The organism is Spirosoma endbachense (assembly GCF_010233585.1).
Taxonomy (GTDB): Bacteria; Bacteroidota; Bacteroidia; order Cytophagales; family Spirosomataceae; genus Spirosoma; species Spirosoma endbachense.
The window spans coordinates 2,501,378-2,559,048 of the sequence record NZ_CP045997.1 but is presented as its reverse complement, the minus strand read 5'-3'; the positions used below and the strand labels follow the sequence as shown (position 1 = coordinate 2,559,048).

The 57,671-nt window shown below is 47.0% G+C and carries 46 protein-coding genes, 1 tRNA gene and 1 pseudogene (2 of these 48 running past the window's edge); 19 read left to right on the top strand and 29 right to left on the bottom strand.

Going from position 1 to position 57,671, the window contains the following annotated elements; all coding sequences use genetic code 11:
* The 4 genes and pseudogenes from GJR95_RS10030 to GJR95_RS10015 all read left to right on the top strand — a co-directional run.
* A protein-coding gene (locus tag GJR95_RS10030) for a polysaccharide deacetylase family protein (protein WP_162385738.1) crosses the window boundary here: on the top strand, window positions 1-445 show its 3' portion. Its footprint begins 281 nt before the window's first position; only the last 445 of its 726 coding nucleotides appear in the window; its start codon lies beyond the left edge, outside the window; it ends in the stop codon at window positions 443-445.
* 244 nt (window positions 446-689) lie between these two features.
* Window positions 690-1,547, top strand: coding sequence for an AraC family transcriptional regulator (locus tag GJR95_RS10025; protein ID WP_162385737.1), 858 nt, complete (start codon window positions 690-692; stop codon window positions 1,545-1,547).
* Window positions 1,548-1,626: 79 nt separating this feature from the next.
* Window positions 1,627-3,285: a hypothetical protein gene (locus GJR95_RS10020; protein WP_162385736.1), complete on the top strand. Its 1,659-nt coding sequence runs from the start codon at window positions 1,627-1,629 to the stop codon at window positions 3,283-3,285.
* 263 nt (window positions 3,286-3,548) lie between these two features.
* Window positions 3,549-4,043 (top strand): annotated as a pseudogene (locus tag GJR95_RS10015) (transposase); the annotation flags it as partial.
* Here the strand turns inward: GJR95_RS10015 and GJR95_RS42760 are convergent.
* Complete coding sequence (locus tag GJR95_RS42760; RefSeq protein ID WP_394369988.1) at window positions 3,975-4,382, bottom strand: DUF6624 domain-containing protein; 408 nt, start codon at window positions 4,380-4,382, stop codon at window positions 3,975-3,977. The pseudogene GJR95_RS10015 and the gene GJR95_RS42760 overlap by 69 nt on opposite strands.
* 189 nt (window positions 4,383-4,571) lie before the next feature.
* Here GJR95_RS42760 and GJR95_RS42060 point away from each other — a divergent pair, with 189 nt between their 5' ends.
* Window positions 4,572-4,757: a hypothetical protein gene (locus GJR95_RS42060; protein ID WP_232541141.1), complete on the top strand. Its 186-nt coding sequence runs from the start codon at window positions 4,572-4,574 to the stop codon at window positions 4,755-4,757.
* Between the two features lie 132 nt (window positions 4,758-4,889).
* Here GJR95_RS42060 and GJR95_RS10010 read toward each other — a convergent pair whose 3' ends face one another.
* Complete coding sequence (locus GJR95_RS10010) at window positions 4,890-5,552, bottom strand: outer membrane beta-barrel protein (RefSeq protein WP_162385734.1); 663 nt, start codon at window positions 5,550-5,552, stop codon at window positions 4,890-4,892.
* A 1,593-nt stretch (window positions 5,553-7,145) separates the two neighbouring features.
* On the opposite strand from GJR95_RS10010, the gene GJR95_RS10005 reads away from it, so the two are divergent.
* From GJR95_RS10005 to GJR95_RS09995, 3 genes are all read left to right on the top strand, one after another.
* On the top strand, window positions 7,146-8,063 hold the full coding sequence (locus tag GJR95_RS10005; RefSeq protein ID WP_162385733.1) for an NADP-dependent oxidoreductase: 918 nt from the start codon (window positions 7,146-7,148) through the stop codon (window positions 8,061-8,063).
* 153 nt (window positions 8,064-8,216) lie between these two features.
* The gene (locus GJR95_RS10000) at window positions 8,217-8,663 is read left to right on the top strand and encodes a DoxX family protein (RefSeq protein ID WP_162385732.1); all 447 of its coding nucleotides are present in this window, start codon (window positions 8,217-8,219) and stop codon (window positions 8,661-8,663) included.
* Between the two features lie 100 nt (window positions 8,664-8,763).
* Window positions 8,764-9,279, top strand: a complete 516-nt coding sequence (locus GJR95_RS09995; RefSeq protein ID WP_162385731.1) for an OsmC family protein — start codon at window positions 8,764-8,766, stop codon at window positions 9,277-9,279.
* A 174-nt stretch (window positions 9,280-9,453) separates the two neighbouring features.
* Here GJR95_RS09995 and GJR95_RS09990 read toward each other — a convergent pair whose 3' ends face one another.
* From GJR95_RS09990 to GJR95_RS09980, 3 genes are all read right to left on the bottom strand, one after another.
* Complete coding sequence (locus tag GJR95_RS09990; RefSeq protein WP_162385730.1) at window positions 9,454-9,717, bottom strand: hypothetical protein; 264 nt, start codon at window positions 9,715-9,717, stop codon at window positions 9,454-9,456.
* A 727-nt stretch (window positions 9,718-10,444) separates the two neighbouring features.
* Window positions 10,445-11,038 carry a hypothetical protein gene (locus tag GJR95_RS09985; RefSeq protein ID WP_162385729.1) on the bottom strand — a complete coding sequence of 198 codons (594 nt, stop codon included), beginning with the start codon at window positions 11,036-11,038 and terminating at the stop codon, window positions 10,445-10,447.
* Between the two features lie 340 nt (window positions 11,039-11,378).
* The gene (locus tag GJR95_RS09980) at window positions 11,379-12,869 is read right to left on the bottom strand and encodes a WG repeat-containing protein (protein ID WP_162385728.1); all 1,491 of its coding nucleotides are present in this window, start codon (window positions 12,867-12,869) and stop codon (window positions 11,379-11,381) included.
* A gap of 313 nt (window positions 12,870-13,182) precedes the next feature.
* On the opposite strand from GJR95_RS09980, the gene GJR95_RS09975 reads away from it, so the two are divergent.
* A tRNA-Phe gene (locus GJR95_RS09975) sits at window positions 13,183-13,256 on the top strand.
* 62 nt (window positions 13,257-13,318) lie between these two features.
* Here GJR95_RS09975 and GJR95_RS09970 read toward each other — a convergent pair.
* Entirely contained in the window at window positions 13,319-14,365 is a 1,047-nt protein-coding gene (locus GJR95_RS09970) for an EamA family transporter (RefSeq protein ID WP_232541140.1), read from the bottom strand.
* A gap of 18 nt (window positions 14,366-14,383) precedes the next feature.
* Window positions 14,384-14,806 carry a hypothetical protein gene (locus GJR95_RS09965; protein WP_162385727.1) on the bottom strand — a complete coding sequence of 141 codons (423 nt, stop codon included), beginning with the start codon at window positions 14,804-14,806 and terminating at the stop codon, window positions 14,384-14,386.
* Between the two features lie 102 nt (window positions 14,807-14,908).
* Between GJR95_RS09965 and GJR95_RS09960 the strand changes: the two genes are divergently transcribed.
* Window positions 14,909-15,814, top strand: coding sequence for a LysR family transcriptional regulator (locus GJR95_RS09960; protein ID WP_162385726.1), 906 nt, complete (start codon window positions 14,909-14,911; stop codon window positions 15,812-15,814).
* Between the two features lie 226 nt (window positions 15,815-16,040).
* Here the strand turns inward: GJR95_RS09960 and GJR95_RS09955 are convergent, their stop codons facing one another.
* On the bottom strand, window positions 16,041-18,488 hold the full coding sequence (locus GJR95_RS09955) for an SBBP repeat-containing protein (RefSeq protein WP_162385725.1): 2,448 nt from the start codon (window positions 18,486-18,488) through the stop codon (window positions 16,041-16,043).
* 288 nt (window positions 18,489-18,776) lie between these two features.
* On the opposite strand from GJR95_RS09955, the gene GJR95_RS09950 reads away from it, so the two are divergent.
* From GJR95_RS09950 to GJR95_RS09935, 4 genes are all read left to right on the top strand, one after another.
* The gene (locus tag GJR95_RS09950; protein WP_162385724.1) at window positions 18,777-21,806 is read left to right on the top strand and encodes a hybrid sensor histidine kinase/response regulator transcription factor; all 3,030 of its coding nucleotides are present in this window, start codon (window positions 18,777-18,779) and stop codon (window positions 21,804-21,806) included.
* 386 nt (window positions 21,807-22,192) lie between these two features.
* Entirely contained in the window at window positions 22,193-23,209 is a 1,017-nt protein-coding gene (locus tag GJR95_RS09945; RefSeq protein ID WP_162385723.1) for a hypothetical protein, read from the top strand.
* Window positions 23,210-23,709: 500 nt separating this feature from the next.
* Window positions 23,710-24,030, top strand: coding sequence for an ArsR/SmtB family transcription factor (locus tag GJR95_RS09940; RefSeq protein ID WP_162385722.1), 321 nt, complete (start codon window positions 23,710-23,712; stop codon window positions 24,028-24,030).
* Entirely contained in the window at window positions 24,027-24,530 is a 504-nt protein-coding gene (locus GJR95_RS09935; RefSeq protein WP_162385721.1) for an SRPBCC family protein, read from the top strand. The genes GJR95_RS09940 and GJR95_RS09935 overlap by 4 nt, the downstream gene beginning before the upstream one ends.
* Window positions 24,531-24,719: 189 nt before the next feature.
* On the opposite strand, the gene GJR95_RS09930 is transcribed toward GJR95_RS09935, so the two are convergent.
* The 7 genes from GJR95_RS09930 to GJR95_RS09900 form a co-directional block, all read right to left on the bottom strand.
* Complete coding sequence (locus GJR95_RS09930; protein WP_162385720.1) at window positions 24,720-25,082, bottom strand: hypothetical protein; 363 nt, start codon at window positions 25,080-25,082, stop codon at window positions 24,720-24,722.
* A gap of 38 nt (window positions 25,083-25,120) precedes the next feature.
* A complete protein-coding gene (locus GJR95_RS09925) occupies window positions 25,121-25,783 on the bottom strand; it encodes a hypothetical protein (RefSeq protein ID WP_162385719.1) in 663 nt (220 codons plus the stop codon).
* 45 nt (window positions 25,784-25,828) lie between these two features.
* Window positions 25,829-27,079, bottom strand: coding sequence for a hypothetical protein (locus tag GJR95_RS09920; protein WP_198424827.1), 1,251 nt, complete (start codon window positions 27,077-27,079; stop codon window positions 25,829-25,831).
* A gap of 2 nt (window positions 27,080-27,081) precedes the next feature.
* The gene (locus GJR95_RS09915; RefSeq protein ID WP_162385718.1) at window positions 27,082-27,546 is read right to left on the bottom strand and encodes a QcrA and Rieske domain-containing protein; all 465 of its coding nucleotides are present in this window, start codon (window positions 27,544-27,546) and stop codon (window positions 27,082-27,084) included.
* A 21-nt stretch (window positions 27,547-27,567) separates the two neighbouring features.
* Window positions 27,568-28,791 carry a di-heme oxidoredictase family protein gene (locus tag GJR95_RS09910; RefSeq protein ID WP_162385717.1) on the bottom strand — a complete coding sequence of 408 codons (1,224 nt, stop codon included), beginning with the start codon at window positions 28,789-28,791 and terminating at the stop codon, window positions 27,568-27,570.
* Window positions 28,792-28,898: 107 nt separating this feature from the next.
* The gene (locus GJR95_RS09905; RefSeq protein ID WP_162385716.1) at window positions 28,899-29,282 is read right to left on the bottom strand and encodes a hypothetical protein; all 384 of its coding nucleotides are present in this window, start codon (window positions 29,280-29,282) and stop codon (window positions 28,899-28,901) included.
* A gap of 183 nt (window positions 29,283-29,465) precedes the next feature.
* Window positions 29,466-30,017, bottom strand: a complete 552-nt coding sequence (locus tag GJR95_RS09900) for a cupin domain-containing protein (protein ID WP_162385715.1) — start codon at window positions 30,015-30,017, stop codon at window positions 29,466-29,468.
* 56 nt (window positions 30,018-30,073) lie between these two features.
* Here GJR95_RS09900 and GJR95_RS09895 point away from each other — a divergent pair, with 56 nt between their 5' ends.
* The gene (locus GJR95_RS09895) at window positions 30,074-30,679 is read left to right on the top strand and encodes a TetR/AcrR family transcriptional regulator (protein ID WP_162385714.1); all 606 of its coding nucleotides are present in this window, start codon (window positions 30,074-30,076) and stop codon (window positions 30,677-30,679) included.
* A 256-nt stretch (window positions 30,680-30,935) separates the two neighbouring features.
* Here the strand turns inward: GJR95_RS09895 and GJR95_RS09890 are convergent, their stop codons facing one another.
* The 3 genes from GJR95_RS09890 to GJR95_RS09880 all read right to left on the bottom strand — a co-directional run bounded on the left by GJR95_RS09890 (window position 30,936) and on the right by GJR95_RS09880 (window position 36,947).
* Window positions 30,936-31,859 carry an alpha/beta hydrolase gene (locus tag GJR95_RS09890; RefSeq protein ID WP_162385713.1) on the bottom strand — a complete coding sequence of 308 codons (924 nt, stop codon included), beginning with the start codon at window positions 31,857-31,859 and terminating at the stop codon, window positions 30,936-30,938.
* Window positions 31,860-32,297: 438 nt separating this feature from the next.
* Window positions 32,298-33,875 (bottom strand): RagB/SusD family nutrient uptake outer membrane protein, encoded by a 1,578-nt coding sequence (locus tag GJR95_RS09885; RefSeq protein WP_162385712.1) that lies wholly within the window; start codon window positions 33,873-33,875, stop codon window positions 32,298-32,300.
* Between the two features lie 12 nt (window positions 33,876-33,887).
* Window positions 33,888-36,947, bottom strand: coding sequence for a SusC/RagA family TonB-linked outer membrane protein (locus GJR95_RS09880; RefSeq protein WP_198424826.1), 3,060 nt, complete (start codon window positions 36,945-36,947; stop codon window positions 33,888-33,890).
* Between the two features lie 677 nt (window positions 36,948-37,624).
* On the opposite strand from GJR95_RS09880, the gene GJR95_RS09875 reads away from it, so the two are divergent.
* A complete protein-coding gene (locus GJR95_RS09875) occupies window positions 37,625-38,827 on the top strand; it encodes a hypothetical protein (RefSeq protein ID WP_162385711.1) in 1,203 nt (400 codons plus the stop codon).
* 106 nt (window positions 38,828-38,933) lie between these two features.
* Here GJR95_RS09875 and GJR95_RS09870 read toward each other — a convergent pair whose 3' ends face one another.
* From GJR95_RS09870 to GJR95_RS09820, 11 genes are all read right to left on the bottom strand, one after another.
* Entirely contained in the window at window positions 38,934-40,292 is a 1,359-nt protein-coding gene (locus GJR95_RS09870; protein WP_232541139.1) for an MFS transporter, read from the bottom strand.
* A 412-nt stretch (window positions 40,293-40,704) separates the two neighbouring features.
* Entirely contained in the window at window positions 40,705-44,301 is a 3,597-nt protein-coding gene (locus tag GJR95_RS42950) for an ABC transporter permease/M1 family aminopeptidase (RefSeq protein WP_162385710.1), read from the bottom strand.
* 1 nt (window position 44,302) lies between these two features.
* Entirely contained in the window at window positions 44,303-45,280 is a 978-nt protein-coding gene (locus GJR95_RS09860) for an ABC transporter ATP-binding protein (RefSeq protein WP_162385709.1), read from the bottom strand.
* 56 nt (window positions 45,281-45,336) lie between these two features.
* Entirely contained in the window at window positions 45,337-45,894 is a 558-nt protein-coding gene (locus GJR95_RS09855; protein WP_162385708.1) for a hypothetical protein, read from the bottom strand.
* Between the two features lie 6 nt (window positions 45,895-45,900).
* On the bottom strand, window positions 45,901-47,238 hold the full coding sequence (locus GJR95_RS09850; protein ID WP_162385707.1) for a serine hydrolase domain-containing protein: 1,338 nt from the start codon (window positions 47,236-47,238) through the stop codon (window positions 45,901-45,903).
* Between the two features lie 128 nt (window positions 47,239-47,366).
* Complete coding sequence (locus tag GJR95_RS09845; protein WP_162385706.1) at window positions 47,367-48,611, bottom strand: hypothetical protein; 1,245 nt, start codon at window positions 48,609-48,611, stop codon at window positions 47,367-47,369.
* A 54-nt stretch (window positions 48,612-48,665) separates the two neighbouring features.
* Complete coding sequence (locus tag GJR95_RS09840) at window positions 48,666-49,004, bottom strand: potassium transporter KefB (protein WP_162385705.1); 339 nt, start codon at window positions 49,002-49,004, stop codon at window positions 48,666-48,668.
* 259 nt (window positions 49,005-49,263) lie between these two features.
* On the bottom strand, window positions 49,264-49,566 hold the full coding sequence (locus tag GJR95_RS09835) for a winged helix-turn-helix domain-containing protein (RefSeq protein WP_162385704.1): 303 nt from the start codon (window positions 49,564-49,566) through the stop codon (window positions 49,264-49,266).
* Entirely contained in the window at window positions 49,563-50,189 is a 627-nt protein-coding gene (locus tag GJR95_RS09830; protein WP_162385703.1) for a hypothetical protein, read from the bottom strand. The genes GJR95_RS09835 and GJR95_RS09830 overlap by 4 nt, the downstream gene beginning before the upstream one ends.
* Before the next feature lie 442 nt (window positions 50,190-50,631).
* A complete protein-coding gene (locus tag GJR95_RS09825; protein WP_162385702.1) occupies window positions 50,632-51,519 on the bottom strand; it encodes a dienelactone hydrolase family protein in 888 nt (295 codons plus the stop codon).
* Between the two features lie 168 nt (window positions 51,520-51,687).
* Window positions 51,688-52,359 carry a YceI family protein gene (locus GJR95_RS09820; RefSeq protein WP_162385701.1) on the bottom strand — a complete coding sequence of 224 codons (672 nt, stop codon included), beginning with the start codon at window positions 52,357-52,359 and terminating at the stop codon, window positions 51,688-51,690.
* 998 nt (window positions 52,360-53,357) lie between these two features.
* Between GJR95_RS09820 and GJR95_RS09815 the strand changes: the two genes are divergently transcribed.
* The 3 genes in view from GJR95_RS09815 to GJR95_RS09805 are tightly spaced (at most 52 nt apart) and all read left to right on the top strand, a layout consistent with a single transcriptional unit that may run on beyond the window.
* The gene (locus GJR95_RS09815) at window positions 53,358-54,224 is read left to right on the top strand and encodes a polysaccharide biosynthesis/export family protein (RefSeq protein WP_162385700.1); all 867 of its coding nucleotides are present in this window, start codon (window positions 53,358-53,360) and stop codon (window positions 54,222-54,224) included.
* 33 nt (window positions 54,225-54,257) lie between these two features.
* The gene (locus tag GJR95_RS09810) at window positions 54,258-56,612 is read left to right on the top strand and encodes a GumC family protein (protein ID WP_162385699.1); all 2,355 of its coding nucleotides are present in this window, start codon (window positions 54,258-54,260) and stop codon (window positions 56,610-56,612) included.
* A gap of 52 nt (window positions 56,613-56,664) precedes the next feature.
* A protein-coding gene (locus GJR95_RS09805; protein ID WP_162385698.1) for a nucleotide sugar dehydrogenase crosses the window boundary here: on the top strand, window positions 56,665-57,671 show its 5' portion. The gene runs 265 nt beyond the window's last position; 1,007 of the gene's 1,272 nt are visible here — the first part of the coding sequence; the start codon lies at window positions 56,665-56,667; the stop codon falls past the right edge of the window.

Sequence of the window (57,671 nt, the reverse complement as noted above, 5' to 3'; positions counted from 1 at the left end):
AAGCCGGCTGGCAGAAGCGGGTCATGAGATCGGAAACCATACGTTTTCGCATACTAGAATGATTCTCAAGACCTACGCCACAATTGAACAGGAGATCGAGAAAACGGATAGCATCATTCGAGCAATTACCGGTCAGCGGGAGATCCTGTTTCGCCCTCCCTATTGCAAGAAGTTTATCGGGTTGCCTTACTACCTACGGGAGCATAACCGCAAAACGATTACTTGGGATGTTGAACCCGAATCGTACGCCGACGTACGCCAAAGTAGCAAACGCATCATGCAACACGTTGTCGACCGCACTAAACCGGGCTCCATTATTTTACTACATTGTATGGGGACTGACGACTGGAAGTCTAGGCAGTCGCTACGGGGGTTGATTGTTGGCCTGAAAAAAGCGGGCTATCAATTTGTCACCGTTTCCGAATTACTGAGATATAGGAAGTGACACGTTCCCGACAAAGTTCTATTTTGGTGGACAACTGTAGTGCGGGAAAACCTATCCATTCCTTGCATTAGCTGCTTCTGCTTTGTAATGCATTAATAGCTATCTCACCAAAATCCTCCCAAGGTGGGATGATGGATCGCTCATGCCTCTTCTTCAGGAAATGGGCGATTTTAGTGCTCAAAATTCGTTTGGACTGCAACACTTTACCCGTTGAAGCATCTTTGTGGTAACAGATAAAGGGCTTATGCAACACATAACGAACATTAACCATTTCTATCCATGTCATCCATTACTCAGGCAATATATCGAGTATTACTACTTCCTGCGGACCGATTCTCCTGACTTTGTTAGTCAATATTATGTGTTTCCTAATACACTCCAATCCCTCAATATTCATAAGCACGCCTATTGCTGGATTGAGGAAACAGCCATTTCCGTCTCCAGTAATCAGCAGGCTCCTCCCTTATTAATTGCCCAAGGGCGCTATGAACGGCCTCTTTTTGTCGAATTAAGGGGCATTTCGGATAAGCTTACTATCGTCTTTAAACCGCTGGGGCTGAATCACTTTATCACGAAGCCCCTGATTGAGATTACGCCGAATGCCTCCCAGCTCTTTACCGACTGGGATCAGTATTTGAATCATCAAGCCTTCATTCATTCCTTTTTTAGTACCAGTAATCTTGAGCAGCGAATTCGGTTATTGGAAACCTATCTGGTAGCTATCTACCATCCCATACCCCATGAAAATAGTCTTACGTACGCCCTAGACAGATTGACTGATTTCGGCAATGAACCAACTATTCGGACCATCATTGACGAATTAAGCATGAATGTGAGAACGTTTAATCGATTGTTCATCAAAAATATTGGCTTATCACCGGCTAGTTATCGTAGAGTAGCCCGATTTCGCCATTCATTGCGAGACCAGGTCCTGCATGAGCACTTCAAAAACCTTACTCAGACTGGTTATGACAGTAACTTCTATGACCAGGCTTATTTCGTCAAAACATACCGGCAATTCACAGGGCATAATCCAAAGAAGCTCCTTCAAACGATCAGTAGGCTGGCTAGTAATCAATTACTCATGAAAGTAATCCATTAGGAGCGATACTGTCCAAAAAATACAATTTGCCTCCAAGTTCACTGCTCATATTTGTGCCGACTATTTAATCTGGCATTACATGAAACTATTCCTGATTAGCTTATTCGTACTAGCAATCACTCATGGCGTTAATGGACAAGCTGATTCAGCGGCTGCTTATAACGACCGGGCTTTCACCAGTTACAATCAGAAGAATTACGCTAAAAGCTTGTACTGGATGGAAAAACTCTTTGCCATGGGTTTCAAAGACTACCAGAACAATTATAACTATTACCGAGCGGCTATTAGTGCCTGTCAAACGAATCAGATTGCTAAAGCAAACGCCTATTTTGACGAGTTAGCCAATAAGCACTTACATTACTCGATGTATTATGACTTTAAGCAGGACAGTATGTTGCTTGCCTGTGTGTCGAGCACCCAGGCTTGGAAGAAGGCAATCGCTTATACGAAACCAAAATACGATTCAGTCCAGGCGGCCAATCAGCGCTACTATCAGGGTATAACCGATACAACGAAACGGCTAAATACCTCCGCTCTGTTAGAGGAGCAGCGGTTAGCGAAATTAGTTGGCGAAGGCGATTTTGACCAGGTGTACCAGCGGTTAAAAAACTATAATGCCTATGATGCACCACCGGTAGTAGGGCACTGGACATTATATCAAATCAAGATCAATGATACCTTGACGGTGCCCTTTTTGATCCATATCCCCAAACAATACCGCCCTCGGCAAAAAACACCTTTATATGTCTTCTTACAAGGAGCAGTTCGGGGGCGCCCTCAATTTATGACCCGAGGAAACGTGCCCAGTAACGAAGCTCCTATTTTCAAACACGCTTTGGAGGAAGGCGCCTTTATTCTCTATCCATTTGCACGGAAAGATATTCACTGGTTGTACCATCCACTGGCTTTCCAAGCTATACTAAACGAGGTAGCCTTTCTTAAGTCACTTTATAACATTGATGATAATCGGGTCTGGCTAAGTGGTCATTCAAATGGAGGGGAAGGCGCCTTTTATTTCGCCATTAACCAGCCAACCACATTTGCTTCGTTCCTTGCCTTCACCTATTTCCCTCAGTCGTATATGACCAATACCCCATTACGAAACCTAACCAACCATCGTACCTTTTACGGCATTAGTGCTAAAAACGACCACCTATTTAAACTCAGTAAAGTAGACAGCATTTACCAGTATGCTCAATCAATAGGCGCGAATTGGAAAAATTACGCACTGGATGGTGACCACGGATTGCCAATCAATCAGGCGAACCGGGTAAGCTTTATCTATGATACACTATTTGCTAACGTGCGGAATCCCTTCTCCCCAAAAATCAGGTGGGAAACCGATAATGTCCGAAATGGCCGCTGTGATTGGATCGCCATTACTCAACTCGATACAACGGCTCGGCCAGCGGCATGGGTAAGCTCCTACAATCCTAACATGATGGCGAAGGACAATCGAGTAAAAATAGATTTTAACCCGCATAAAACAGGCGTTATTGAAGCGAACATCCAGAATAATATCGTCAGTGTGAAAACATCCTGTATTCGGGAATTCAGTTTCTATGTCTATCCAGAATTGGTTGATACAACTAAACCTATTTCATTCATTATTAATGGGAAAGCAACCAAGCCAATACCAGTAACCAAGAATAAGAGCGAACTAGCAAAGGCTTTTATCCAAACAAAGGATCGAGTATTATTACCTGTCGCAAAAATGGTTATCTCGGTGAGTCGATAACAGGGAGCAATTAAAAAGGCCAACTTAATCCTAATTACCTGCTTATAATTGACTTGCAAATGGCTCACTAAAATCAACTAGTATTAGCTTAGTCTTTCTCAATAAACGGGCGTGGCTGTTGCACAGCTCTGCATTCTACATCGATTTTCATTTTCTGAATAAGCGAAAAGGATTTTCTGCCATCGGCCTTCTCCACTTAGTTGAGAAAAAGGAGAGTGTTCCATAAAGTGTGTCAAGTTATGATTTACTAATTTGACAATCACATGGAAACAGAAGGGAAGAAAAACGGCTTCGACTATGAAGCATTCCGTCAAACCACTATCGCCAAAATGTTGGCAGGTGACAAGGAGCTAACGGGCAAAGATGGGTTGCTGGCCCCACTCTTGAAAGATCTATTGGATGCGGCCTTATCGGGTGAGATGCAGGTGCATGTTGACCAAAACCGTCCCAACCGACGCAATGGCAGTAAGACCAAGCAGGTCAAAACACCTCATGGGCCGATTAGCGTGGAGATGCCGCGTGATCGGGACGGCTCCTTCGAGCCAAAGCTCATTGGGAAACGGCAAACGACACTAGGCGAAGGGCTAGATAATCGCATCCTCTCCCTCTACAGCAAGGGCATGTCCTATGAGGATATTCAGGATCATCTTCAGGACTTGTACGGCTTGGAAATCAGCACCGGTCAGCTCTCAGCCATTACGGATAACGTACTTCCGTTGATTGACCTGTTTAGGATTCAGAATAGGCCAAACAAAGCATTCCTGTTTGGCCGAATTGGCTCGCAGTGGATAACAGGTAATCTGTGTTCCATAAATCTGAGGTTTAAGTTGTTCGGTCACCAGCCGATCCTCCATCATGGCCACTAATGAAAAAGGTGGGCCAGCTCGTTGAATGAGGGAGAAATAGACCTTGAACTTAGGGGAATGTTGAAGCACGTACCAGGCAGCCTCATTGGTGGGTTTACCGACCAGCGAGCGACCGGGATATCCACAGCTTTTGATGATCTGCTCTATCCGAATCAGATTTAGACTGTCTACTCGGTTATGACACCTCCATAAGGCTCCAGTCAAGTCGGCTTTGATCTGGAAGGCTGTCATTAGTGTGCAACAATAACAACTATTCGGAAAAGCCAATAATCAGAATGAATTGCGAGTCCTTCAAACTTTACTTTTCACTCCTACAATGAACAGATAGGCGAAGTTTCAGCAGCCATTTTTGAGAATACGATTTGACTACTGACTCTTTTCTGCTACATTTCCTCTCCTTTCATGTAAACCAGTAAATGAATGAAAGATGCCAGATCAAACCATCAGGACTTAGTAGATACGACTGTCACGCCCCTAAGGGGCATAATGATCATGGCAGGTTCGATCTTAGCCCTTATAATTGCGGTTGCTCTACCCTTTGGTGAGGCTTTATTTGCTGGACTCCAGAGTAAATACCTGATCAAACAGATCATGGGCAAAAAATAGCTAGAGACATGTTAACGCTCAGCGTTTCAGCAGTAAAAGGTTTTTAACCCTTCCAGGGATTCCACTGATAGGCTTGGCTTGCCTTTCGGAGGCAGGTTGGCGAATGAACCAGTCTTATGTATATCACTGCGCTTAAAAGCTAATTTTTAGCTGGGTTTGTAGGCCCAATAAATAATCATTCCAGGACGTATAAGCGATTGGGTAGTCTCCTGAAGGGGTATTTATACGATAAGCCGCAGTGGGTTGGACAACCAACGCCAAATTAGGCATTACTCGATAATGTACACCCATGCCAACCATACCATATAGCGTAAAGGCATTGGTGGTGCCTTCGTCAATTTTGTGATAGGAACTAATCCCGGTATCTGTATTGGTAATACGGTAATTATGATTGGCTAAAAGTCCCGCTGAAAAATATGGTGATACGCGACGAGCGGATGAAGTATAATTCAGTAAAAGAGGTACTTGCCAATTCTCATAGCGTCTTGCCTGAGTCGCTATGGACGTAAAATTATCATACCGCAACTTAGCTGAAGAATAGTTATATAAAATAGCGGCAGAGAGCGACCATTTCGGGGTAAAGGCATAGGCAGTCGTCAGGCCAACTGAAATTCCTGAGCTGGTTTGTGTACCCTTAGAAGCATTTGTATGTTCAACCTGTGCTACCCAATTAAGGTGCTGATAAGAGGGAGAGAGCGTGGGTGCAATCGAAAATCGACTTTGCCCCATTGATGCGGTGGTCAATAGCGAACCGACAAGCAGAGCGGTCAGATAGGGAGTAGTTATCTTTTTCATGCGTATGAATTAGCTGGTATTAATTAATAAATGGACGGAGGATAAGGGTCTTTACTTCTTGTAAGTTTATGCTATCTCCATAAAAGAAACAATTTAAAATTTGTTAATTCATAATTATAGTATTCTAGAATCTTGTGTCTATTTGTGGAATGAACTCATAATAGAAATTAATCTAAAAGTTTTTATTCAATCTGATGGCCACGCAACTATTATTCCAGAAAAGGAATCTAGGTTCTAATTGCCCCTTAACCTAAAGCTTAACAGCCACTCACTCGAGTAAACACACTTCAGAAATGGTACCTTAGTTGAGTTTGTAAGCTTATCTGATAGGTATGATAATAACTATAGTAAGGAGGAGATTGTAGACTATAGTGAATCGTTGGCTGCGCCATGAACGTGAGATTCTTTTGTAATCGATAGCTAATAGCAACTCCCAAAATGGGGGTAAAATCGGTAACCTTGTCAAATTTACCTGGGTCTTCCACCGCATTGACGTCGATATAATGGAAGGAGCTGAAATTAAGCGAAGCACCGGCTGAAAGATAAGTAAGAAAGGAAGCTTATAGGCATATTGGAATATACGCCCGTTGCGGTAGTTAAGGTCCCAATGTGTTAGATTAATAGTATAATCGCCAGAAGTCGCAAAAAACTGAGTAGCCCAAATACCGGCTAAAGCTGACCACTTAGACGAAAGCGTATAGGTGCCCAGTACAGCAACCGAATAGCCAAACCCATTTGACTGGTTGGTAATCAGATCAGTATCTGACACTGAGGCAGGTCCAAAACGGAACGAATTAGTTTATAATCAAGATGGGAATAGACAGGGGCAAGGGTTATGGAGGCCGCAAATCGGTGTTGTCCATAAACCGGATTTAGCCAGGATATATAGCTTTTAATCTAGGGTAGTTCTTTTGTAAAAGCCAGGTTGTCACTCGAATCATTGACCGTGACCCAAGTTAGTGTTTGTCCGGGAGAACCGACAAACCCCTTTCGTAATTCGTTATGACTCCAACCGATGCCATAACTTCCCCGATGTAGCTTTTTTAATAGCTCACTAATTACTTGTGTGGGCAACGGGTAAGCCCTCCCCTTATATATAGACTACCCGAACGCTGTATATGATGGCTGGCCCAATCCATAATTAGCGATCATTAAAGTTGAGCGTTGACGTTCATCCATACTCTGATAGGTAAGAGAAAGACGCGAAAGCGGATTGGTTCGTTTGGGTTGAGGTCAGAGTTCAGACGAATTTTATCGGACTAGGACTTTTTACTGATGAATCAATAGGTTAATCCCCTCTGTTTCAGCCAACCATAGAAGCACGCTATTTTTTTTAAATCATTATGGGCCTGGCTGCCCGTCTTTTTTAATTGAAATCTCAAGAATTTTCTTACTTCTATCTGGCCCCCTGTATATTTTAAAACTGGCCCGCTAAGCTAGCCAAACGAAGACCTAATTTTACCCTAACAAAAAAGGTAATTGAACAGCTCCAACTAGTAAAATCATGCTGAAAACAAGAGTAGAAGCAGTCGTGTACCGCGGCATCACTTCAGTAATGGTGTGTTTGTTGATGAACAGAAAGGGAGGTGTGCTATGAAGGCGATCGTGGTAACCGACCAGGCAGCGGGAACAGCCGGCATGAAACTCGTGGAGCGGCCCGAGCCGCTGGCAGCGATAAACGATGTCGTCGTTGAGGTTCACGCGTCGAGTATCACCGGAGATGAGCTGTCGTGGCCCTCGACCTGGACCGATCGGCTCGATCGTGACCGGACCCCGTCGATCCCCGGCCACGAACTGGCCGGAGTGGTCACCGCCCTCGGCTACGGCACAACGGGACTGTCGGTGGGACAGCGGGTGTTTGGCCTTACCGACTGGTATCGCGACGGCACCCTGGCGGAGTATGTAGCCGTCGAGGCACGCAACCTTGCGCCGTTGCCGGGCGACGTTGACTTCGCTGTGGGCGCGAGTCTGGTGATGCCGGGACTGACCGCATGGCAGGGGCTGTTCGAGCACGGCCACCTTCGGGCGGGGCAGAGCGTCCTGGTGCATGGTGCGGCCGGCATAGTCGGTTCGATGGCGGCCCAGTTCGCCCGTGAGGCTGGCGCCTACGTCATCGGCACCGGGCGCACTGCCGGCCGTCAGACGGCTCTCGACTTCGGCGCACAGGAGTTCGTCGACCTCGATAACGAAGCCTTAGAAGATGTTGGCGGGGTCGATCTGGTTTTTGATGTCCTCGGGGGCGACATCGCGAAGCGGTCTGCGGGCTTGATTCGCGCTGGAGGAACGCTGGTGACCATCACCGGCCCAACCGATATACGGCCCACAGGAGGGCTGACTATTGACTTTGTCGTCGTACCCGATCGAGCCCAATTGAATGAGGTCGTCCAGCGGTTCCGAGCGGGACGTCTGCGGCCGAACATCGGCCACATCGCTACCCTTGACAACGCTGTTGCCGCCTTCAATCCGACCAGTCGAGTCAAGGGGAAGACGATCATCCGTGTTCGTCCGTGAGACGGCGAGCGATTCTGTTCCTCCTGGATCATTGCCCGCCCCGCCCTGAAGCGGTGGACGATGAAATTGTCAAAAAAACGGGCTATCGCTTCAGGCGAATACATCGATAAAGTGCCTATACAAATTCGGTATCAGTTAATTGTTTAGCTATAAATGATCACCAGTAAAACGGAACATTTTCTTCAGATTTTTTTACGAGTTGCCATCGCTGCCACAATGCTTTCAGCGGTTGCCGACCGGTTTGGTCTTTGGGGACCTGACTCTAGCTGGGGCAACTGGCAGAATTTTGAAAAATACACGGGGGAAGTTACTTCTTTTCTCCCAGGAATTTTGAGCAAATTCTCCGCTTACGCTGCCACATTTTTCGAAATACTATTGTCGGTTATGCTGGTTTCAGGCTTTAAGACAAAACTAGCAGCCATTGGCACAGGCATTCTTTTGTTGATGTTTGCCCTAGCCATGAGCGTCTCTTTGGGGATAAAAGCCCCTTTCGATTATTCGGTTTGGGTGGGGAGTGCAGCCGCCTTTTTACTGGCTGCTCAACAGGACGACCCGTTGAAGCGGCAGAGACCGCTTTATTCCAGCTCAAAGGAATCATAAATCCAGTGACTGAAGTTGCGGAAATGGATCGGTGCGAGTCATGTACACTATACTTCAGACAACATAAACGATGAATAGTCCGCCAACATACATTTAAATCATGATGCGTAAAAAAGAAACTAGTCACCTGTTTGCCAAAGACATAACGGGCGATATTGTCAAAGGCCGACAGGAAGTTGTCATCAACTGGCGCGCTGGACAACTACTCATGGATGAGCCGACTTTTAACGGCGGAAAAGACATCGGACCCGATCCGTTTAGTGCCGTACTTTCGGGACTAGTGGCCTGTACACTCACTACGCTTAGAATGTATGTCAGGAAAAAGGGGTGGGATATTTCTGACATACACGTCGCGGTTAACATGCAACAACGGCGAGAACCCTTCCAAACCCTGATAGAGCGTACTATATTTTTTGGTCAACCAGTCAGTGATGAACAACGAGAACGGTTGTTATATATCGCTAAAAATTGCCCCGTTGCGAGATTATTACAGGGCGAGATCATAATTGATACCGATTTGTCAGATGACAAAAGCGTTCGCGCTGGCAGGGGTACCTATCCACCAATTGATCATGAAGCTGCGGCTGTAACGCAAGATTATTCTGAACAGCTATAACTACTGCACTTGAAATTTATAACCTTTGGATAGAACGTTATCCGATTTCATGAGCAATTGATTTATTCTGGTTCAGCCTTACCAGACGGTAACCCGGATATATAGTACGATAACTACTCTGATACGGGTTGTTGAGGTCTGAATCTAAACACAAGTAGTGTATGGGTTAAGGTCCTATTTTGCTAGTGGCTGGATGGGGCCTTTGTTGCTGGTAAAAAAAACGCCCGACCTTCTCGAAATCGGGCGATGCATTCCATCAACTAAAAACCAGGGCTTCAATAACTTCACTTGCTGGCGTTTCTGAGCGGTATTGACCTGCAAGAGTAATAGCCCCTTGCCCATACCAACCGGCACACTCACCCGTTCTAGTGAGCCCGCTTCGTCAAGTCGCTGGTGATGCAAAACCCGGCCCTGAAGATCCGTCAGATTCAACTGCACTGATTGGCCTGTTACCCCACGAATCTCAACCCCGACGGATTTTCACTCTACTGGATTACCTAGTATCTTCACCTACAACTCCATTCCCGCTTCTGCCACGCCCACTCGGGTGAGTGCCTTGCTTACAAGGAATACAATTTAAGGTAACTCTGCGTGGCCTGCCGAAGGAGTAGAGTAACTCAAAATTGTGAGTAATCGAAAGTAGCAGGTCCAACTCATTTTTTTAACACAGCAGCAACTGATAAAGGGAAGTTTGCTTATTGCGTAAGATGTAAATTTCCTTGTTTGCCAAGAGTTTGCCAATTAATAATATGAAAGCTAGCGGCTAACCTTAAATTACTATAGACACAAGAATCTTAATGATGGATTTCACTTTGTATACTCTATAAAATATCTTGTCTTATAAACTTAAAAGAGCCAATTGCAGGGCATTGACTACATTTTGAAGTTCATGTATAGGCTTCAGGTCACACAAAAACGTTCTTTCCAAAGTATTTAAGCTTTATTCTGATGACGATTGGCTTTATATTTGGGTTACAGAAGATGAAGAATAAAGGCTAAAATATTGAGAATAAGTGTATTAGCGGATTGTTTTGACAGATCCTACGAGTGCGCTTAAGATTAGGCATAAAGCCTTATAAGTCCTTGATTTATAAGGCTTTTTTCTGTTTGGAGGGCTATAAGTCCATTTTATCGGGTTAAAGAAAGCAATAGGGGCATCAAAAAGTTAATTACACGGTTTCTCTCTCCATTTCCACCATTCGCCAGTTAATCCAGCTGCTGTCATTTGCTCACCACTCATAGTATCGAAGGATGAATGGAAAAATTTTTCCAGGCAAATCCTTTCCCCACTTGGGATTGTAGCGCTAAACATTTTTACTGCCATGAAACTATATGAACACTCGCTACCAGCTGTACATTTTACCCCATCAAAATAATCGCCATCCGCATTATAATGTAATTGAATCGTTTCAGTGGTACCGTTACTATAAGTAACCCAAACTCTGATGATACTTCCATCAACTGAGTATTTACCTTCGGTATACGTATTAAATGGATGGGCACATCGCGCAAGTATTTTTGTCCCTCTGTTTTCTATAAATGCGTCAAGAGGGTTTACTTGACGAGCTTGGGCAAAAGAATTTGAGCTAAAATGAATTGAAGCTACTAATACAAGAAAGAAAACAAATGCCTTTTTCCCGGTTTTTAGTTTTAGCATGTGAATCAATACAGTAGGGGCATAGAGGTCTAAAATAAGTTTCAAGACTCGTTGTGAAATAGTCTTATTCCTGGGCTTAGCGGGGGCAGGAGTAGTTTCCATAAAAGCGTACAGATTTTGGGTGGGAATGAACAGTGAGTTAAACGTTTGCCAATGTCAATATTTTCCAGGCAAGCAGAGGTTGAAGATTCCACCTGACTTTCACTCCTCTATTCCGTCTGGTCACCAAGAGGTAACAGTCGTTCACCACATTTTTTAATAGGGTATTTTCCATACCGTTTAATAAACCTAAGAAAGCTCAATAGGCGTGTAAATCAAATAATAAAAAAGCCGGGAGGGTTACCCCTCCCGGCTTTTTACGGGAAAAAATCATGGTCCAGTTTTCGATTATTTTTACCGGGGGGATAAGCACATCGAGTAGACAATCTAGGCTATCCAGTTCCTATTCAGAGCCAATTTCCCGACCCTTTTTATTATAAATAAAATAGCTATCGTTTTGATATTTACCGAGTTTCCCTTTATTGAAATTTCCGCCTTTATCGAATTTAAAATCAATTATCAGCTTACCTGACTTACTGATATAGCCATATTTTCCATTTAGTTGAACACAGGCTACCCCTTCCTCAAAACCACCATAGACGTTTTCAAAGTGAAAGGGAGTAATCTGTTTCCCGTCCTGATCCAGCAAAGCCCATTTCCCGTTTTGTCTGGCAAAAAATCTTCCATCATTATAATCATAAACCAGATCATAGATAAAGGGTCTGACTACTTTGCCTGTTTTATCGACAAAACCAAATTTACCGTTTAACTCGGCCCTTATTATATTAATTCCAGAAGGAATGGTATTGACGCTTTCATAAATCGGTTGAAGAACAAAATCACCCTGGGTATTGATAACTCCCTGCTTTTTATTTACTGTGACAGTTGTTATCCCGCTTTTATTAAAATCATAGGCATGGTCAAATTGAAGAGGTATAACGATTTCTCCCTGTTTGTTTATAAAGCCATACTTCCCATTTTTATGGACACAGGCTAAGCCTAACGAAAAGGATGGCAGAAAGGTAATACCGCTATAATCTTTAACGTCATATTCTGCTGGAATCACTAATTCTCCGTTCAGGTTAATAAAACCTACCTTCCCGTCTCGAATAATTGCAGACAAGCCTTCACTAAAATCACTACCTTGAGTACCGTTAATAATCAGGGCAGGTTTCAATCTTGTATCCATATAAATGATCCCATCTTTGAAAGGACCAAAATACGCTAAGCCATCCCGAAAATGGAAAGATGAGGGAACTTCTGGTTTGATAATTTCTTCGCCTTTCGTATTCAGACACCCATATAAATTCTTCTTCTTTATCATAAATAGTGTATCACTCTGATATATACTATCATAATCCAATGTTTTCAATGGTTGGCCCTTGCTATCAATGACCATCCATTTGTTTTCCTGCTTAACAACGGCCACTCCCTCATTGAATGTAAAAGCGTCGTCAAACTGAAATGGCAGTAATTGATTGCCCTCTTTATCAATATAACCATATTTCCCATCCTGACATACGACGGCTGATCCATTAACGATGTCACCAGCATAATCAAACTTTGCCGGGATGATTATTTCGTCGTCTGCGTTTTTATACCCGGCAAGTGCCGTATTCCAGTCATAAAAAACAATAGGACCGTCAGCTGCTTTTTTTGCCGATTCTTCAAATTTAGTTTTGAGCAGGGATGATATACTGATATAGGAAAAGAATAAAAGGCCGACTGTCAGTGCTGTAAATAAGGGGGAAAGTAAAAATAGAATCACCTTCCATATTCGCTTTATACTCTGATTTTTCAAAAGTATAAAGAGGTTTATAGGGAATAATGTCAGGCCGGAGAAAACAACTAGCCATACTTTGTTGTACCATTTTTTTGACGTGGTAGTTTCCATATAAAGAACTGGCTCCTCGGGGTTAAAATGAGGGGATACTTGACAGTTTACCTTGTACTAAGTTGGCCTGATAGACCTGACGCAGAAGTCTCAACCAGATTTACGAATCTGTATTCCCGCTAGCTTATGGAACGTAACACCGAATCCACTATTTTCTTTGACAGTATGTTCCTGGTGGATACAGCCTTCATTGCGAAACCTCTTTGAAACAGACTCTGGTGACCTGAGCATCAGCAACATTGCCAATTAGTACAACTTTGGGTAACTGGAAGTTGGCTCGGGAGACGCTGGTTCGAATCCAGTGTTAGCAACTGTGTCGGTAGCTGGAGTGATGAAAGCACCGGCTTGAAGTACCGAGGATCATCAGTTCGAGTCTGGTACGACACCCAGTAAAATAAAAAGCCGCCAGGAGAGCTCCTGGCGGCTTATAATGGGAAAGAAATCATGACTCAGTTTTCGATTATTTTTACCGGGGGAATAAGCACATCGGTTAGACAAACCTGGTCATGCAGTAATGCAGATGGCTTATCAGATACTCCTTTTTTTTCGTTGTTGTTGCCCGTGGTCCCGATACGGTATTTGGAAAGGTTAATTAATAAAACACTGCCTAAAATAACGACCAGACCAATTAGCTGGACTAGTGAGATGGTTTCATGGGCAAACACGATTCCTAAAATAACAGCAATCACTGGATTCACGTAAGCATAGGTACTTACCTGCGTAGCCGAGCGTACCTGTAGTAGCCACACATAGGCGCTATAGGCAATAATTGACCCGAACAGAACAAGATAAGCCAGCGCCAGCCACGCCTGCACGGTGATCTGAGACCAAATTACCCGATCAAATTCGTGATTCAACAAACTAGCGGGCAGAAATACCAGACCAGCGATGACCATCTGCCAGGCTACATTAACGGTTGGCGAACCTTCGGAAGGGTTGTGTTTTGAATAAAGTGACCCCGACGACCAGGCAATGGCTCCGACAAGTAACGACAACATCCCAATGATTTTTGATCGATCCGTGTTTGCTGCCAGCATATCGCTTACCTGCTCACCAAATAGCAGGAGTACACCGATAAAACCAACCATCAACCCGGCCAGCGTCGATTTACTTTTAAGGTTAGTGCTCCAGTTTGGTTTATCAAGTAGCACGAACCAGATGGGTGCCGATGAGACTAATATGGCCACCAACGCGCTGGGCAGGGTTTGTTCTGCCCAAATAACGACACCATTACCCACTACCAAAAGCAATATACCCACTATGGCCGATGTAATAAGGCTGCTTTTAACGAAGATACGTTCGCCCTTAATAAACGACCACAAAAGCAGTATAGCTCCGGCAGCCAGAAAACGCATGGCTCCCATTAGTAAAGGTGGTAGATCCTGAATGGCCATCTGTATAAAGAAATACGTTGAGCCCCAGACAATATAAACGATCGCAAAGGCGACAGCAACCAAAAATGGACTGGCGACTTTCAGGTTATTATGATTCATCATTCCGTCAATTTTCAGGTATTACAAAGAAGATGGTGAGGTGAAAGTGATGTACCGCTGAGCTTCAGTGGCCGGCACATCGACCACCTCAATCCGACGGATCAGGGTTTTTCGACCGTCGGTGATTTCCAGTTTGTATAAGCCAGATCGACTCCCGTCAAAGTTCAGCTTATAGTGATAGGCTCTAGGCGATTTTTTCATAGACAGCTCATGAAGGATCTCATCGTCTGCATTTTTGATCCTGATCGTAACCCCATTTGTCTGACGGACCATTAACATTAAATTTACAGTCCGATTTTCTCCCATGTACGTACCTATTTCAAATGATTTCTCTTTTGCCCATGAAGTAAGCTCCTGATCAGTAGATTGGGCCTTGCCTGCAATGCTCAATACGATCAAAGATAGACTGAGAATCTGAGCGAATAGATGTTTTACCGTTTTCATGTTGTGTGTTCATTAGTGGTTGATTTACGGCTGTAAAGTTGACACCTTTTGATATATTAGTAAAGCGAATTATTTTTGTTGAAATCATGAATAATATTCATCATGGAAATTCGACACCTTCAGATGGTGAAAGAGGTTGCCAGTAGTGGTAACCTGACGAGAGCCGCCGAACAGTTGTTTTTAACACAATCAGCCCTGAGCCATCAGCTGAGGGAAATTGAAGGCTACTTCAACACGCAGCTTTTCATCCGCGATAAAAAACAGATGCGTCTTTCGCAGGCTGGGATGATTGTTTTACAGGCAGCTGAGAAGATACTTCAGGAAGTAGCCGATACGCGGGCTAAGGTTCGAACCCTGATTGACAATGAGGCAGGAGAGATCCGGCTTTGTACGCAATGCTACACCTCCTATCACTGGCTGGCTGGTTTTTTGCGCGAGTTCCAGATGATTTACCCCAAAGTAGATATTAAGATTGAGTTGGAAGCTGCGACCAAGGACGCTGATAAGCACCTGATAACCAATACAATCGATGTGGCCATCACGGAGGGGAATAGCAATCCTAAATTTTTGTATACCCCGCTTTTTCAGGATGAGTTTGTGGCTATCGTTGCCCCCGACCATCCATGGTCTGGTCGCGGCTGGGTCGAGTTAGCCGATTTTGCCGGACAGAATTATGTCATGTATAATATTCCGGACGAGGAAAGTGAAAATTTTATGATGATTTTCAAAAACTGTCGGCCCGCCAAAGTATACAAAATCACCCTTACCGAAGCGATATTGGAAATGGTTAAAGCCGGTATGGGTGTTGCCGTCATGCCAACCTGGGTAGTTCGGCCTTATGTACAATCGGGTCAATTGACTACAGTACCCATCACGGAGGAACGAATTCTTAGAACCTGGTATGCTGCAACCTTAAAGGGCAAACAACAGCCACCATTTACCGGCGCTTTTGTTAAGCAACTAGCCTGTTACATGAAGGAGCTGGATAACTACGCTTGTGCGGTATGATGCTTTACAGTTCGGCATACCATTGCCTGGACCCTGAAGCTATCAGCTATTGAAACAGCCGTTTTTCCCCAAATGATGAGCCATAAGTCGGGAGTTACTAGCGAGATTTACTGAAGGCAGTTTTCTGCGGATGCCCTGGATGATGCAGCTACGGTGTTACTAAAATTAATTCATCCCGCCAGAGGAGCAAAAATAACCCCGATCTGTGTCGATCGGGGTTATTCCCTTATAATCGGAGGAGCTTGACCGTGTGCTGTTGAGTGGACGTCGAAACCCGAATCAGCAACATGCCATGACGGCTCCCGAGTGGTAAACGAACACGGTCCAGACCGCTGGCCTGCGGCAAGGCTTGCTGGTAGTAGGATCGTCCCTGGGTATCGACCAGTTCAACCTGAACAGGCTGACCCATTACTCCGCTAATCTCGATTGTCGCCAATTCTCCCTCAACCGGATTACCCAATAGGTACACCAGTAAACCAGACCCTTCTTCGCCAACTCCAAGCCGGGCCGTTGACGGGCAGTCCCTCAGCCAGTTGTAGGTAAACTCAGTGGTCGTTTCGCTCTGAGTGGCCTGTAGTGTGATAACGGGATTGTCGGTGTACAGCGTCAGCGTGTAAGGTCCCTGATTCCGGGTAGGCCGCATTTCGTTGACGACGGAGAAGCTCACCGAGGAGCCATCCAGCCCTTCGTAGCGTGGATTGAAGCTCACCCGACGCTGACTGGCCGAGACGGTTTCACAGCTCATCGTCGTCACTCCATCAATGCGAAAGGTAGCTGTAGAGAGGGCGTTGACCATCACGCGCACCTGATCGGTGACGGCGGGCGAATCGTCCGAATCGGTTACCGTAACAGTGAACGTTTGCACCCCGCTCAGCCGCGCCCCCACGGTGGCCGAGACCGTACTGGTATTGGTGGCCGACAGGGTACAGCCTACCGGAGCTGCCCAGGTGTAGGAGTAGGGATGGTCCGGCTTTCCGGGTGTGCCCCCCGTGGCTGTTACTGACAGGGTCAATGTATTGCCCGCGTTAACCGTAGTGGAACTGACCCAGGTGGTTAAACTCACCGGGGTGTATTGATGCAGCTTACTCACAAAGATGTCTCTATACCCAGCCGAGGTCAGATTGAACACACCCATTCCCGGATCAAAATCCACCGTACTATAAAAATTGCCAGTGGTATAGATGCTCCCACCCTCATCCACCGCTATCGAACTGCTGAACACATACCCATTGATGCCGCCGACTTGTTTGGCCCAGACAAAGTTGCCCCCCGCGTCGAGCTTACTCACAAAGATGTCAGAATAGGCCGAGGTTAGATTGAATACACCCATCCCCGGATCAAAATCCACCGTATAATAGAAAAGGCCGGTGGTGTAGACGTTACCCGACCCATCCACGGCCACCGAGGTACCGTAATCAAGGCCTTTGCTGCCGACTCCTTTGGCCCAGACAAAGTTACCCCCTGCATCGAGCTTGCTTACAAACATGTCAGAATAGGCCCCCGGCGCCGAGGTCAGCTTGAACACGCCCGCACCGGGATCGAAATCGCCCGTATCCTCGAAATAGCCCGTAGTATAGACGTTGCCCATCTTATCCACCGCTATTGAAGTACCACCATCATGAAATGTACCGCCGAGTTGTTTGGCCCAGACCAGGTTGCCCCCCGCGTTGAACTTGCTCACAAAGATGTCAGTATTCTGCCCCGTCGAGGTCAGCTTGGCCACCCCTGCACCCGGATCAAAGTCCACCGTACCCTCGAAATAGCCGGTGATATAAACGTTACTCATCCCATCCACCATCACCGAGGTGCCTTGATCACCACTGGTGCCGCCGACTGCTTTGGCCCAGACGAAGTTGCCATCCGCATCGAGCTTGCTCACAAACAGGTCAGTATCCCCCGCTGAGGTCAGCTTGAACACGCCCGCACCGGGATCAAAATCGGTCGTACCTAAGAAATAGCCGGTAGTATAAACGTTGCCCGCTCCATCAACCGCTACTGAGTTGCCACCGTCATGACTGATGCCGCTAACTTGTTTGGCCCAGACCAGGTTGCCTCCCGCGTCGAGTTTGCTCACAAACATGTCCTCATATCCTGCTGAGGTCAGTTTGAACACACCCGCACCGGGATCAAAATCGACACTACTCTCGAAATAACCGGTGGTATAAACGTTACCCGACCCATCTACCACTACTGATGTGCCCCTATCATCACCGCTGCCGCTGAGTTGTTTGGCCCAGATAAAGTTGCCCCCCGCGTTGAACTTGCTCACAAAGATGTCATTACCCCCGGTCGAGGTCAGATTGACCACCCCTGCACCCGGATCAAAGTCCACCGTACCCATGAAATAGCCGGTGGTGTAAACGTTACCCATTCCATCTACGGCCACCGACGTGGCCAATTGTTGAAGGCTAGGGTTGGTACCGCCGAGTTGTTTGGCCCAGACGAGTTTCTGGGCCTGGGTGGTCGAAGTAAGCCCCCAACCTAGCAACAGCCAGATGAGTCCCATTATACAGGGGCGGCCAGCCAAGGCTTGCCACCTCTCGAAGCGAGTCAGTCGTTGCCGTCCTAAAAAGATGGGGGATTTGGTCACCATGCAGGGTGATGGGATAGTAGCTTCCGGAAAAGTAACCGGCTGGAAATCAGATTGAACACAATCTGGTAATAAATCGATCATGATAGTATTGGTTAGAAATAAGCTGAACTGACTACGTTTCGCTTTTATGAGTGTATTTGAAGAAAAGGGCTGTGCAAACGTACCGGGAATGCATTTCTCGCTGTTAACAGGCAGGTAACATCTTTTAGCACTCATGTAACATGGCCAAAAAGCGCCTGAAAATCAGGCAAAAACACTCTGAAATTCAAGATTTCACGCCCCAATGTTGTTTTTGCGCCGGTTTATAAATCATTTCTCTAATACTGAGAATATGACAATACCTTACCATCCTTTTATACAATATGTACTATGGCTATACGTCTGCTTGCTCTGCTATTTAGTTTATTCTTCCTGGCTTCTCCGCAGTTGGCGATCGCCCAGCAGAGCAAGCGCGACAGCCTCGACAATCTGCTCAAACACGCCGGCCCTGACACCAACCGAGTCCTTCTTCTGACCAAGGCAGTGGGTGTCTATTACACATATAATCCTCAACAAGCCAAAAAATATGCCGATGAGGCTATGCAATTGGCTCAAAAGCTGGGTTATGGGCGGGGCATTGGGCGCAGCTATATCAGCCTGGGTATTTACCATTGGTTCCAGGGTAATTATCAGACTGCCATGCACTATACAAAAAAAGCGATCCCCTACTTTGAGGAGTTGAAGGATGAGGATGGGTTGGCATCAGCCTATGGAAACATAGGTATAAATTATAAAGGGATGGGGGATTTTTCGAGGGCAACAGAGTACTCCTTTAAAAGCCTCAAACTATGGGAAAAAGTAGGAAACCAGGCCCGGATCGCCTACCTCCTTAACAACATAGGCGTACTCTTGAAGGGCCAGCAGAAGTACGATCAGGCCCTTTATTACTTGCGGCAATCATACACAAAAAGTGAAGGTATCGAACCCAACCATCAAGCGGGTGTTCTGGTGAACATGGGGTCGATCTGTATAGTGACAAAAGACTACCCCAAAGCCATTAGCTATCTGATTCAGGCGCGAACCCGCTACGCAGCACTTAACGAACCAAGTGGCCTGGTCATCTGCGACAACAACCTCGGCGAAACATACGCCCGGTTGGGTCAGTACGCAAAGGCCGAAATGTTTCTCCAGCGGGCGTTGCAACTGGGTAACCAACTCAACGACAAGGACGATATAATGGGGATTCTGCTGGCGCTGGGTGATATTCGGCTAAAGACCAGTCGGGCTGCAGAGAGCTTTGCCTACTTCGACAAAGTCTATGTGTTGGCCAGTGAATCGAAAGACAACGAGAAACGATTGATCGTGTATAAAGGGCTGGAAACGGCCAACGCCCAGACCGGCAACTTTGCGAAAGCCTACCAGTTTCTGTCAAAATGGGTGGCCCTGAACGACTCTGTGTTTGGGGTAGAGAATGCCAAAAAAATTGCCCGAATTCAGGCCGAGTACCAGTCGGAAAAGAAACAGGCAGAGATCGAACTGCTCAAAAAAGATCAGCAGGTATCGCGATTGTGGCGCAACAGTATTGGCACAGGCTTGCTGGCTCTGTTGCTCATTGCGGGGCTGGTGGTGAGTCGGCAACGACTCAAAATTCACAGTGATCAGGTGCTGCTGGATCAAAGCAAACTCGTAGCGGAGAAAAATAGTCAGTTAGAAATTCAAACGCATCTTCTCGAAAATCAGGCAGTTACGCTTACGGAGCAGGCACACCAATTGCAGGAATTAGACGCAGTTAAATCCCGGTTCTTCACCAACATCACGCACGAATTTCGCACTCCGCTGACGCTGATTATGGGGACCTTGAGCGCAAAAATGTATGAGTTGACCACCCGGCCGGAAACCACGCTGCATAAAAACGAGGCCACCGTCATGCAACGCAACGCCCAGCGGCTCCTGCGCTTGATTAACCAGTTACTCGATCTAGCGAAGCTCGAATCGGGTCGGCTCGACTTACAAACACAAACCGGCGACCTGCGCCCGCTGCTCAACGTGGTATCGGCCTTGTTTTCGTCCCTGGCCAGTCAGCGTCATATTCGTTTATCGGTACACCTTTCGCCCTTCCCGCTACCGGTGAGTCACGATCCCGATCAGTTGGAGAAAGTAATGACAAACCTACTGTCAAACGCCTTCAAATTTACCCCGGACGGGGGCGAAATTACCCTTTCTGGTGGGCCAGTACAGGTTCACGAACAGGATTTTGTGGAACTGACGGTCGACGACAGCGGCATTGGTGTAGCGCCTGATCAGGCGACGCAGGTATTTGAGCGGTTTTATCAGGGAACGGCTCCCCAACAGGACCGGCAACCGGGTACGGGCGTCGGGTTGTCGTTAGTCAAAGAGATTGTCGAGTTGCACGGCGGCACCATCCGAATTGACCCCAAATCTACCCCTGGTGCCCGGATTGTTGTTTGCTTACCAATGGCCACCCTGACAACTCCGGCCAGCGAATTGGCCGCCACCGAATCGACTCCCAATCCGGTCGTTCTGGATACCAGCTTCGAGGTTGACGACTCCCTGCCAATTGCCGAATCAGAAGCCACGGCACTACAAATTAGTTCTCCTGATCAGACTACTATGAGCCAGCTGCCGTTGCTGCTGATCGTAGACGATAATGATGACATCCGCCAGTTTATTCGGGAGCAGATGAAACGAACTTACCGGGTACTTGAACGAGAAAACGGCCAGTTGGGACTACTTGCCGCCCAGGAAAATCTGCCCGATCTCATCATTAGCGACTGGATGATGCCCGACATGGACGGCATTGAATTTTGCCAGCGTATCAAAACCGACGAGCGCACCAACCACATTCCGTTTATATTGCTAACGGCCCTTGCGACTCAGGACAAGCGGCTGACGGGCCTCGAAACCGGGGCCGACGATTATCTGACCAAGCCCTTCGATGCGCGGGAGTTGCTGCTTCGTACCCAAAACCTGATTGCCAGCCGACAGATGCTGCACGACCGGTTTAGTCGCGAAATCAGGGTTCAGCCCCAAGATATCACCGTTACCTCCGCCGACGAAAAATTCCTGACGCGGATAATCCGAATTGTGGAAGAAAACATGAGCAATCCCGAGTTTAATGTCGAGCAATTCGGGCGCGAAGTGGGTTTAAGCCGAATGCAACTGCACCGTAAACTCCTCAGTCTGACAGGTCAATCATCGGGCGATTTCATCCGGCTGATGCGGTTGAAGCGTGCGGGCCAACTGTTGGAAGGGCGGGCCGGTAACGTTTCGGAAATTGCTTATGGGGTAGGCTTCAACTCGCTGTCGTACTTTACCAAGTGTTTTCGGGAACAGTTCGGCGTGTTGCCCAGCGATTATCTGGAGACAGTTACCTTGTCGGATACGGGTGGCTTGGTATAGGATACACGTCGTTGATTCCGTCGGCCCAAACCGCTATCGTTTAGTTAGTCAACGGAGCTTATCAAGAGTTACGGTGTATTCACGTCTTTGGCCACGGCGGAGAGAGGTTTGTGGCTGTTGGGCGAAGTCCGGTTGCGTATGCGACTGATTTTAGTTGACAACTAGTAAAATTTGCGACTGGCTGTTACCTTTTACTTGACGATCTATAGCTGAACTATCAAAAAATAGGCTACACAAATTTCCGATAGAATGGTATCGAGAGGTAACTGGTTAAGAAAAGACTTACCGGGTAGGGTAAGTATGTAATCAAGATACCCTCTAGAGGGTATGGATAGTTGGCTGAAGCAGAAATTATGTTTGTAACAAATAGAAAAAACGACGCTTTTATGAAAGGCTGGTCCTTTAACTGCCTGGCAGTCACAGTGTATTGGGTATGTGTATCCCAAACTGCGGTAGCTCAATCGCCCGGTCTGCGTTTCAATCAGATCTGGATTACGACCTCCCAGTCCGATTGTCTGGCCAGAGCCCGGCAAGGCCTCGCCAACGGGCAATATCAAATCACGGGACAGGGCGACTGGTGGGTGGCTTCCACTAACTTAACGACTCGAACAGCCGTTTGCGTTTCGTGTCTTACGGTCGGTTCACAAACACAGGCCTATGTATCGGCAGCAGGGGCCTCCGACCCTCAGGCTAGCCAATGGGTCGACTATCTGGTCAGATACATGGCGGGGCAGGGTTCAACTCTTCCTGCCAATACCGCCGTTAGGGGGCAAGGTTCACCCATAACGCTGCGCTTCAATCAGGCATGGGTGACTCTCTCCCAGTCCGATTGTCTGGCCAAGGCCCGACAAGGCCTCGCCAACGGGCAATATCAAATCACGGCGCAAGGCGACTGGTGGGTGGCTTCCACTAACTTAACGACTCGAACAAGCGTTTGCGTTTCGTGTCTTGCGGTCGGCTCCCGAACACAGGCCTATGTATCGGCGGCTAGCCCTTCCGATCCCTCAGCCACGCAATGGGTGGATTATCTCCTCAAATATGTGGCAAGTGGACAGGTGGTCACTAATCCAGTTCAACCTCCCACCAACAACGCAGGTGGTTGCCTACGCAGTACCACCTACGGATTAACCATCGTACCAAATTCAGCACGGGTTGGCCAAACGGTCAAAATTCGATACATGTATCCGGGCGACAAACCCGGTAGTGGCGATTGGATCGGGTGTTTTTATCCCAATACCAAACAGTCATACACCGGCTTCTGGACATACTTGACCAAGGTTAATGGTTGTGAGTACGATTTTGTGGTACCCAGTATCAACCCAGGACCCATGCAGTTTCGATACATTCTGGAAGGAGGCTACGACAAGATAACGGCTACTGCCGAGTTTGTTGTATTGCCATAAAAACCGTTTTGAGCAGGTTAGTTGCGTTGAGTTCCAAGGAACGTGAACAAAACAAACGACCTGCTGTTGCCGATACTTCATGACCTAAAGTCGGAGCCATACAACAGCCTTTTAGCTCTGATCTATTACTGATTACGAAGCCGTTTGAACGTTTAGCTGTATATCGTCTGCCCAAGCGTTCAGCTTCTAATTTCTCGACTTCCGCCAGACGCAAGTGCTATGCGTCATGAATGAAATTCACTCCCTCCGACTGTAGTTGAGGACCGGTAGTAAACCAGGATTTGACGGGCTGCTCGGTACCTGGATTTACCCATTAGAGGCCTAATGGGTAATTTTTCGCACTGATAATAATTACTTATCGTGTGTTATCACGAAGGGTATCCTTCAATTACTCCTCCAGCTACTGTTCAATTATGACAAAAACAATTAAAAACTTTTGTGCAACCAATTAGTTGCTTATATTTGCAACCAATTAGTTGCGCAAACGAATCAATGAAGTAATGAGACGGGATATATTTCAGGCAATTGCCGACCCAACAAGGCGGGCTATCATAGTACTCATTGCTTCTCAGCCAATGACACCCAATGCCATTGCCGAACACTTTGATACAACCCGGCAAGCCGTTTCCAAGCATCTCCGTTTACTAGCGGAATGCGAATTGGTAATACCAGAGCATAGGGGACGGGAAATTTACTATCGGCTCGAAATAACCAAAATGAAAGAAGTTGATCAGTGGCTTGACCAGTTCAAGAAGCTATGGGAAAGCCGCTTTAACGAGCTTGACAATGTATTATTAACAATTAAAAACGAACAAAAATGAACACCAACTTAACGTTTGATTTTTCTGTAAATAAGGAAAATAACACAATATTAGTAAAAAGAGAATTTGCGGCAGAACGACCTTTGGTTTGGGATGCGTACACGAAAAGCGAAATCCTTGATCTATGGTGGGCTCCCAAACCCTGGAAAGCAAGAACAAAAACAATGGACTTTAGAGAAGGTGGCCATTGGCATTACGCCATGGTAGGACCCGAAGGCGAAGAACATTGGGCCTGGATAGATTACCAGAGCATTCAGGTGCAAAAAAAATTCACAGGTTTAGATGCCTTTGCCGACGAAGCAGGTAACATTAATAAAGGTTTACCACGATCGAAATGGGAAGTTGTCTTTGAAGACAAAGGGCCGGTAACGCTTGTAGAACTCCACATTTCCTATGACGATTTGGCTCAACTTGAGACAACACTTCAAATGGGCTTTAAGGAAGGACTAGCCTTGGCCATGGAAGGATTAGATGAGTTACTTGCTACATTAAAAAAATAAACCGAACATAACACAGTGCTTTTCTGGTAGTGCAACGATCGATGCGACCCATTTGAATCGGACCGCACTGGTTTGAGACGGCATTGCGGTCCGAATCTACCCAAGGCTTTGTACTCGTTTCGTTAAGATAGTCTCTAAATACTTTCCCAGAACATAGAAAAATAGACCCTATGTTCTGGGAAAGTTATATCATCGGTTCTTCAATCGGCCTGGACTGGCTGCGAGCATTCGGTCGCCAATCATATCCGTCAGCTGGACGGAGTCAGCTCGTTCCCAGGTGACAATTAATTCGCCATGATGATTATAGAGTAAAAAGCCTCGACTTTTGCCACCATACCGAAACAAGTGTAAGACGAATACTTCTTGTCCCCAATAACGAGCCTGATGCATCTCCCAACCGTTATTAAAATGGGGGAAGATTTCAATCTCCTTTATCTTGTGGTTCAGCCAGCGCAGCTTGTGTGTTGGCTTGTCACACCAGTGGTGGCGAACGGGTTGTGGGATTGGTTGCCAGGTAATCAGGGCCAGCGCGACTGAGATGCATAAGTTCATAATTGTGAGGTTTAGGAATGGTCATGGGATTGGGTTATTTAGAATTTCATGACAACCATTGCAGCTGTGAAGGCGGCAAATGTCGTGTAGGCGGCTGCCCGATGGTATGGTTTGAGGTCCGGGTTTTGCCCAATTTTTCTAGCAAGTATGTTCGTTGTAATCATTCCGGCAATATGAAGGATTGCCAGATACTTGTGAATTTTAATCGAATTCAATCCCCGTTCCCGTTTGCCAATGAGCGGGGGTGGGGCAGTAAGCGACAATAACGCTGTAGTTGCATAGGTCACGTTGATAATCGTGCCTACCGTTTCATGAGCGCTATGGAGCCGTGTGTAATCATTCCCCTTGGCGTTGTAAAGGTTTGCTCCCAGAATCCCCTGCGCCACAAAGCCCGCCAACGTGACAAATCCCATGACCTGATGACTGACCAGCATGGTTCGCCGGATTTTCAGTTCTTTCTGGCGGTTCTCTGCGTTGAGTGGCGCCAGACCAGTAAGCCGTAGCAGGCCTTTTTGACCCCAGAAAGCCCGTTGTGTAAACACCATGCGGTCAGGCAGCAAAGGTTGTGTTCCGGATGCACTGTCGAAAAGTTCAGTGAGTAAGCTATCGGCAGCGCTTGGCGGCTGAATACGGGTGGTATCCTGCGCCCAAACCGACACGCTGACCAGCAACGAGCCGATCAAAAAAAGAAGTTGTTTCATAGAGAAAGGAGCCCCAACGGCCGGTAGCCCTTGGGGTCGTTGACGTTAGAAATAGGTCGAAAAACCAAACTGAAATCCGGCGGTACGGGCTGGTGGATTTCCCAACAGGTCTGTATCCCACTGATACCGATAGTTGGCCCTGATAACGGTCGTCGGCGAAGGCCGAAAACTGATCGCAGGCACCACCGACCAGAGTTCATCAAAGATATTCTCCCCTGTCTCGTTGAACTTATCCACGTTGTAATCAACCCGTTCAACCCGAAGGGCTACGTTCAGCGCAGCCGTATTCCAGCCGAGCATCCGCCCGCGACGGATAGGATGCACGATGTCGACCCAGCCGCCCTGCTGTTTTCGTCCAAACTGCTGGGTATAGGAGGGCGGCACATTGATATGAGCCCACACTAATTCACCCGTAATAAATGTGCGTGTCGGTAAGGTGGTATTAAAATCGACGGCCCACACATCAACCCGACGACGCTCATCCAAAATAAGCCCGTCATCCTGGAATTTGTTATATACACCTCCCATCCAGGACAGCCCAATTTCGCCCACCTTCCGCCGTTTCAAGGCTGTCTTGAGCGTTACTAAGGGCACCCCGTTGAAGCTTTCTTCAAATCGATCCTGATTGGCTTTCGTAGCAGGTAGAAACGTTCGGTTTTGATCATTGGCGATGATCTGGTCATCGAAACCATTGGTAAGATACGCTTCGTAAGCCCAGACCCAATCGCGGCTATACTTTTTGCCATACAACCCGAATCCAACATTACTCCAGGTGGAGGGAATAATGCGCGTCGAAGAAAGCGGGCGGTCAATAAACTCCCATTTTGGCCCATCGTGGTTTTGGTTGAAAGAACCAATCGGATTCATGATGATGCCTCCACGCAGATTGAAGAGTTGATCAAATTGAATATCCATTGCCGCAAATTCAATGTTGATTTCCTTCGTGCCATCCTCAAACTCGATCTCCGACAGAAATTTAATCCGCCGATTGATGGTGGCCGCTAAGAAGACTGTCATCCGGCGCATCTGAAACGAAAAGCCTTCTGTAACACCATTCGTTTGCATGTATTGCGTATTGGCCTCCAGATAGCCGCCGACCGATACCGGCATTTTACCCGTTGTCAGGAAAGGACGATCATAGGTGGCATCCATGTTCAGCTTAAGTTGCGCATTGGAGGGGCGAAGGGTGGTATCGCGTCCGAATAAGGTGTTCATCGACGCGTTTTGCGTGGTATCTACCTGAGCGAGAGCAGGCAGGGCTGCGAAGGCCCCGCAAAAAAGTAAACGATATTTCATGATCAGGCGATGTGAATAGTGATGATTTGAGGATCTGCTGTGACGCGGTAGGCCGTCAGATTCTTTTCGGCCGGACCTTCGGTTACTTTGCCATTCGCATCGTATTCACTGCCATGCGCCGGGCAGGTCAGATGTCCATCGTGTGCATTGAGTTCGTTGCCCTGATGGGAGCATTTCATCAATACGGCTGAATAATCCGTATCGCTTCGCCGATAGAGATAAATAGGGAAGGACTGTCCTTTCATTTCGACCAGGATAAAGGGTCGTATACTTACTTCCCCTTTCTTGGAAACGGCGTCAAACTCTTTTCGACTGACCTCGATCACATTACCTTTTAAAACAGGCATTTGGGCATAATAAACACTTTTGCAACTGGTCAGCAGGGCTGAAAAGCTGACTACTCCGAGGCAGGCGGCTCCACAGGTCTTTAAGAAATCCTGGCGATTGATCGTTGTATTGGAAGGCATAAAATTTCGGTGTTAGATTGATTATAGGGAGTCTAGAAATACTAAAAGCTTCTCGCGATCCGTAGACGTCAACTGCGTGTAGGCGTCTTTAGCTTTGGTGGCTTCACCGCCATGAAGTCGAATGGCCTCGTCAACCGAATGAGCTCGTCCATCGTGAAGCAGAAAAACACTACCGCCTTGTGAATTTTTTGATAAACCCAAGCCCCAAAGGGGAGGTGTACGCCACTCCGCTGTTTTAGCCGTCCCTTCCGTGTAGCCATCATCCAGACCTTTGCCCATGTCGTGCAAAAGCAGATCGGTGTAAGGAGCGAACGTTTGCTTCGACAAGACGGCTATATCGGATTGGGCGGTCGTCCATTCCGGTGTATGACAGCCGCTACAGCCGCTTTTGACGAATACTTGTTTTCCGGTTACGACATCAGCATCCGTTGCATTCCGTTGAACGGGAACTTTGAGGGTGCGGAGATAGAACACGACAGCATTCACGGTCGAGCTGGCTACTTCCGGGTCGGGAACGCCATCTCCTGCCTGACCTGAGACGGCATAATTGATGGGGTCTTCCGGGTCGAACTCCGACGTGATGCCCATATCCTGCTTATAGGCATTCACTGTTTGGTGAAGCAGGTCGATAGCAGCCGCTTTTTTGCCGAATCGCCCGATATATTTGCCATCGCGGGCTTCATGAAATCCCTGGGGTTTAAAAAAATGAGGAGGAGTGATCCAGTTCGGAACGCCTGAAATGCCATCCCCATTGCGGTCATCGGGATCAGCTTTTGCCAGGATTTGCGCATCGGATAAAGCGCCCAGAAGCCCTAATCCTGTATTGGCCGGAGGCATGAAACGCGATGAGGTGGCACCTGCTGGAATTGTTTCTGCGGTCAGGCCCGGAATTGCCCGGTTTTGCAGCTGTGGCCCTCCGTGGTCCATAAATTTGTTGCCGGTTTCATCCACCTGCCCAAAGCGTGTCAACGTCGTGAAGGGGTGGCCTTTGCCGTCTCCGGCATGGCAACTCCCACAAGATGATGCGACGAATATGGGACCCAGACCTGTGGCGGTTGTAAATATCTCATCGTTAAAGGCGCGATCACCCCGAAGGAATTGGACATTTTGCTCGGGCGTTAGTTCGCCAATAGGCCCGTCGAGCAGATCATGGTCAAGTTTAGCTTCCGGTAGCAGGGCATTACAAGCCACAATACCGAACGTAAACACCGACGTGACCAGGTATAGTAAAGAGGTCTTCTTCATAAATGGAGAATGTGTGAAATGGAAAGACACAAAAGAGGAATGGCACAGACAGCCTGAAGGTCTGCCGATTGACAGACCAAGACTAGCTTAATTGATTGACATTAAGGTCAATAGGTAGGAAAATGGCCCAGAGAGGGCGGTCCCCTTTGCAGGAAGCAGAAGAAAGGTAACGCAACGGGATGCAGATAAGGCTGCTGGAACGTGAGCGTTACATGAGGTTGGGAAACAACAAAAGCGAACTCAAATACGGGCGTATTGTCGTACAGTATGTTCGCTGTGGCCGCTAGCCAGTACAGCTCATTTGAACTGTGATCGTTGGGTTGAAAAGGCCCCTTACAAAACGGATTATAAGGGTGGTTGTGAACGATGATTGTACCATTGGATAGCCGGTGCGCATGTCGAAACACAATAGCGCAACACTGGATGACCAAAAACAGGCCAAACAGTATGTGGGCTATTCGTTCTCGGCGTACGTACAACCAGTTAATCATTTGGCTTATCGTAAATCGCTAGAAATCAACGGATCACGGCATTGCCAAAGATATAAAAAATTCAATGTGATTTAAGGTATTTTTAATGTTATTGAAAGCAAGCGTATAAATAGTTGGTTTACCACCTGTTTTTGCAAATTTGTCCAGCCATTCAGGGGGTTAAGACACTATAAAACAGCAACCCTATTTCAATGGCGCTGGCGCGTCGGTAAAGTGCTTATACTTCCCCAGTAGCAGACCCAGCCAATACGTAATCGGAATAATCACTTTCTTGACAAAAGGAGGAATCTCAGCCATATCGTATTCATGGGCATACCGGGTCAATAGGTAAGCGGCATCGAACGCTTCGGGTTGGGCCTTACCCGATTTGTTCTGAGCCGCATAGATCGCCGACAGATAATAAACAATGCTGTTGGCCGGTTGAATCCAGCCGGTACAGATCAAGTTGTTCGTACCGGCATTCCAGAAACGGTGAGGGATTCCCCGCTTGAAGAGCACGCTTTCACCGGCATTAGCATAGGATGGTTGCTGCCCCTGCACCTGATAGGCTAAAGTACCCGAGACGACCGTAAGTTCTTCATCCTGCATGAAGTGCGTGTGCATGGGTGGCCCTGACTGGGGAGTCACCTGATTTTCGACCAGCACTTTGTCGCCGTTGGGATGGGTCTCGACCGAGAGAAACGTGAGCTTTTCTCCCAGGCAGTTTTGAATTGTATGAGGATAGTTAATTGTCATTTCTTTGTTTGTTTTGTCAAACTTAGTAAATTTAGGACATTGTCCTAAAGTGCCTCATGAATAAAGAAGCAGAAATCGTGGTTAAAGCGTTAGAAATGTTCAATGAACGGGGCATTGAGTACGTTGGACTACGGGAACTGGCAGCGGCCCTGGGCATCAGGGTCGGCAACCTCACCTATTATTTTCCGACCAAAGATGATCTGGTAAACCGGCTTGCTCAAGACTTGTCCAGGTTGAACGAACAGATTGTGGGAGAGGAGCCACTTAGTTTATTTTCGTTTCTGGAGAGGTTTAGAAAAGTCTTTGCGCATCATCTTCAATATCGATGCCTTCTGTTGAGTATTGTGCACCTGATGGAGCAAAACAAGGTGCTGTCGGCAGCCTATAAGGAAACAGAAAAAAAGCGGTCCCTGTCAATTGTGAACAGCCTCTCATCACTGCAGGAATCGGATTATTTATCTCCGGCAGCCGACATTGATTTTCTGGTATCGGTATGTACCCTGACCGCCCGTTTCTGGCTTTCCGAAGCCAGTCTGTCTTATAGCCACCTGAGCCCGGTGGAACAAATCACGCACTATGTCAGACTGCTGGCTAAACTATTCCTACCCTACGCGACAGAGAAGGGTAGCAGGGATATTGGTCGGTTTTTGGCCGGATTATGAGCTTGTCGGGACTTAGAAGACAATGATTTTAATTTCCGTCTAAGACAATCCGTTTCTTACCGGCTTGGGAATAGGCGATTTGGTTCACGAAAACGCTTCGATCAGTGAACGGCTGGTGCTTGGTCAATTTAAACCTATACGGTTTCAAAAACCTCATAGGTTTGTAAAAAGGCCGTCTGTCCTGGATGACAGTGATCACAACCCCCAGGCCGTAGCGTCAACTAACTCTCCCAGCATTTTTTGCAACTCAAACCAATCATTTTATCACCAAATACCGATCAAACCATCGGCACATTTCCCCCAAATAGTCGGGTGGATTTTTGGCCCCTGGAAACGTGGCACCATGCCCTCCGCCAGGGATAGGAACTAGTTTGACTGGCACCCCCACTTTCTGTAGGGCCTGTTCCATCTTTTCGGAGTTTTCGAAGGGTACCGTTTTATCCGCGTCACCGTGGATGAGCAGGAATGGAGGATCGTCCTTCGACACATGATACAATGGAAACGCTTCGTTATAGGTCTTATACTCGACCGTCGTCGAATCAACATTTACGAAGTTGGGCATCATGCCCAGGAAGCTGACCATCCCCGTTGGATCGCCCTTCTCTTTAAATAGAACCCAATCGATCGGTGCCGCCCGAGCTACCACACATTGGACTTTGGCGCTTTCCCGGTTAACGGGGTCCACATCCTTGCGCAGTTCGTTTCCGTCCAACACGCCCAGCATACTCACTAAATGCCCTCCCGAAGAACCACCCGCTGCCCCGATCGGATCGGGGCGAATCCCAAACCGCTTGGCGTGGTAGCGAACGAATCGAACGGCCCGCTGAGCATCTTCGACGGCGGCAGGATACCGAAAGCGAGGAGCCGCCCGGTGGTTGATGGCAAAGACGATATACCCCGCTTCGACCAACGGCTTTACATACTGGAGAGTTTGCGCTATACCCTTTAAGGGTGGGGCATTATAGCCCATTGGCGCATGCCAGCCACTGCCGGCAATAAAAACGATCCCGTAGCCATTTGGCCGGGTGGGATAATGAACATCCATCAGTAAAGCCAGGCCGGAGTACATGCCATACATCTGGTTCTCGTCTACTCGGTAGGGTGAGGATGTCTGGCTCTGGGCAACCAGGGGTAGCAGCAGTAGCCATAAACCAATCGGGATCTTTTTTAGGCATTTCATACGGAATATCATAAGGGGTTAAGGTAAGAATGTCAGACCAAACCGGAATCGATGATGTATTGACTAGCTCGATAATGGGAATGAATTCGTTACTTGATCCTTGTTTCCTAAAAGTGACTCCTGCAAGTCACCCATCAGGCAAAGTTCCTTTCTGAAATTGCGTTGAGGATACGGAAAAGAAGAAGCGGATAGATCGACCCGTTTAGGTCGGCCTAAAGTGTACTTATTTCCTGCAAGCTTACATAATCAGGTTGTTACGACCAATAAAAGGTTTGGAAATCTGCAAGTTAGAACAACAGGCTATAAATTGGCAGTGTCTAATCCTGTATAGGTTGTCCATTTTCTTCTATAATGGACAACCTATACAGGATTAGACACTGCTGCTTTTGACCCGCTGTCTTGTGAACTGTAGTCAACGTCTGCTGACAGCTTCCTACATCAATAACCCGAATTTTGGGTCAGGTTCGAATTGACCGCCATTTGTTGAATAGGAATCGGAAACAACAGATACTTTGGATCGCTCGCGTAATTCTTCTCGTAAAAAGGTTGCAGAAACTTACCGAAGCGGATCAAATCCTGCCGTCTCCAGTTCTCAATATACAGCTCCCGGCCTCGTTCATCGAGTAATGCATTCAGGTCCACAGATGCTAAGGCGCTGGCTCCTCTGGAGGGATGAGTACGAATGGCATTGACCAATGAAACAGCCGTACTGCCATAAGTGCCTGCACTCGTGGCAGTACCACCCCGTAGAATGGCTTCTGCTTTCATCAACAACACATCGGCGAGCCGGAAATACACATAATCATTATCGATCAGACGACTACCATCATTGGCGTAATCAATCGGATATTTAATGGGACGAATTCCCGGTAGCTCCAGATTAGCACCCGTTTCAATAATTTTTACCTCTTTCGAAAAAATCAGGGGATTACCGGGCCTGTCTTTTAAGGGAGCGTCCGTCGTTAAATTGTACTGCTGACCGATCAGAAAACCGGTATTGATGCGATTTCCTGGATTCGCCAGTCCCCCCGGACTCTTATACGCAGCGCCCAGCCGCTTATCGGTTGCTTCGTATTTATCGTAGAAGTCTGGCGGGATTACCCAGCCGTTATTTCCATTGGGGTTTTGGTTCGGATGTAAGAAGGTAACCCATCGGTTCCGCAAGTTTGCGTTCGGAGATACCCCGCCTACATTTTCCTGCGTCCAGATGTTTTCTTTACCGATCGTCGTATTGTTCGGGGCGAAACTGTCGTAATAATTGGCGGTGAACGAATATTTATTGCTATTGATAATCTCATCGCCCAGGCTAATGACCTTGTTCATATCCTCGGCAGCAAAGGTTGGAGCCGCCCGGTTCGCATAGGCGCCTTTGTTGAGGTACAATTTCATCAGGAACACCCGGGCGGCATCTTTATTAGCCAGACCAGCCGGACCATCGGGTAAATTAGCCTGTATGGTCGTTACTTCGCTGATAATGAAATTCAGCGCATCCATGCCTTTGCGCACCTTGGATTCCTGCACGACACTCTCTCCCGGCTCACGGTAAGGCACCTGATCGTACAAGTCCAGTAGCCAGAACATACACCATGCCCGTAAAAACCGGGCTTCGGCTGATTGTTGCGGGGTTGGATTAAAGCGCAGCATATCGGTTGCCGCAAAGATCCCTCCACTCATGTTGTTGAAGGTGTTGATAATGCGGATGTGGTTGCCGTCCCAGCGGTGCTGGTGCAATTGACGCCAGGTGCCATTATCGTCCCAGTCCGGACCTCGGGTAGGGCCCATCATGGCATCGGTAGTCATTTCGCAGAGCGCATTCAACTGCGAATTGTTTTGAAAGGGTTCCCGGATCGAGTTGTAAACGCCCGTTAACAACGCAGCGGTATTGCCCGACGTGGACGGATTGATCTGACTGGCGGTCAAATCGCCCTGAAACTTCTCGACCAGGTCTGTACAACTGCCCAGGCTTAAGACCAGGCCGAGCGTACAGACACGAACTAAATTATTTTTTAAAGACATCGTTGTAAGGGTTTATAAAGAGAAGTTGACACCAAAGGTGATGGTACGAGCGGGTGGATAAGCGGCATAATCGATGCCTACCGACGGTACGCTGTTGATGGCTTTATTGACATTGACCTCCGGATCAAAGCCTGTGTATTTGGTGATCACAAACAGATTTTGCCCTGTTACATAAACTGACGCTCCCCGAATCACCCGGGCTATATTTCCGATGGTGTAAGACAAGGTAGCATTCGTCATTTTCAGATAATCACCTTTCTCGATATAGCGTGAAGAAGGCGTTACCGGGTTGGCAATCGACTCCTTGGTTGGTTCTCTAAACAATGACAAGGCGATGTTTCGTCCCCCATTAATCAACCCCACACTGATGACGGCATTATTGGTGTTATTGTAAATATCCTGCCCGAAAGCGCCGTTCATGTTGGCAATCAGCGAGAACTTTTTATACCGAAGCGTCGTGTTGAGACCTAAAAGGGTTTTGGGGTTGGGGTTACCCACGTAGAAAAAAGTATTACCAGCGTCTTCGTATGTAGCCAGGCCGGTGGATTCATTCATGCCCAGATATCGGCGGGTGTAAAACGCGTTAATGGGTAGGCCATTCTGAATCACTTCCACCGAAACGCCACTAAGGCCCGGCCCATTCAATGCACCCGTCAGGATAGGGGCGGTTAAGCCTGACACACTATTGGTAATAAAGGTAGCATTGGCGCTTAAATCCCAGCTAAAGTTATCCTTTTTGACAATGGCACCATCGATCGCCACTTCCAACCCTTTGTTTTGGATACGGCCATCCAGATTGATCCATCGAATAACTGAGCCGGGAGGAGCGGGCTGAATCGGTGGGCTAGGGAATAACAGATCGGTGGTAGTTTTATTAAAATAATCGACGGTGGCCGTAATCTGGCTGTTCAGCAGCGACACGTCGAAACCGAAGTTATACTGCTTGTCAGACTGCCATTTCAAGTCCGGGTTGGGGTTATTGGTCTGCCCTAACCCGCCGTTATCGGTGAACGAATAGCGGGCCTGCGAAGAACCCGAAGGGAACTCCTGATTACCCGTTTTTCCCCAGCCACCCCGCAGTTTCAGCGAATTGATGCTATTGACGTGGAAAAATTTCTCGTTACTAATGTTCCAGGCGGCCGAAAACGAAGGGAAATATCCATACTTGTTATTCGAGCCAAATTTACTGGAACCGTCGGCGCGGAGTGTAGCCGTTACCAGGTATCGGTCCTTGTAATTACCGATGGCCCGGCCAAAGTACGATTGAAGTTCGGCGGTTGGATCAACAAAGGACGAGACGGTACGACCGGTTGTGTTCGAATACTGGATATAGTCGGTGTAGTCCAGACCGTAATTGCCAAATCCAGACGCAGGCCCTAAAGCACTCATGGCCGATCCCTTGTTGGCAAAGCTCATGTACTCGAAACCGAGTAACGCATTAAGATTAAAGTCCGGCAAAATATCCTTATTGAAGTTTAAGGTGTGCGTAAATTGCTGGGTGCTGAGTTCGTTAGTGCCAATGCTAGCCCAGCCTTTTCCCTGAGTTGCAGAGATATTAATATCCTGATTAATAGACGACCGGCGTCCGCCCGCGCTGTAATTGATACTATACAGCATTCGATATTCCAGCCAGTCCGTGAACTTGAAATAAGGGGATATGCTGGCCAGAACGGTGGTTACCTTGGATTGGTCATTGTACAGCTCAGACATGGCCAACGGATTGATCACCGCCCCAGCTTTGATGTTGAGGCTGCCGTTGGCTTTACGGAGTGAATCGGTCGGGTTCCACTGTAAAGCGTGACCGATCAGGCTTCCGTTCGAACCAGCATCGTTGGTAATGGCCGCAATATCTTCGACGTATTGGCTGGTATTAACATTTATGTCTAATCCCAGTTTTTTACTCTCCAGAAATTTTAAGTTACCCGAAAAATTGGCCGTGTATTTCTTGAAACCCGTCTTATTGATGATGCCTTCCTGGTTCAGATAGCCAGCCGATATACGATATTTGCCCGTTTCGTTGCCACCACTAATAGCAATGGTATAATTCTGTTGCAGACCTTTTCTTAAAATGGAGCCAAAGGGGTCCTCATTTCCACCCCGGTCATTTAACGGGCTTACGCCATAGTACTTGATAGCTTCCCGGTATTGCTCGGCATTGAGCACATTTATTCTTCTGAAAATGGTCGACACGCCTGTATTAAGACCCACATCAATTTTCGCCTGTCCAGCCTGCCCTCGTTTGGTATTGATAATGACAACCCCGTAGGCCGCTCTGGAACCGTAAATCGCCGTAGCCGACGCATCTTTTAAGACGTCGATTGAGGCAATATCAGCCGGGTTCAAAAAATTCAGTGGGTTACCGCCGGGCGTATTGCCCAGGCCATTGGCATTTAACCCAGGTCGTGCGGATCGGTTATCCAGTGGCACCCCATCGACTACGTATAAGGGTTGGCCACTACCCGTAATGGCAGAATTCCCCCGGATCTTAACCGTTGCCGCCCCACCCGGCTGACCGCTGTTATTGAGGATTTGTACACCGGAAACTTTACCCTGAATTAATTGATCGGGAGACGTAAAGTTACCTTTATTGAAATCTTTGGCGGTAACCGACGTCATGGCACCGGTGAGGTCTCTTTTGCGGGCGGTACCATAGCCCACCACGACAACCTCATCGAGCGACTTGGTTTCGGGCTTTAACGTAATATTGACCACCGTTTGGTTGCTTACTGTTACGTCCTGGGAGACATACCCCACAAAACTGAAGGTTAGGGTCGCAACTCCGTCGGGAACGGATAATCGATAGGCCCCGTCTTTATCCGTCACGGTGCCCCGTTGTGTCCCTTTGACCAACACTGATACTCCCGGCAATCCAACCCCCGTCTCATCCGCGACCGTGCCGGAAATAGCCCGGTCGGTGGATTGTTCGTCCGGGATCAGATGAGTCCGGTTGATGAATAGTACATCCGTTGGTTTACCGGGCGAACCGTAACTTGCTGTGAACGAACACAGGGCTAACTGAAGGCAACTCATGCCTAATGCATGTTGCCATTTTTTAGAGAGATTTTTTTTCATAAAAGGATTGAGGGTAAATTATAGAAGATGGCATTCTTGGGAGCCAACAACGTTTTCACCCGGCCGAAACCAGGACGATGTTACGGTTGTCTCCATCACTTTTTGGAGATTAAATTGTCAGTTACCTCTATTTAGTAAGAGCACAGAAAAAAGCCACTGACCTCTTTTAAGGAGAAAAATATTTTTGGCCGACTCTATTCAGTCCGGAGCCAGGAGATTTCGGTCAATGTCGTGGAGGGCTCAGCCAGCTATGAGACGGAAGCCTGGATTGGCCGAGGATCGATTTTATTCGTCCCCAACTTTTGGGCTTGATTCGCGAAAATCATGTCACCTACCGTTCGCTAAATTTGCTGACCAGAAAACCGGAAAAGCTCTACACTTGTGCGGTTGCTTTCACGGCGGAATTGCCAATCAAGCTGACGTGCTTTCAGGGCTATGTCGTCCAATGGCGAACAGCCAGCAACAAATCACCTGTCAATCCACATCGACATAGTTCCATGAAGATCTGTCTCTTACTGTTGAGTAGTTGTATCCTTTCTCTATTTTTCGCTTGTCAGTCTTCTAAGCCCTTAACACTAAGTGATGTATCAAAAGGATTAGAATCTGCTAATAAGTCTGTCAAAAAAGCGGACAATCTGGTTCGGACTACGCAACGGACTTATGCCGACAATAAACCAGTGACTAGAAATTCCCCACCAGCCGGTAGCTCTATTCCCAGAACAACAAGTTTACCCGCTAAGCCCAGACCAGCCTATAAGACCAGTTTTGCCGGGCCTGTCAATTTTACGGGCGGCTATCCGATTTCAAGTCAGATTTTTGTGCCACTGCCCGGAACCTACCCCAAGGGATTTGAGCCCCGCTGGTCCATTAAAGCAGATCAATGGGATAAATTTTTCTTGAAGCACAAGATTGCCTTGAACCTTGAATCGAATACAACCGCTAAATCGGTGCTTCTTAAAGAAGAAACGGCCATTGGAATAATGGACTATCAGGGTCGCACTGTACTGCGATTTGATGCCATCGGCTGCAAGTGTGTAGCAGACCTGGATCTGCCCGCCCAAAAACTGACCCTCAACGAATCGCCCATTAGGTTTGGTCTGAGTAACTTTAGAAAACTACAGGTCAATCCGGCCGATGATCCCAATGCTCCTTGTCAGAACATGGCTTCCTTCACCCATGGAGGCTGGGCCGGTTATATTACACTGAGCGCCAACAGTCAGAGTACTATTACAATGGATCTGTTGCTGGAAAACTATTCCTCACCCCGGTATCGCAATGGGATGCTCACGTATAAATTTTTTGGGACCAACATTGCCATTCCCAATCAAATGACAGCTGATCAGGCGATTGCCGTCAAAAAACGGGATGAAGAACGGGAAGAACAACGAAGACTAGCAGCTATTGCTTATGAGAAAGAAAAAGAAGAAAAGGCGAGACAATTTGAATTGAAAATCAAGAATTCACTTAGTAAGGTGATTAAAGAACAGGCTAGTTTTGTTCATGCAGGCAAATCGGGTTGTTTAAAAGTAGATCAGGGCGTTAACCAAGTGAGATCAGTAGATCCAGGTAAATCGTTTCCGGTATATAGAGATATTCCGACCGATGATGGTAGTTTTAAACGGGTGTATGCAGGCGAATCCCGAACCGAAGACCAAGTGACATACACGCCTGTATCCTATAAAGGTCATCGAAACACTTGTTCATCTCCGGTAACCATTTTGGGTATTAGTAAACATAGGAGTGATAAAGGAACGATTTATTACGAAGATGCATCCATTGTATTAAATTCCAATGAGATAACCGAAACACTGATTGACATTGAAGAGACCTATAATGCCAGAACAGCAGAGGTTGGATCGACTCATTACTTCAAACGATAATTCAGCCTCACCTAATAAGGTGAACTGACAAAAGTGAATGGAGAAAAGATACCCCGAAGCCAGGATGGCAACGTCGCCTGTAATGATTCGCGAATGTCTTCCGCTTTTATTTCTCGGGTATGTACCAGAAGGGGATGGTCATGATCTCCTCTCCCTTGGCAGAGGAGTCGGCCTGGATACGAATCTGTATTGTGTTCTTGCCCATTTTAAGATTAGTCGGCAGCAAAACCGTTTGCCAGCCGCGTTGCTGAGGGTGGTCCCGTTGGGTGAACAGCAGGTCCGGACTACGGTACAACGAATCATTGATAACAATGCGCATCAACTGGTTAATCTGCTGATGGCTCCACTCCGCAAATTGACGGCGCTTTTCGGCTCTGGGCAGGGTATCGCTCCAGACAGGTTCCGGGGCCAGCCTGATCAGGAGCGTATCTAGGGCTTTGGGATAAGCTATATATAACCGAATATAGGGGTCCCGGATCACATCCGCCTGAATGGAAGCCACCTCAATGTACTGGCCATCAGCTCGTTGATTATCATAAGCACTTGAGTTAATATACTGACTATCGACTCGAGCCGTGTACAGATGCCGTTGGTTTAAGCTCATGGTTCGTCGGTCTATCCGGGAAAAGTCAGCCAAAAACTCGAACGCAATTAACACAAAGAAAGCGCCCATCATGAGTCCTATTGTTCGGAGAATTGACTGATACGGAAGGTGACTGTAGAAGGTGTTGAGAATAAAGACAAAGGGTGTGTAGAGCCCCCAAAAAAGTAGTTTGGTCAGGGTTCCGAATCGATAGTTCAGATTACCCCCGACCGGGTGGGCTCTGACCTTAGGTAAACTCAGAACAATACTGGCCAGCAGATAGCAGGCAAAAAGCGCATAAGCGGTTAGTTTAATGTTTTTCCAATACGGGTCTGGAATAACTGGTCGTACCAGGGAGTAAACCAGTACGGTCAACAAGTAGGAAAGAGCAATGACGATTAAGCCGAAAACGAATAGAAAAGCGACTGCGAACACAATATTACATCGTCGGTCCAGCCGCAGAATATAGCTATTCAGAGGCCCCAGTTTAGCCGCCATCTTATCCTGGGCATATTTGGTCGTAAAGGGGATTCGGTCGTAATGAATGCCCGTGGGATAAACTGCCAGTAAGCCAACCAGACCAACCCAAAACGCACGCATGACGAAATTAGTCAGAAAAGCCACGAATAAGACATAGCACGTTGCCTTGATCATGCTATAGGCCATCAAAGGAAAGAGCCCTTGCATACCGGCTGTTTGGCTCATTAAATTATAGCGAAAGTAATCGAAAGCCTCATCGAGTAAGTCGGGCAGTTGCAGGACGGCAAATAAAGCAGCTCCCGAAATAACCAGTTCGAGATTCCAGCTTTGGGTTGTTAAGTCACGTAGTTTTTCTTCCTGCTGGGGAAGCAGAGTCTCCTTTGGGGCTGGTGTTGGGGTCACTGGTTTATGATTAAGACTACAAAGAGGATTGTACCTGGGTTACGCTCGTCTACCCAATCGATCACGAATGGGCTTCCAAATTTACGGAACAGCGGCCAATGACTTGGTTGCATCTGGACTCAAAGTAGCAAAAAAATAGTCTGGGCATGCTTCTAGACCATTATTGTTGATAACCAGTCAATAGTTCGATTTTAGGACATGCCTTATTTAGCTTAGGAGTTTCGCTCAGATGGGTGCCACCGTACGACGGACTGTGGTTATCAGGAGTAGTATTAGTAACTGTGGCACCCATCTGAGCGAATCTCCAAAAGTTATGAGTCGAACTATAAAGCCCAGCGGTATACGAGCCACAACGGGTACTGGCAACCAGGTGAATGCAGCCCGCTATCGAATCCTTTAACCGTTGCCTTCCTTAGTTAATCTTCACCTCTTCAATATTGTCGCCTTCCTCCCAGTCGAGCAGGTTGTACGGGTCAATTCCGCCCCGTGCTGGCTTTTGTGGCAGTGTCACTTTGATCGTTTGCCTGCCGGAGCGGATGAAGTGTTTCTGCACATACAACTGCTTACCCAGAATTTCGCCGGGCTCAGCGGCAGCGAAGATCCCGACTTCTACCCACTGATTCACCGGCATTTTGGTTTCAACACCAGCGCTATCGGCAACGACTTTTTGCGATTCCACCTCGAAAGTTACCTGCCAGGTGCCTGCCGCCGTTTGTTTAGCCGTTGCTTGCCTGGTGTCGAACGTCCAGATCGTGTTCACTTCAAACAGGTCGTGTAGTAAAGGTTTGAGCGAGTCCGGCGTGACGGCCTGGAGCTCCCGGTACATGTCGATCGTCGTGGCGAGAGATGAAACCTTCTTCTTCACCAGCGTACGCAGCGCACCATTCACGCGGCCCTCGCCCACATATTCACTGAGGGCGTACATCGCATATGGTCCTTTACGGTAGTTGGCCCAGGGGTCCATGGCACGCAGCAGCGGAAGTCCCGTACGCATCGGGGGCCATGGGTCAGGCTGGCGCATGATGCTCATGAATCGCCGTAGGGCTTCGCGCCCTTTCACTTTCTTTACAAGTTGCATCGCGGAGTACCAGGCAAGGCTTTCGGAAATGACACCTCCTCCTTCGGCCATTGCGGGCTTAAGTTGCATACCCCACCATTGATGACCCATTTCGTGAGCCACAATCTCGAAGATTGCGTCGAAACCATCACCTTGCGGGTCCAGCTGGAAAAAGCCCTCCCCTCCGGTGACTACGCCACTCCCATCAACACCCATGCCCATGAAGTTACCGGGTTGTTCGATAATCTGCAGGAAGTGATTTGGGTAGGGGCCGAACTGTGCCGAGTAGTAGTCCAGTGACGCACGTACACTACGGAGCAGGCGCTCGAGGTGCTCCGTATGTCCGGGGTGAACGTAGACCTGGATGTCGACGTGTTTCCACCGTTCGCGATGCACCGTATAGTTGGCAGAGAAGAAGACGTCACGGCCATTGATTGGAACGTCGCTGACATATTGGAAGTATTGGCGCCCCGCTTTGCTCCACCTGCGACGCAACTCGCCCGGCGCAACGGCTACCTGATCGGCATCGGTGCCGATGATTGCTTCAAATGTAGCCGCTGCGCCCGCCGAAACACTCGGATCGATGTCACCAGGCGTGGGCAATGTGACCTGCCGTGGCAAACTGTACTTGCGCCGGTCGTCTGCACTCCAGAGCTCGCGCATTGGCTGGTAACCAATGACTGGAAGGGCATCGCCCGTGAAGTAGGTGCCGTTCTTGAGGATACCCTGACCCGCTCCGTTGCTGCGGAGGCCATTGTTGCGGAAACCACGTGGCTCGAATTGTACGGTAAAACTAAGCGTTAGTGAGTCGCCGGGCTGGAGCGGTTTGTCCAGCGCGTAAATGGAGTGTCCGAGCTTATCATCAGCCACAACCACTTTGGCCGGGCGATCGAACGTCACACGCGTATGGACGTAGAAAGCTGGCTCCAGATGCACAGAACTGATCGGCACAATAGCACGATTAACCAGGCGGTAGCTGCCAAGGATCGTTGCGATTTTCTGATCGGGCTGGATGTCGATGTGCAAATTCGTGGACACGCGCGTTGGTTGTGGAATGCCCTCATACTTCCCGTACTGCCGCTCGTAATCGGCCCGGCGTTGTACCAATTCATTATCAGTGATGTACTCATTGAGCACGTTCGTATTATAAAAGATGAAGCCGCCCAGGAGGAAAATTAGCCCGGCCGAGATTATGGCTAGTCCTGCCGTCGCCCACGTGAACCGAAGTCGCGCTAGTTGCAGTCGCGTTCCAAAACCAGATTCTTTACCGCGTACCCACAGTAATCTAGCCGTGACAGCCAATAGCAGTGCCCATGCTGCCCAATACAGTCTGAACCAAAGCCACGGTCCGATCGACGAGCCAAAGTCCCGCATATCCGTGAACGACCACTCTGGGCCCGATGCATAGACAAGCAGGTGGTGTTCGATGCCAAGAAACGATGAGAAGACCATCAGCAGATACGCAACAAGCCCTACCATCTGTGCCAGGTATTTCTGGTTTACCACCGCCTGCACCGTGATCGCAAGAACGGCGAATAGCAAATAGTCCGTGAGTTTCAGCCCAAGTAAGATCTGCACGTAGCGTACGATCTCGAAATGGTAGTACCCTTTGATCACCTGAACCGTGAGGCCGACAACGATGATGATCGCCATCAATGTGGCCAGAATTAGCCCGAGTCCGATAAACTTGCCGAGGAAAAGAACCCATTCCGGCACCGGCGTTGCGTCGACGTTCTCGCTCAGCCCGGCGTCGCGTTCCCGCCATACCAGTTCACCCGCAAAATAGATAATGAAAAGCGGGACCATTACCCAGTAGTTCGTTGGCGATGTGAGAACGCCGGTGAGGTGCTTCGTCAGCAGATGTGGCGTCCGAGGAAGCAGTGATACCCCCCAGTGCTCCATCTCTATCAGTACCACGAACGTCAGCAGCAGTGGGAATACAATCAGCAGAAAGAGCCCGCCAGGACTCGTCACGATCATGCGAAATGAGCTCTGCGCTACTGCAATCGTCTGACGAAGCTGTGATCTGAGGCCGAACGACTGACGGGCGGACGGGACCAGCATTGTCATCTGTGCCGACACGGTATCAGCAGGCGACGAAACTTTCGTAGCGAACCGTCGCGTGAACACGTTCCACCAATCGGTGGTGGAACGGTGCGCCAATCGAAAGCGCAGATAAATGAAAGTGAGTGTTCCTAGGGAGATGCCAAGCCAGATTAGCCGATTCCAGAGCATCATGCCTTCAAGCGTAAATAGACGAACGTTTTTCTCAACGATGGTCCATTTTGACATCATCTCGTTCATGATGGCCATGATGCCGATGGGGTCTGCCAGCAGAGCCCGCTCATGCAACCCGGCCATATAGAGCGTGAGCGTCACAGGGTAGGAGAGAAAGAACAGGATCAAACTACCAAAGTAGCTCGCCATCGGCCGGCCGGTGAACAGTGCTGCCGAGAACTGGAACGTCGTAGCGATGAGTGCGTTCGTCAACGCAATGAGGCCGTACCCTGTCAGATAGGCAGCCGGGCGAAACGGACCGATGATCTCGGGATTCGCTCCGGGGCCATACACGGCGAGCAGACTACCCACCTGAACGCCGAGCAGAATAAGCGCATGCAGAACAAAGGCTGCCAGAAAGCGCCCGCCGAGATAATCGGCTTTACTGACCGGGCTCGTGAACGTGAGCGGGTGCATCCGGGTTTGTACGTCCCGCGCAGCTGCCTCACCGGTTACGGCCGGTGCGAGGAGCAGCCAGATCTGGCAACTGAACACCGAGACGGCCGTGATAATGAACGGCGAGTTAAGAATGAAATCCTGGGGAAGTGTAATGGGAAGGATGGCTACTCTCGTTGAGAAAAACGCAAATATTACCATTAACACCAGGGAGAGCCACGGCCATGGGCGACGAATCTGGTAAGCGAACTCGAATCGAAAAATCTCCCAGAACTTCATATTAGTCTTCCTTTGTTTGATGTCTATCTCGTTGGCGATTCTGAACGTTACTGACGTGGTCAGTCATTGTGTGGTCCGCCATTGTGGTGAAGTAAACATCCTCGAGGTCAGGCTGCACCAGTTCAAAATCAGCGGGTGTTTCTTCGCTGTACACATGGACGACCGTACGTCCACCAAGCAGTTTTGTGGAGATGATCCTGTGCTCACGGTCTATTTCTGCCAGTTCATTTTTCTGAATGATCTTTCGCCAGATTAGACCGTTCAGCCTTTCCATTGCCTTCAGCGGTTCGGCCTCGTACAGAATCTCACCTTTATTGATAATGGCCATCCGTGTGCACAGCTCGCTGACGTCCTCCACAATGTGGGTTGAGAGGATAACCACACTATTCTCCCCCAGCTCACTTAATAAATTGAGGAAGCGCACCCGCTCTGCCGGGTCCAGCCCGGCCGTCGGTTCGTCGACGATCAGTAGTTTTGGGTTTCCTAACAGGGCTACAGCCACCCCAAAACGCTGCCGCATACCACCCGAATAACCACCCAGCTTTTGTTTACGTACCTCCCAAAGATTCGTCTTATGGAGCAGTGCATCTACGACTTCTCTGCGCGATTTGCGTTCAGAGAAGCCCTTGAGCACAGCGAAATAATCGAGCAGTTTCTCCGCACTTACCTTCGGATAGACGCCAAATTCCTGCGGCAGATAGCCGAGTGTCTGACGCACCTGGTCGGGCTGGTTGACCACATTGATGTCGCCCAGATGGATACTGCCGGTATCCGGTTCCTGCAACGTAGCCAGGATGCGCATGAGCGTCGATTTGCCAGCACCGTTTGGACCCAGCAGTCCATACATGCCAGTAGGAATGGTGAGAGTTACATTTTTCAATGCCTGAACCCCATTGGTCGGTCCGCTGGAGCGAGACCGGCCAAAACGAGACCCGCCGGTGGAATAGGTTTTAGAAACGTCTCGAATTTGTAATTCCATAACTCAGTTAAGGAGAGTTGTTTATGGTTACCTTAATCAAAAATCGAACTCCATCCTTAAGCAGAAGGGCTCATATCGGGCCTTTTGTGTTCGCGTGCCACGCGTTGAAACAACAATGCGGATCCGACAAACAGCATGGCAAAGAATGTATGAAGGCCAAATACGGCAACCATGCCGTTGGCAAAAGCAGGTGTCCCAATGAGCAACGCAATCAAAGGGACCAGCGCCATAGCAAACGCCGTTGCAAACAACGCGCGTGCCATTCCCTGTGGCTCTACGCGTGCGATGATGGCGCCCATGCATCCGACGAGGAGCACTCCGAAATACATCATGTTGGCGGGATCGTCCCCAAGGATGCCACCAACGGCAACATTCATCCAGAGGAGGACGAACACGGTTGCCAGTGCCAGGCCAACGGCGAACCGATATACTCTACTGCTCATTTTTTTCTTCACTACCAGTTCATACGTGAGGCCGATACCACCGAACAGGAGGACAATGGCCAGAACAAAAGCGCCCGGCCTCCAATGCCAAACGGCAAGCAATGTCAATACGAGCGGTATAAGCGCGATGACAGCAACCCATGCTGTCAATCTTCTTCTAGTGTTTTGCATGGCTGATTAATTTTCCTTTGTGAAAACCCGCTCCCCACCGCGCCGTTTGATTATCATCTGGTTTTTCGCGATGTCGAACTCAATGACTAGCACCCCCTCGATTTGAAATTTATTTTCTGCCGTCGCTTCGAGCGGGACCGCAGATTGCCCAGGCGGCTGCGCGTAAAGCGTTTCGCCATCACGGGTGATCATAAATTTAGCAGGAGCTCCAGGGAATGAATAAGCGCCAACGTATTTGTCCAGAACTTCCGGTTTGACAGCGATAGATTCTAAGGCGGGAATCGTAAACGGTTTATTGTAATAAATGTCCATAATGCCGCTCATGATATTGCCTACCGGATAAACCTTTGCGTTCGTTGTGTAGGCCACCGCCAGCTTTTCTTCCGGCAGATAAGCCACCCACGCTCCGTAGTTGTCGGCCCCGCCCGTGTGCCCATAGAAGGTCTTACCGACGAATGTGAAGGGCTCCATACCCGACCCCTCGCCGTCTCTGATCGTTTTCATCTGATCCAGACTCGCCTTTGACACGATCTTCCCGTCGAACAGCGCCTGGATAAATCTGGCCAGGTCATTCGGCGTCGAAATAATCGCGCCCGCGCTGAAGAGGATGCTGGGATGGGTTTCACGCACCGGTTTCCACCCATCGCCGAAGTTCATATAGGTCAGCGCTTCGTCTTTGCTCACATCGATGGTTCCAGTCGCCAGGTACGTATTCGCAAGCCCGATCTTTGCCGTGATTCGTTGCTTGAGGGCTTCCTCATAGGGTTTGCCGGTCACCTTTTCAAGAATAAGGCCTAAAAGCTGATAGCCGGAGTTGCTGTAGGAATGTTTGGTGTCCGGTTCGAAATCGGGCGTGGTTTTGACAATAAGGGCGAGTATCTCATCCTTCGTCACTGGAATCGTGTTCACGTTTTCCTGAGCATTCTGCTCGCGCCTGACGTTGGGAATACCGCTACGATGCCAGAGTAGTTGCTCGATCGTAATTTTCCTGGCGTTTGGCACCTGCGGAAAGAATTTGTCGAGCGTGTCGGTCAACTTAAGTTTTCCTTCCTCGACGAGCTGTAAAATCATTGAAGCGGTGAACATTTTGGTGATCGAACCGATCCGGAACCGGCTCGTAGCGGTCAACGGTTTCTTTTCTGTGCCGTTGATCTGGCTGTAACCGATAGAACGGGCGTAAAGCACGTTACCGTCTTTGGCGATGGTGAGACTCCCCATGGCCTTGTTTTTTTCACTGAGCCGGTCAAAAAACTGGTCCAGTTTAGCTTTGTCCAGCGTTTGGGCGTAGGTGGTGGCCCAAAATGCCCCTATTAGTAAGGTAGCCGATAGTAGTTTAATTTTCATGACTTTAAAAGTGCTTTGAATTTCAAAGTATATTGATAAAAAAATAGGCCAAACCGGGCTGATCTATAGCAGCATTGATTCATACCCTGGAAATAAACTGGTAACCGGAATTGCGTCAGATTCTCTGATCATTTAAACCCAAATAGGTACGGAAATAGAAACGTCACGATAACAGTCCATAAACAGTAAATGGGCAGGTAGGCGGCAATGGCTTTTCCGACTTCGTTAATAGTAGTCTTCTTAGAAATTACCTTAAAAAGCTGCACGGTTACCAACAGAAGATTTAGGAGGATTAACATATTTCCACCCAGAATCGCAGCTCTGTTGGGCGTTATTCCCCATGTTGAAATCCGGAACAAAATAGCTGACAGGGCAATGCCATTAACTAGCACGGTTACAATCGATAGCAGAAAAAGAACCCAAACTTCAGGTCGACTTTTCGTTGTCATGGAAGTTTCGGCAACAGAAAAGAAAATGATGGCCATAACACCAACCAATAACCCATTGAACATCAGCAAAAACTCTCGATCGTTATACGGGTCTTTACCCGAATAAATGATAGCTATCAAATAAATGACCAGCATCACCAGGACGAGTGGACTGAATAGTTTAGCCAGCACGGGCGACACTTTACCGACTAACTGCGGATTGGTCTGGGTAAGGTAAGTGCCAACAATAGGTGCAGCCGGAAGGCCAAAAACGACAACGTTTTCGAAGTAAAACTTTTCAATTTTCAGCCCGATTAGTCCAAAAAGGCCAATGGTCACCCCGGTCATGATTCCACCCGCTATCACGATGAGCGTTGTCATGACAACCAGATCGCCATTATAGCGTAAATAGCCAAGCCGCTTCTCATCATTATTTCTGGTCTCACCAACAAAAGCAAAACTTAGTATCGACCAGAGAAATAAAGGCAAATGAATACACGATAAAATTAGGGTATCGCTCTTTTTAACATCAGGAAGGAAATTGATAAAGAGTAGACCAACGAGGGTCAGGCCAGCGATAGAGGCAATTTTAGGGGTTGCTAAATTATTTTTCCAGGCAAAGTAGGCGGATAATACTGGAAAAATAATAAACCCGATATTCCTGGAATAGAAGAACTCCTGGTCTATGTTGAGAAATGCCGGCAACTTGGCAATAAGCCCGGCCACTAGCGAAGCAATGATCACAAATGATAACTCCCGGCTTGTGCCCCAGGTGAGTTCATCGCTTTCGTAATTCAGGCGTTCATTCCAGAAATCGGCGAGTGTGTTGCCTTTAAGCTCCGGATAGAGCGTACTGAACGCTCGCTTAAAAGGTACCTTGTTGGATCGGTACAACTTTTCGAGTTGCCCTGGGTCGTTTAGATGGGCGATTATTTCGTCTTTCACGCGTTTATACGTTTACAATTTTTAGTCTAAACCGTCTATTATGATGAGGGCCGATCAATTCCACAACGTACCATTTAATCCCAGAACAGTGCCTAGCCAAAGTACAATAATGTATCCAATCAGGCTCAATGGATAAGCCAGTGTTTTTTTCCAGCCGCCCTGATAACGTAAATGGTCGAGGAGGTAATAAATAGCACCGCCTATAGCACCGGCCACCGGGACAATAAGTAAGGGTTTAATCATCCATAGTTTTCCCCAGGCCGGATCAGGCTCGCTAACGGGAAGCAGAAAAAGCGCAATCAGGATTAAAGCGATTGCAGCGCCCTGAATCATCCGTTTTCCAACTGAAGCAGAATGAATGGTCGGTGTTGTTAACTTGGTTCTCTGTGTCATGGTCCTTTCAATTTAAGCGTTATGAATAGTTGTTTAGATGTTCTATTGAAGCACTTTGAAATGCAAAGTGTACGCGTAAAAAAATAGAATCGTTCTTTTTGGAGATACTGATACGGAGCACCTCCGGTGTATCATGTGTGCTTTTAAATACCTCATAAAGTTGAGCACTTGAGTGAATACTACGTATTTTGGTAAGGCCAATTCCCATTGCTTTTCCTGATATCAGTAAGCATTTACTATCATTTTCCAGACGGTAAGGCTATTCAGTAACTCCCTTAATTAGTTTTTCCAGAGCATTTAAGTGATCGGTAAACGCTTTCCGACCGAGCTCCGTAGCGGCATAATTTGTGTTCGATTTTCGGTCGACAAATGATTTTTCCACCCGAATAAACTCTTCTTTCTCCAATGCTTTCAGATGGCTTGCCAGATTGCCGTCGGTCACATCAAGAAATTCCTTGAGTGAATTGAAATCAAGCATATTATTAATAGCCAGGGCTGCCATTATACCAAGCTTGATCCGGCTTTCAAATGCTTTATGTAAACCATTGATCGTTATTTTCACTTTTCGTATCGGTAATGCAAATAAATGCCATATACAATGTGGGCTACACCAAAGCCTAAAGCCCAGCATACCAATCCATACTCAACAAAGCAGGCACTCAGTAAGCCTAATCCTATCTGAATAAGTCCTAAACTTCTCAATACTTCATAGGTATACTGGCTGGCACTGTATAAGGCCAAACCATAAAACAATAAGGTAATTGGGGCCATCAGGCCAATTAATCCATTCGCGATTAATATAAGGATCAAAAGTCCGCCCGCAATCAGTGGAACGGCCATGTTGATCAAGAGTCGCTTCACAAGCGCATTCCAGAGTTTTTCCCCCCTTTTAGTCGCTTTTTTATAAGACAGTAAAATCGCAGTGCCGATAGCCAGAATTAAGACAGTAATGGCTAAAAAAACGACTTTGGGCAGGCCAGCTACTAAATCTCCTGTTTGTATGGTGCTATAAACGAGTTTATCGGGATTAAAATCAAAAACGGTATAGGCAATATAAGCTCCTGCCAATGCATACACGCCTGCCATGATGCCTGCCCAACCGGCAAGCGACAGAAATCTGGAAGAGCGCTCCATGATGGAGCGTATCTGAGCTATATCCTGAATATAATCCTGATCTTCTTTCATTTAAAAGCACTTTGAATTACAAAGTAAACGCGTCAATTGCAGATATGCAATAGGTACCAGCATTATTAATAAAAAACTCGCTACGGTCACCAGGCGGAACACTGGTTTGGATAAGTTCTGGCAACGTTACGCTTCGGCTCGGTTTATGTAATGCTTATGGACTGATTAACGTCCCTTCCGGCATGATCAGACGCTGACTTCAGCGGGGCTAGCTCAAGAAGGTGATGGGTTCTAAAAAGAACGCGTTATGGTAAAAATAGGCCATTCGCTTCGAGCCGTGACACGGTTTTAAACCGTGTCACGGCTCGAAGCGAATGGCCTGGAAAAAATACAGTAGCGACTTGATTACCGCCATTCATAGCTTGATTCACCTTTTCATGCTATGAATGGCAGTTAGAAGCCTGATTTAGCAACTGCTGGTTAGTTTAAATCCCTTAAACCCTTACGTCAATTTCGCAGTGAAAAAGTCAATTGTACGTTTCCAGGCAAGTTCAGCAGCCGCCTTGTCATAACGCGGGGTAGTATCGTTGTGAAAGCCGTGGTTGGCATTCGGGTATACGTAAGCCGTGTATTCCTTATTGTTCTGTTTCAATGCCGCTTCATAAGCTGGCCAACCCGCATTGACCCCTTTGTCCAGTTCTCCATAATGTAATAGGAGAGGAGCCTTTATTTTGGCAACGTCGTCGCCCGTTGGCTGACCGCCATAGAACGGTACAGATGCCGATAAATCGGGAATGCGTACAGCCATCATATTGGCAATCCACCCGCCAAAACAAAAACCGACAACACCCACTTTGCCATTACAATCTTTATGGCTTTTTAGATAATCATAGCCAGCAATAAAATCTTCCAGCATTTCATTCCGGTCCCGTTTACTTTGCAGCGCACGGCCCTCATCGTCAGTACCCGGATAACCGCCTAACGGAGTTAATGCATCTGGTGCGATCGAAATAAAACCGGCCAGAGCCGCTCGTCTGGCGACATCGGCAATGTGCGGATTCAGCCCTCTGTTTTCATGAACCACAACAATGCCGCCGAGTTTCTTTTTCGCGTCTACGGGCATCGATACCAGGGCTTTGATCGTTCCGCCACCTTTTGTCGACGGATAGTTGACGTAGTCTGATTTTAAACGCGGATCATCGGCTTTAATTTGGATAGCGCCCTGGTAATCAGGCATGAGAAAGCTCATCAGCGACGCTACGGTAATCCCGCCCACTGCATAAATAGACAGTTTTTGCATAAAGTCACGCCGGTCGAGCCGGTTGTGAGCATAGTCATCATAAAGATCAAACACTTCCTGTTTGATGTCCTCTTTTTTGATTTCGTTCATATTTATTGGTAAAAAGGGTCTATTCAACTTTTAATGAATTCCAGCCTGTCAGGATAAGCAGCGATCTATTTTGGGTGATTCAAGAGGCTTTCCTTCTTCGCACAAAGCAATGGAATAACCAGTCGGTTTTAATTTCTCTGGCGAACCAGAATTTGCCAGAATTCTGGATTAGAGGGGCGCTTTTGTGGCTACAATCTTCAGATCCAGCGAAAATGTATCATCAATAATCTTGTCAGCAGCCGTGCCAATTATGGCGGCCCGGTACTTTATATCGTAATCAAGCCGATTGACAGCAAACTTGGCGGTGGCCTGTACTACATCGCCAGACAGGTTTATTGTGGCTGGAAACGTCTGTGTTTTAGTCGTTGCTTTCATGGTCAGTTCGCCAACGATCGTATAATTGGGCTCTCCGGGCTTGGCACCGGCGATCGGTTTGGCGCTGGTTATTTTGAAGGTTGAGGTAGGGTATTTTTCTACGGCAAAGAAATCATCCGACCGCAGGTGATTGACCAGTTTTTCATTAAATGGATTCGTCTCACCCTTGTCAACGTCGCGCAGGGTGCTCATATCGGCAACGAAGGTGCCGCCAATGAGTTTATTACCCTCAAGGTTGAGTTGACCTTTGGCCATTTTAACAACACCATTATGTTCTCCGGTTACTTTTTTTGCGTTCCAGCTGATTGTACTTTGGGCGGGATCAACGGAGTAGGTTATGGCTTTAGCAAGGCTCAGCCGAATAGTGGATTTTTCAGGAGCTTCGTCAACTCCAATGCCGGGAAGCAGATCGCCGGTCAGAAATAGTGTTGCCAGGGCGGCACTAAAAATCAGGTTGTTTTGCATATTGTATACCTTGTTTAACAAAAATTATCAGACAAAGTAGTGCTTTTTTTGATAAAGTAAAGGCATTCTGTTAATCAATGGGTTAATGATCGTTTGGAGCCTACCAATGGCTATAATTCATATAATAGCCAGCCGTTTATAACCTGACACCGTAGCTTGCTGTTTTTGAAATCACTGATAAGTAGGCCACAGCAAACGACCACTCATTTTGAATAAAGAGCTGGAAAAGCTGGCCTTTATGAGCGGAAATCGTCTGAAGTTTACCGACGAATAGGTGCTGATTTTCTTGACTATCAGTACAGGATATGGAACGAATCTTACCGTTTGATGTGAATCTAGACTAAACCCGTAAAATCTATAGATTACTTAGCGAGCGGCATAAGTTACACATTAACAGAAGATTACTCGTTAGTTATAGCCTTTAAAATGTCCAAATATATGCGATAATAAAACAATGATTTTTTGTCGCATATATAAATTTAGTTATTTAGCATTCATACAACCTTAACAATACGTTGCTGTAAGGTTCGTCATACTCAACTTATTTTTTTGATTGCTCCCTAATTAAATGTCTTTGATAATGCCAAAGACAGCTCTTCAAATTACTCAACAGTGAATCGTGCTAGTATTGAGTTGGGCTATTTTTTCACATCAATACAATTACCCTTAAAGTTAAGTTTCTGGTAAATAGCCGCGACGATTAGGTCGATCCATGACAAGTAGAGTGGCTCATTTTGTTGCCTGAATGCTTGAAGAAAGTGGAGTGAGATCACCTTTTATTTGCAAGTAAGCAAAGCTCTAGATCAACTCTAGAAACTACTAAAGTTTCTAGTTTATACTAACGATTAGAGCTTTTAGTTGATGTTGCCATTTCATTAATCAAAGGCTGTTTTTTACGCCAGGTCCATCCGAGAAATGTGACTGAACGGGCGAAGCCGTAGTTTTTTCTTCATCCTGCTCCATTAACGGAATAGGCTCCCAAGCATTTCTGAACCCCTATGAGTACTCTAAGCACTGTCAGTGAATGGCTAAAAAAATTCATTGCCATAAGTGTTCTGTTTTTTCTTCTCGCGTCCTGTGCAACAGTTAAGCCAGTCACTCCTCCTCCCCCCCAATTAGAGTATTTTCAAAGTAAAGACTTAACGTTTCCGGCCTATGTAGAAATGGCTGTTCCAAAAATATCAACGATACAAAAAGGAGATATTTTAGGGATAATCATTAGTAGCCTGAACAAAGAGTCCAATGAGATTATGAATTTTTATAACATAAGCTCATTGCCACTAGCCAGTTTTTCGCCTGGTGGTGAGTCAGGTGGAGCTAGTAGTCAACCCCTGGGCTATCCGGTAGATTCGTTAGGTAACGTATCGATACCACTCATTGGAAAGCAAAAACTTGACGGACTGACAATCCAGCAGGCGGAGGGAAAGGTTAAAGACGCTGTTGAAAAAACGCTTAAAGATCCGGCTGTAAATATTCGGTTTATGAATCACAAATTCACCGTGTTAGGGGAAGTGGGCCATGCCGGTATATTTAATCTATTGAACGATCAAACAACTATAATAGAGGCAATTACGGCAGCTGGCGATTTGACCATGTTCGGCAAACGAGACAGTATTCGGGTTATTCGAACGGTTGGTAACAAACGGGAAATTGGCTTAGTAAACCTTCGAAATAGGGATGTATTCATGTCTCCCTATTTCTATATAAGGAACGACGATATCATTTACGTAGAACCTACAAAAGATAAAGCATTACCTGTACCACAACCTCCTCAACAACAGCCCAGCCTATTTATACAGCGGGCACCTATTTACTTAAGTCTGGCAACGACACTTATATCATTGGTGTATTTGCTAACCAGGTAGAAGGTCATTTCTCTACGTAAGCAAACAGAATTCATGAATAACTCTGAACAAGCCTTCGCAGAAGAACAGGAAGAAGATACAAACATCCTGGGATACGTCTTCAAGTATTTGCGGTATTGGTATTTGATTGTGCTGGCACTGGCCATTAGCTTCACTTATGCTTACGTATATCTGAAAAGGTTCACACCAATATACCAGGTTAGCGCAACGCTGCTGATCAAGGATGAAAAAAAAATGAATACCGAGGTGCTCGAAAAATTAGATATGAAAGGCACCAGTAAACTGGTAGAAAATGAAATAGAGGTATTGAAATCAAGAGCATTGATTGGCAAAGTAGTTGACAATCTTAATCTGATTGTTTCTTACTGGACGGAAGGGAAAGCGCGTGATTTAGAGTTATATACCAATAGTCCAATTCGACTGAACGCTACCGAAATAACCGATTACGCTTATAACAATCCACTCTATATTCAGGTAGGTCCCGGAAAAAAGTATCAGTTATTCGATCAGGAGCAGAATAGCCTGGGCACCTTTGAATACAGCCAGTTAGTGAAATCGCAATATGGTAAGTTTAGGGTTTTTGACAAAGATAGCCTGAGTGATAGCTACCCTGTTCCGGTAAGAATTACTTTCCAGAATCGGGATATTCTCATCAATACGTTAACCAGTCAATTACAAATAGCTCTTCTCAATTATGAAAGCAGCCTGATCTCATTAGGTTTCGAAACCTCCCTGCCTAAAAAAGGGAAGGATATATTGACGAAGCTGCTGGACGAATATGCCTTTGCGACCTTAGAAGATAAAAATAGAGAAGCCACCAACACCTTACGTTTTATTGAAGAACGATTAAAACTGGTAACGGCTGAATTAGGCGATGTTGAGGAAAATGTTGAACAATATCGCCGTAAAAAGGGCATTACGGATTTAAGTTCAGAAGCGAATCTTTTTTTAGGTAAAGTTGAAGATAATGACGCCAAACTGAATGAGTTAGCTATTCAGATAAAAGTATTGGAGGGTGTTGAGCAATACCTGAACAGTACGCAGGTTGGCATTGTCGCTCCGGCAACCATGATGGGCATTACAGACCCCATTTTAACATCTTACATCGAGCAGTTGTCCCAGTTAGAAATAGAACGGAGTAAGCTAGCCCAGACGGTTCAGCCAGGCAATCCCTACCTGGAAACGATTAACAATCAGATGCGAAATGTCAAACAGGCTATCCGCGAAAATTTGGCTAACCAGAAGCAGAGTCTGAGTGTAACAAAGAGGAGTTTAACTGACCTGAACACCCGTCTCGAAGGCGCTATTTCAACCATACCCCGTAAAGAAAGAGAGTTTGTGGGTATTAAGCGGCAGGCCAACATTAAAGAAGATTTGTATTTACTGCTACTTAAAACCAGAGAAGAGACAGCTATATCATATGCATCCACCGTTACTGATAGCCGGATCGTCGATGCGCCATTCTCCACAGGAGAGGCCGTAAAACCTAATAAGAGCAATATTTACCTGATGGCCCTTTTACTTGGCCTGGCGATTCCGATTGCTCTGATCACATTAAAAGAAACGTTTACCAATACGGTTCGGTCAAAAAGGGAAATTGAACGAAAAACCGGGATGCGGGTCTTTAGTGAAATCAGCCTTAAAGCTAAAGACGATAAGGGGGAAATAATCGATACAAAGAGCCACAGTTTTATGAGCGAACAAATTCGAATGCTTCGCTCAAATATGCAGTATCTATTTTTAGACGCTCAGGAAGAAATAGGAAAAACTGTTTTGATCACCTCGTCGACCAGCGGAGAAGGTAAAAGTTTCATAGCCCTAAATCTTGCCGCTTCACTGGCTCTTCTGGATAAAAAGGTTGTCATTCTTGGACTAGACTTACGAAAGCCCAAAATTCAGGGCTACCTTAAAATCAGCAATAAAACAGGTATATCCTCTTACCTGATCGGGCGATTAGGCATTGCGGATATCATACAGAGTACCGACATTGATAATTTGTTTGTGATACCCAGCGGCCCAACTCCTCCTAATCCATCTGAATTGATTGCAAATGGCCGGGTCAAGCTGATGATCGAGGGTCTTCGTCACTCATTTGATTATATAATAATTGATACTCCGCCAGTTGGGTTAGTCACAGATGCAACACTTCTGGCAACTTTAGCCGATGTGTGTTTCTATGTTGTACGCTACAAGACAACGGCCAAACTCCATTTGAAAACGATAAGCGATTTAGATAAAAAGAAAATATTTAAGTCGATAAACATCATTTTCAATGCCGTTAAACTTGAGAGTTCGCCAGACCATGCCTACGGATACGGGTACGGGAAAGTAGACTACTACGACGAGGAAAGAAAAAAGAACTGGATTAGTCGTTTATTAACTAAATAAGTATCAACCATTCCGCTTTAGCAAACTACTATCCACGACTTCCATCAAGCGAATGCAAAGATTAGAAGAAACCGCAATCGCGATTGTTGGATTAGGTTACGTTGGACTACCGTTAGCCGTAGAGTTCGGGAAAAAATATACAGTGATAGGATTTGATATTAATAAAGACCGTATTAAACAACTAACTGAAGGATACGATCATACCTTGGAGATTCGGCAGGATCAGATTGTGGCCTCGCATCACTTATCGTTTACCTACGAGGTTGAGGATTTAAAAAACTGTAACGTATATATCGTTACCGTACCTACACCGATTGACAATTTTAAAAAGCCAGATTTAAGTTATTTACTGAAAGCCTCAGCAGTGGTCGGAAAACTGCTAAAAAAAGGCGATCTCGTCATCTACGAATCAACAGTGTATCCGGGTTGCACAGAAGAAGATTGTGTACCTGTACTGGAAAAATGTAGCAATCTGGTCTATAATCAGGATTTTTTCTGTGGCTATTCTCCCGAACGGATCAACCCCGGCGATAAAGAACGAACGCTGACAAAAATTCTTAAAATAACGTCTGGTTCAACGGCCGATACGGCTACGTTTGTTGACCAATTGTACAGCTCAATCATAGAGGCCGGTACATACAGAGCGCCATCAATAAAGGTTGCAGAAGCCGCCAAAGCTATTGAAAATGCTCAGCGTGACATAAACATTTCATTCGTCAATGAACTGGCGCTGATGTTTGACCGAATGGGCATCGATACGAACGATGTACTGGATGCTGCCAGCACCAAATGGAATTTTTTAAAATTCAAGCCCGGATTAGTGGGAGGGCATTGCATCGGTGTTGATCCTTATTATTTGGTTTACAAGGCGCAGAGTCTGGGTTACTATCCACAGGTAATTGCTTCGGGGCGTTTGATTAATGATGGCATGGGAATATTCGTGGCTAAAAAAGTTTTAAAGCGATTGATTTCCAATGGGCTGCAGATTCAACTAAGCCGCGTATTGATCTTAGGCATCACGTTTAAAGAAAATTGCCCTGACACCCGAAATACAAAAGT

Coding starts and splice junctions, on each gene's coding strand:
- GJR95_RS10025 (WP_162385737.1), top strand. CDS start 690: ATGCAACACATAACGAACATTAACCATTTCTATCCATGTCATCCATTA.
- GJR95_RS10020 (WP_162385736.1), top strand. CDS start 1,627: ATGAAACTATTCCTGATTAGCTTATTCGTACTAGCAATCACTCATGGC.
- GJR95_RS42760 (WP_394369988.1), bottom strand. CDS start 4,382: ATGACAGCCTTCCAGATCAAAGCCGACTTGACTGGAGCCTTATGGAGG.
- GJR95_RS42060 (WP_232541141.1), top strand. CDS start 4,572: ATGAAAGATGCCAGATCAAACCATCAGGACTTAGTAGATACGACTGTC.
- GJR95_RS10010 (WP_162385734.1), bottom strand. CDS start 5,552: ATGAAAAAGATAACTACTCCCTATCTGACCGCTCTGCTTGTCGGTTCG.
- GJR95_RS10005 (WP_162385733.1), top strand. CDS start 7,146: ATGAAGGCGATCGTGGTAACCGACCAGGCAGCGGGAACAGCCGGCATG.
- GJR95_RS10000 (WP_162385732.1), top strand. CDS start 8,217: ATGATCACCAGTAAAACGGAACATTTTCTTCAGATTTTTTTACGAGTT.
- GJR95_RS09995 (WP_162385731.1), top strand. CDS start 8,764: ATGATGCGTAAAAAAGAAACTAGTCACCTGTTTGCCAAAGACATAACG.
- GJR95_RS09985 (WP_162385729.1), bottom strand. CDS start 11,038: ATGGAAACTACTCCTGCCCCCGCTAAGCCCAGGAATAAGACTATTTCA.
- GJR95_RS09980 (WP_162385728.1), bottom strand. CDS start 12,869: ATGGAAACTACCACGTCAAAAAAATGGTACAACAAAGTATGGCTAGTT.
- GJR95_RS09970 (WP_232541140.1), bottom strand. CDS start 14,365: ATGATGAATCATAATAACCTGAAAGTCGCCAGTCCATTTTTGGTTGCT.
- GJR95_RS09965 (WP_162385727.1), bottom strand. CDS start 14,806: ATGAAAACGGTAAAACATCTATTCGCTCAGATTCTCAGTCTATCTTTG.
- GJR95_RS09960 (WP_162385726.1), top strand. CDS start 14,909: ATGGAAATTCGACACCTTCAGATGGTGAAAGAGGTTGCCAGTAGTGGT.
- GJR95_RS09955 (WP_162385725.1), bottom strand. CDS start 18,488: ATGATCGATTTATTACCAGATTGTGTTCAATCTGATTTCCAGCCGGTT.
- GJR95_RS09950 (WP_162385724.1), top strand. CDS start 18,777: ATGGCTATACGTCTGCTTGCTCTGCTATTTAGTTTATTCTTCCTGGCT.
- GJR95_RS09945 (WP_162385723.1), top strand. CDS start 22,193: ATGAAAGGCTGGTCCTTTAACTGCCTGGCAGTCACAGTGTATTGGGTA.
- GJR95_RS09940 (WP_162385722.1), top strand. CDS start 23,710: ATGAGACGGGATATATTTCAGGCAATTGCCGACCCAACAAGGCGGGCT.
- GJR95_RS09935 (WP_162385721.1), top strand. CDS start 24,027: ATGAACACCAACTTAACGTTTGATTTTTCTGTAAATAAGGAAAATAAC.
- GJR95_RS09930 (WP_162385720.1), bottom strand. CDS start 25,082: ATGAACTTATGCATCTCAGTCGCGCTGGCCCTGATTACCTGGCAACCA.
- GJR95_RS09925 (WP_162385719.1), bottom strand. CDS start 25,783: ATGAAACAACTTCTTTTTTTGATCGGCTCGTTGCTGGTCAGCGTGTCG.
- GJR95_RS09920 (WP_198424827.1), bottom strand. CDS start 27,079: ATGAAATATCGTTTACTTTTTTGCGGGGCCTTCGCAGCCCTGCCTGCT.
- GJR95_RS09915 (WP_162385718.1), bottom strand. CDS start 27,546: ATGCCTTCCAATACAACGATCAATCGCCAGGATTTCTTAAAGACCTGT.
- GJR95_RS09910 (WP_162385717.1), bottom strand. CDS start 28,791: ATGAAGAAGACCTCTTTACTATACCTGGTCACGTCGGTGTTTACGTTC.
- GJR95_RS09905 (WP_162385716.1), bottom strand. CDS start 29,282: ATGATTAACTGGTTGTACGTACGCCGAGAACGAATAGCCCACATACTG.
- GJR95_RS09900 (WP_162385715.1), bottom strand. CDS start 30,017: ATGACAATTAACTATCCTCATACAATTCAAAACTGCCTGGGAGAAAAG.
- GJR95_RS09895 (WP_162385714.1), top strand. CDS start 30,074: ATGAATAAAGAAGCAGAAATCGTGGTTAAAGCGTTAGAAATGTTCAAT.
- GJR95_RS09890 (WP_162385713.1), bottom strand. CDS start 31,859: ATGAAATGCCTAAAAAAGATCCCGATTGGTTTATGGCTACTGCTGCTA.
- GJR95_RS09885 (WP_162385712.1), bottom strand. CDS start 33,875: ATGTCTTTAAAAAATAATTTAGTTCGTGTCTGTACGCTCGGCCTGGTC.
- GJR95_RS09880 (WP_198424826.1), bottom strand. CDS start 36,947: ATGAAAAAAAATCTCTCTAAAAAATGGCAACATGCATTAGGCATGAGT.
- GJR95_RS42950 (WP_162385710.1), bottom strand. CDS start 44,301: ATGAAGTTCTGGGAGATTTTTCGATTCGAGTTCGCTTACCAGATTCGT.
- GJR95_RS09860 (WP_162385709.1), bottom strand. CDS start 45,280: ATGGAATTACAAATTCGAGACGTTTCTAAAACCTATTCCACCGGCGGG.
- GJR95_RS09855 (WP_162385708.1), bottom strand. CDS start 45,894: ATGCAAAACACTAGAAGAAGATTGACAGCATGGGTTGCTGTCATCGCG.
- GJR95_RS09850 (WP_162385707.1), bottom strand. CDS start 47,238: ATGAAAATTAAACTACTATCGGCTACCTTACTAATAGGGGCATTTTGG.
- GJR95_RS09840 (WP_162385705.1), bottom strand. CDS start 49,004: ATGACACAGAGAACCAAGTTAACAACACCGACCATTCATTCTGCTTCA.
- GJR95_RS09830 (WP_162385703.1), bottom strand. CDS start 50,189: ATGAAAGAAGATCAGGATTATATTCAGGATATAGCTCAGATACGCTCC.
- GJR95_RS09825 (WP_162385702.1), bottom strand. CDS start 51,519: ATGAACGAAATCAAAAAAGAGGACATCAAACAGGAAGTGTTTGATCTT.
- GJR95_RS09820 (WP_162385701.1), bottom strand. CDS start 52,359: ATGCAAAACAACCTGATTTTTAGTGCCGCCCTGGCAACACTATTTCTG.
- GJR95_RS09815 (WP_162385700.1), top strand. CDS start 53,358: ATGAGTACTCTAAGCACTGTCAGTGAATGGCTAAAAAAATTCATTGCC.
- GJR95_RS09810 (WP_162385699.1), top strand. CDS start 54,258: ATGAATAACTCTGAACAAGCCTTCGCAGAAGAACAGGAAGAAGATACA.